We start from the raw sequence: 55,345 nt of genomic DNA, 5'->3' as shown, positions 1-55,345 counted from the left end.
AGATTGCGCCCCTCGGCATCGGCGAGACTGACGTGCATGTGCATGCCGGTGCCAGCCAGGTGATCGAACGGCTTGGCCATGAACGTCGCCTGCATCCCGTGCTTGTGCGCCACGGCTTTGACCAGTCGTTTGTAGCGCACGGCCTGGTCCATCGCCTCCAGTGCATCGCCGTGTTCGAGGGTAATTTCCACCTGGCCCGGCGCGTATTCCGAGATCGCCGTGCGCGCCGGAATGCCGTGCAGCTTGCAGGCGCTGTAGAGGTCGGCGAGGAACGGTTCGATCTGCTCCAGCTCACGCAACCCGTAGACCTGCGTGTGTCTCGGTCGACCACCGTCGGCATCCAGCGCCGGTTGCGGGCGACCGTTGTGATCGCGTTTGGCGTCGAGCAGATAGAACTCCAGCTCGCAGGCCATTACCGGGTGGTATCCCTCGGCTTTCAAACGGTCGATGACCTTGATCAACAGGTGACGCGGGTCGGCAATGCTCGCCGGCATGCCTTGTTCCGGGTGCATGCTGACCTGCACTGCAGCGGTCGGAATCTGCCGCCACGGCAAGCGCACCAGACTGCCTTCCAGCGGGTAGGCGCGGCAGTCGATATCGCCGACGTCCCACACCAGACCGGAGTTTTCCACGTCTTCGCCGTGCACCGTCAGGCCGAGAATGGTGCTTGGCAGCGGGCGTCCGCTTTCGTATACGGCGAGCAGTTCTTCGCGGTGCAACAGCTTGCCGCGCGGCACGCCGTTGGCGTCGAGGATGAACAGCTCGATCATGTCGATGTCGGGGTTCTGCTCAAGAAAGTTACGAGCGTCTTCAATGGCTGCGAATTTCATAATCAATCACTCACGATGGCGCCGCACAGGCGCGCAGATTCGGGCCGGACGCAGCTCGGCAAAAGGCGCGGGCGTCCTGGCAGGGATATCGAAAAAAGAGGGGGAGCTGTCGCGATTTTTTACCGGCGCGATCAGACGGGCAGGCAGATATCCGGCGGGCGTGCGGAGTGACGCAGCTTGGAACGGCTCAGGGCCATGGGGAGATTGACGATGCGATTCATGCGCGGCCCCTGTGAAGGAGGGCGCACAGTGCAGAGACGTTCAACGATTCTGATTGTTGGAGTGACGTGCTCATGACGCGTGTTTCCGTTGGCGGAAAACGTCGGCGGCGGGAGAGTCCCGCCCTGCCGGTGTGGCTGGATAGTAAGGGGGAATCCCCGGATAAGTAAACGCCTGATTCCGCGAGCGGTGGCGTGCCCCCCGGTTCAGCGCAGCAGGTAAAACCCCAGCCCGACGAGGGCGCAAACGATCAACACCTCGATCACGCCGCGCTTGAAAAAGAACAGGGCGACGGCGGCAGCCAGGGCCAGCAGGATCGAGAAAACGTCCGGTTGCCCGGCGAATCCATTGGGCCAGAACACGTGCCAGGCAAAGAAACACGCCAGATTGAGGATCACCCCGACCACCGCTGCCGTGATCGCGGTCAGTGGCGCAGTGAATTTCAGTTCGTTGTGCGTCGACTCCACCAACGGGCCGCCAGCGAGGATGAACAGGAACGAGGGCAGAAAGGTGAACCAGGTCACCAGCGTCGCGGCCAGCGCGCCGGCGGCGAACGCATGTTCCGGGCCGAATGTCGGTTGCACATAGGCCCCGACGAACCCGACAAACGCCACCACCATGATCAGCGGCCCCGGCGTGGTTTCGCCCAAGGCCAGGCCGTCGATCATCTGCGTTGGCGTCAGCCAGCCGTAATGTCCGACCGCGCCCTGATACACGTAAGGCAGCACAGCGTAAGCGCCGCCGAAGGTGAGCAGCGCCGCTTTGGTGAAGAACCAGCCCATCTGCGTGAAGGTGCCGTCCCAACCGAACAACGCGGTCAGCAACGCCATCGGCAGGCACCACAGCAACGCGCCGATCAGCAGCAGACGCAGCAGCCTCGGCAGGCTGAACCGTGCATGTTCGGGCGGCGGAGTATCGTCATCGATCAGCGCCGGGCCGAAGGATTTTTCGCCGCCGCGATGGCCGCCGTTGCTGAACCGCTGTGGCGCCCAGCGTCCGCCGAAATAGCCGATCAATGCCGCGCCGAGCACGATCAGCGGGAACGGTACGTTGAAGGCAAAAATCGTCACGAACGCTGCCCCGGCGATCGCCCACAGCCAGCTGTTCTTCAAGGCTCGGGAGCCGATGCGATGGGCCGCGTGCAGCACAATTGCGGTCACCGCCGGTTTGATTCCGTAAAACACTCCGGCCACCGCTGGCACGTCGCCGAACGCGATGTAGACCCACGACAGAGCGATCAGAATCAGCAGCGAAGGCAATACAAACAGCACTCCGGACAATATGCCGCCAGGGGTTCGGTGCAGCAGCCAGCCGATGTAAGTCGCCAGTTGTTGGGCCTCGGGGCCTGGCAGCAACATGCAGTAGTTGAGCGCATGCAGGAAACGTCGCTCCGAGATCCAGCGCCGGCGCTCCACCAGTTCCTGATGCATGATCGCGATCTGCCCGGCGGGCCCGCCGAAGCCGATGCAGCCGAGTTTGAGCCAGAACGGCCAGGCCTGGCGCAGGGTGATGGGTTGAGGACGGGGCAAGTCTTTTGGCGTTTGGCTCAAGTGTGGCTCCCGAGTTGAGTTGTGGTGGAGCGGCTATCTAATCAGGCTTTTGTTAAGGAGTGGTATCCAGATTGCAGCCCTCACCCCAGCCCTCTCCCGGGGGAGAGGGGGCCGACCGAGGTGTCTTGCGTCATACATCGACCTGAAGAATCGAGTCGATTATGGATTCAGCACACCGCCCTCAGACTGGCATCCGGATTCAACACTATGCGTTCAGTTCAGTATTCGGATTCGGCAAACTGCCCTCAGACTGGTATTCGGATTCAGTCCTATGCGTTCAGACCGGCATCCGGATTCAACGCTATAGGTTCAGGTCGGCGTAGTACTGCAATATCCCCGGGTCGGTTCCCTCTCCCTCTGGGAGAGGGCTAGGGTGAGGGCTTTCGGTCTTCAGGCATGCGCCAGACTCCAGCGAACCGCCGCATCCTGATCACTCTCCCGCGCCTCGACCCAATGCGAACCCTCCTGGGTAGTCTCACGCTTCCAGAACGGCGCACGCGTTTTCAGCACATCCATGATGAACGCACAGGCTTCAAACGCCGCATGCCGATGCTTGCTGCTGACGCCAACAAACACGATCGGCTCGGTCACCGACAATGCGCCGACCCGATGCACAATCTCCACCGCCATCAGCGGCCAACGCTCGCGGGCCTGTTCGGCAATATGCTCCAGAGCCTTCTCGGTCATGCCCGGATAATGCTCCAGAAACAGCTCGGTCACCGACTGCCCGACGTTCAGATCCCGTACATAACCAATGAAATTCACCACCGCGCCCACCCGTGGATTGCGCGCATGCAGGTCGGCAATCAACTGACCGGCATCGAAGCCTTTACGCTGGACTCGAACACCCATGCCTCAACCCCCCGTGACGGGCGGGAAAAACGCGATCTCGTCGAAATCCTCGATCGTCTGATCCGGCTGACACAGCTCCTGATTCACCGCGCACATCAGGTTGCCGGCGCCGAGCACTTCACGCCACACATCGCCACGTTGCATCAGCATCTGCCGCACGTCTTCAACACAAGCGAGGGTGTCGCTGGCCGGAATCTTTTCACCGCCCAGATTGAGCCGGTCACGGTAGCTGGCGAAGTAGTTGATCAGAATCATTGCGGGTTCTCCCATTGAAAGTGGCCGGAGCGGCCGCCCTGTTTGCTCAGCAGGCGGATGTCGCCGATCACCATCGCCCGGTCCACCGCCTTGCACATGTCGTAGATAGTCAGCGCGGCGACGCTGGCGGCGGTCAGGGCTTCGAGTTCGACGCCGGTCTGGCCGGTGAGGCGGCAGGTGCTGGTGATCTGCACGCGGTCCGGCTCGCAGGCCTCGAGCTCGACGTGGATCGAACTGAGCAGCAGCGCATGACACAGCGGAATCAACTCGTGGGTGCGCTTGGCGGCCTGAATCCCGGCGATCCGCGCCACGGCGAACACATCGCCCTTGGGGTGGCCGTTGGACTGGATCATTTGCAGGGTTTCCGGACGCATCTGCACCCAGGCCTGGGCGGTGGCTTCGCGGCGGGTGGCGGCTTTGTCGCTGACGTCGACCATGTTGGCGCGGCCCTGTTCGTCGAGGTGGGTGAGGGTGTTGCTCATGCGGTGGGCTCCTGGATCGGGCTGTAGATTCGCGGGGCGTTGCGGTGCGGGACGTGGATCAGGTTCAGGCGGTGCTTGAGCGCCCAACGCACGGTCAGCGCGGTGGGGGCAGACAGGCTGACAAGGGTGCCGAGGCGGGCGCGCACGGCTTTGTGGATCAGTTCGAGGCTGCAACGGCTGGTGACCACGACGAAGCCCTGACGCGCATCGAGACCTTCGAACTGCAGTGCGCCGATCAGCTTGTCGAGGGCGTTGTGGCGGCCGATGTCTTCGCGGCACAGCAGCGCTTCGCCGTCGGCGTCGAAGTACAACGCCGCGTGCAGGGCGCCGCTGCTGCGGGCCAGTTGCTGGGCCTGTTCGATGCGCTGGCGGATGCCGTCGAAATGCGCGGCGGGTGGCAACGGTGTCGGGGTCAGGATCTCCAGTTGCGGCAGCGCCTGCTCAAGGGCTTCCACACCGCAGAGGCCGCAACCGCTGGTGCCCGCCATCTGCCGGCGATGATCCTTCAGGGCCCAGAACGCGCGGCTGGAAATCTGCACGTCGGCCTGGCAGGCCTGGTCGAAATGGGTCAGGCGGATGTCGTGGATATCGTCGAGGCGGTCGACAATCGCGTTGCTCAGGCTGAAGCCGCGAATGAAGTCCTCGATGTTGCCCGGTGAGACCATCATCACCGCCTGATTCAGGCCGTTGTAGCTGATGGCCAGGGCGATTTCGGCCGCCAGTGCCGCGTGGGACACCGGCGCGTCGTCGAGGTATTCGCGGTAGGCCACTTGCGCCGGTTGTGGCGCGGGGGCGTTGGCGTCGCCCGGTTCGATGAGTTGTTCAACTTGGCACAGCATCCTGAAAATCCCCGAAGCGCTGAAGTGGGTTCAGGCTACGGGGCAGGGAAAAGTGCGTCCAATCGCTTGTTCCGATGCAGTGATTGGATTGGTCGATGACCGCTTTCAGGCCGAGAATAGGTGTTGACTGATAAGGCCTCATCGCTGGCAAGCCAGCTCCCACAAGTTTTCGTGTCAAACACAGAATTTGTGACTAACTCAATCACTGTGGGAGCTGGCTTGCCAGCGATGGCGGCCTGACATTCAACACATTTATTCGGCTGGCGCCTCGATTCCGAACATCTTGCGCGCCTCGGCAAAACACTTCTCGGCAATCGCCGAGCGCGGTTCGGTCTTGCGCATCACCAGCCCCAGCGGCGCGAGCACGCTGGCATCCGGCAGGTTGATGAAGGCCAGGTGCTCGATCGGCTCTTCCAGGCCGCTGTCCAGCGGCATGATCGAGCAACAGAAGCCCTGGTGAATCGCCTGCAGCAGTTGGTAGGTCGAGTCGCTTTCCAGGATCGGCTGCGGATTCAACCCGCGACTGCGGAAACTCAGGTCGATGGATTTGCGGTAGTGCATGCCGGTGGTGATCATCCCCAGCGGCAGTTCGGCGGCGTCTTCCCAGCTCATTTCCGGGCCTTCGAAATGGAAGTGGCGGGTGTCGTAGAGCAGGCCGACGCGGGTCTCGCCAATCTCGAAAAACTCGAAATAGTTCGGGTTGACGTGATCCAGATAACACACGCCCAGGTCCAGCTGATTGTTGCCCAGGCCCTCGATGATCTCGTCCGAACTCAGCGACGACAGGCTGTATTTCAGCTCGGGAAATATCCCTGACAAACCCTGAATGTAATTCACCGGATTGAAGTTGCTCAGCGGCACCAGACCCAGGCGCAGGCTACCGACCAGTTGCCCGCGGCAGGCTGCAGCTTCGGCAAACAACCCGTCGTGGGCGGCCAGCAACGTGCGGGCCCAGGCCAATACGCGCTCGCCGGCCTGGGTGAACCCTTCGAAGCGCTGGCCGCGATTGACCAGCACCAGATCCAGCTCGTCTTCCAGATTGCGCAGGCGCATCGACAGGGTCGGCTGGGTGATGTGGCAGCGCGCGGCGGCTTGGCCGAAGTGGCGGGTTTCGTCCAGCGCGATCAGGAACTTGAGTTGTTTGATGTCCACGACGGCACCTGCTCGATAAGGAATTTTGATTGAGTATTGACGCAGATGCGTACGGCGCACGAAAAGCGCAGGCAGCGACGATCCCATCGAGGGCTTTTTTCGTCCAATCGGCAGTGTTTACGAGCCTATCGAGGGTTTCGATGACCCCCGGTTTCATTGGCCCGGACCGCGGTCGAGGGGTTGAAAAAAATCACCGATAGAGCTGGTCGATAGTTTGGTTGGCCAGAGTGATTAGACAGTCCTCACAAGCGGCACTTAGGCTCGTCATCCATTGAATTGACGACGGCCGGAGAGTGCCATGAGTGTTAAATCGGATGCCTTGTTCGTTCCCCTGAATGTTGCCGTGCTGACGGTCAGCGATACCCGCGATTACGCCAGTGACACTTCCGGCCAGTTGCTGGTCAGCCGTCTGCTGGAGGCAGGCCACACCCTGAGCGAGCGCAACCTGCTCAAGGACGACCTGTACAAGATCCGCGCCCAGGTCGCGCAGTGGATCGCTGACGACAACATTCAAGTGGTGCTGATCACCGGCGGCACTGGTTTCACCGGGCGTGACAGCACTCCGGAAGCTGTGGCCTGCCTGCTGGACAAGCAGATCGACGGTTTCGGCGAGCTGTTTCGCGCCATCTCGATTCTCGACATCGGCACCTCGACCGTACAAAGTCGCGCGCTCGCGGGCCTGTCCAACGGCACGCTGGTGTGCTGCCTGCCGGGTTCTACCGGCGCCTGCCGCACCGCGTGGGAAGGCATACTTGCTGAACAACTGGATAACCGTCATCGCCCGTGCAACTTCGTTCCGCACCTCAAACCGGTGCAAGCCTGCGGGCCGCGCGGATGAGCAAGCCGGGTTTGATGCCGGTCGAGGACGCCCTCGACCAACTGTTGGCGATGGCTGATGAACAACGTCTGCCGGACAGCGAATCGGTGCCGCTCAATGAAGCGCGCGGACGCGTGCTGGCGAGCGATCTGGTCGCCACCCTCGATCTGCCGCCGTGGCCGAACAGCGCCATGGACGGCTACGCCTTCAACTTTGCCGACCTGCATCGCCAGCCGTTGAGCGTGTCGCAACGGGTCTATGCCGGGATGGCGCCGGACGCCTTGCTATCCGGCACCTGCGCAAGGATTTTCACCGGTGCGCCGTTGCCCATGGGCGCCAATTGCGTGGAGATGCAGGAAAACGTCGAGGTGCTTGAAGACGGCCGCGTCCGTTTCCTGCAACCGCTGAAGGTCGGGCAGAACATCCGCGCCCAGGGCCAGGAGAACCGCGTCGGCGACACCTTGCTGCGCGCCGGCAAACGCCTCGGCCCGTTCGAACTGGCCGTCGCCGCAGGGCAGGGCATGACCCGTTTGCCGGTGGTGCGTCGTCCGCGCGTGGCGTTGCTCTCGACCGGGGATGAACTGGTGGAACCAGGGCAACCGCTGCGCCCCGGCAGCATTTACAACAGCAACCGCACTTTGCTCGACCACTGGTTGCGCGAACTGGGTTGCGAAGTGATCGACGCCGGGATTCTGCCCGATCGCCCGGCGCAGACCCGGCTCAAACTCGAGCAACTGCAAGTGGCAGCCGATCTGATTCTGACTACGGGCGGCGTGTCTGCCGGTGATGCCGACTGCCTCGGTCAGGTGCTGCGCGACAACCGCAAACCGCTGCTGTGGAAACTCGCGATCAAACCCGGTAAACCGCTGACGGTCGGGCATTTTGGCTCGGTGCCGGTGATCGGCCTGCCGGGCAATCCGACCTCGGCGCTGGTGACCTTCGGCCTGCTGGCGCGCCCGTACCTGCTGCGCATTCAAGGCGTGGAAGAGGTGATGCCGCTGAGCTTCACGGTCAACGCCGGCTTCGATTGGCCGAAACCTGGCAGCCGTCGGGAGTATCTGCGGGTACGTCTGGAGGGCGGGCAGGCGGCGCTGTATCCGAACCAGAGTTCCGGGGTTCTGCTCGGCGCGACCTGGGCCGATGGACTGGTGGAAATCCCCGAGAACAGCACCTTGCAGATTGGCGACCCGCTGCGTTTCATTCCGTTCAGCGAGCTGTTCTGAGCGCGATTAAAAGGTGCAAACCGCTTGCCGGGAAACTGTCGAAGACTGTGAAGACGGCTATCGGGTCAATCCCAGCCGTTCATGCCATTGGGCGATGGATTCTTCGGGATAGACCTCGAATTGTTGATCCTTCTTGCTCGCCTGCACTTCGACCCACGGTGCCTTCGAACCGAGCATCAAATGAGTGTGTTCCGGCGGCACCGGCAGCGGCGTGTCGATGGCCGAGGCGAACGGGTGGATCAGCGCCGGCCATTCCGGGCTGAACAGCCACAGTCCGCTGCCGCACAACGAGCAGAAGTGTCGCTCGGCGCTGCTGCGGTGGGCGCGGGCATCGCCTTCGTCTTTCATTTTCGCGTGGTAGATCGTGATGTGTTTGCGCCCGCGCACCTTGAGGCTGGCGGCGTCGCCGCCGAGGTTGATCGCATAGCCGCCACCGCCCTGGGTCTTGCGGCAGATCGAGCAGTAGCAGCGCTGATAAGGGTAGGGGTGGGCGCTGTCGAGGGTGAATGAAACCGCGCCGCAGTGGCAGGAGCCTTCGAGGTGCATGAGTGGCCTCCGGTGTTTTCGTCGGTGCGGTTCAGCCTAGAAGAAATCTCTTGCCTGTGCCGCCGCTATGGACGCCTGCGAAAAGCCCGGTCAGCATGTCCGCAAAAAAGGGATCCACACCCATGCGCCGACTACCTTCCCTGGCCGCCCTGCGAACTTTCGAGTGTGCCGCCCGCCACGCGCATTTCGGCCGCGCCGCCGCTGAGCTGTGCGTCACCGACAGCGCCGTCAGCCATCAGATCCGCCAGCTCGAAGAGCAACTGGGCGTGTCGCTGTTCATCCGCGAGGGCCGACAGATTCGCCCGACCATCGCCGCCGGGCGCTTGATGCAGAGCCTGCAACAGGCCTTCGAACTGATCGGCGATGCCTGCGACGAGTTGCGCGATCCGTCCTCGCTCGCGGTGTTGCGGCTGGCGGTCACGGCGGAGTTGGCGCAGAAGTGGCTGATGAATCGTCTCACCGATTTCTACGCGCGTTATCCGCACATCACCTTGCACCTCTACGAACAACCGATCGACGCCACCGCACCCGGCGAAGACATTGATCTGGCGATCACCTATGGCACCGGCCCGGTGGACAGCAGCGCGTACTTCGTTCGCCCATTGCCGGCGCTGCAGTTTTTCCCGGTGTGCAGCCCCGGGCTGTTCAACCAGGGCAACCTGAAAACCCCCAAGGATCTGGCCCGGCACTGCCTGCTGCACGACGATCAGGACGGCAAGACCTGGACCGCGTGGCTCACCAGCCATGCCGGCGACCTGCGTCCGGAGCGCCAGTTGTATTTTGCCCACGCCGGTCTGGCGCTGGAGGCGGCGGCGCAAGGGCAGGGCGTTGCGATGGGCGACAACCTCACCGCGCAGGAGGATTTGCAGAGCGGGCGTCTGGTGCGCCCGTTCACCTCCAGCATGACCGCGCTGGGGCAATACGCGCTGGTCTGCGAGCGGGTGCGGCTGGAGCGTCCGGCGGTGGCGCAGATGCTGGAATGGTTCAACGATCAACTGGCGGATTGATGAGTTGAATTCAACTGTTCCGAAATAATCATCGTTGGCGGCCCGACTGCCCGCGACCGTAGCCTGAGGTCATTCCCATCCCGACGACGAGGTTTGACCATGGCACGTTTGCTCGACACCACCCCGAAACAGGACGGCTTCCGTCTGCCCGGCGAATTCGAAGCCAAGTCCGGCTGCTGGCTCGGCTGGCCGGAGCGCACCGACGTCTGGCGCAACGGCGCCAAGCCTGCACAGAAAGTCTGGGTGCAGATTGTCACCGCGATCTCCCAGAGCGAGCCGGTGACGGTCTGCGCATCGGCCTCCCAGTTCGCCACGGCCCGCCGCCAGTTGCCGCCACAAGTGCGGGTGGTGGAAATGACCTGCAACGACACCTGGTTCCGCGACAGCGGCCCGTGCTTCGTGGTCAACGACCAGAGCGGTGAAGTGCGTGGTGTCGACTTTGAATTCAACGCCTACGGCGGCCTCGACGGCGGGCTCTACTACCCGTGGGACAAGGACGATCAGATCGCCAGCAAGATCCTCGAAATCGAACGCTTCGACCGCTATCGCGCGCCATTGATTGCCGAGCTTGGCGGTATCCAGAGTGACGGTCAGGGCAGCATCCTCACCACCGAGCAATGCCTGCTCAACCGCAATCGCAACCAGCACCTGGGCAAGGACGAAGTCACCCGCCGGCTGACCGATTACCTCGGCGCCGAGCAAGTGATCTGGCTGCCACGCGGTTGCAAGTTTGACGAAACCGACGGCCATGTCGACGACCTCGCGTGCTTCGTGCGCCCCGGCGAAGTGGTGCTGCAATGGACCGACAACCGCGACGATCCGCAATGGGAAATCTATCAAGAGGCCTACGACATCCTGCGCAGCACCCGCGACAGCCGTGGCCGCGAGCTGATCGTGCACAAACTGCCGCAACCGGACGTGCTGGAGTGGACCGCTGAAGAAGCCGAAGGCCTCGATCAGCAGGACAGCACCCACACCCGTCAGACCGGCACGAAAATCTGTGCGTCGTACATCAACTACTACGCCGGCAACAGCTCGATCGTGGTGCCGCTGTTCGGTGATCGCAACGATCAGGTGGCGCTGGCGACCCTCGCCGAACTGTTCCCGCAGCACAAGATCGTCGGCATCGAGAACTCCCGGGAAATCCTGCTCGGTGGCGGCAACGTCGCGTGCATCACCATGCCGCAATACGCCGGCCAGAAAAAAGGAGCCTGACCATGGGCCTGCACAAACTGAGTAAAGCGTTATTGCTGGTGCTTGCACCCCTGTGTGTGCAGGCTGCCGAAACGGCGAAACCGGTTGTCAACCTGTACATCTGGGGCGAGTACCTGGCCCCGGATACCCTGAAGAATTTCGAGGCGAAAACCGGGATTCGGGTGGTCGCCGATCACTTCGATTCGCTGGAAACCGTCGAGACCAAACTGCTCACCGGGCGCAGCGGTTACGACCTGGTGCTGACCGCCGGCCAGCACCTGTCGCGGGCTATCGAGAGCGGCGCGATCCAGACCCTGAACAAGCAGCAGCTCCCGCACTTTGCCGGGGTCGGCGAGGAGTTCCGTCAGCACATGGCGGTGTTCGATCCGGGCAACCGCTACGCCGGGATCTACGCCTGGGGTACCACTGGCGTCGGCTATCAGGAGGAGGCCGTGAAGCAGCGCCTGCCGGACGCGCCGAGGGACAGTTGGGCGATGCTGTTCGATCCGGCAGTGGTGTCGAAATTCGCCGATTGCGGGGTGAGCCTGCTCAACGACCCGAACGAAGTGTTCGCGGCAGTCATGAAGTACATGGGCCTGGACATCAACCGCCAGAGCCTCGACGACCTGAAACTCGCCGAGCAGCAACTGGCGAAGATCCGCCCGTACATCCGCTATTTCGACAATGACCTGAACATCAGCGACCTGGCCAACGGCAACACCTGCGTGGCGATGTCGTGGAACGGCAACGTTGCCATCGCGGCAGGTCAGGCTGAAGCGGCGAAAAAACCGTTCAAGTTGAATTACCGGATTCCGAAGGAGGGCACGCTGATCTGGTTTGATGCCATGGTCATTCCCAAGGATGCACCGCACCCCGAGGCCGGATTGGCATTGATGGATTATTTGATGACACCCGAGGTGATTGCGCCGATTACCGATACGATTCATTACGCCAATGCGATCACGGCGGCGGATGGCTTGATCGATCCTGCGATTCGTAATGATCCGGGGACTTATCCGCCGGAGGCGGTGAGGGCTTCGTTGTATAGCAAGAATGACAATGGCAAGGCGTTCAACCGGGCTTTGATTCGCGCGTTCAGTCGGTTGAAATCCGGTCTGTAGCCCAAGCCCCTCACCCCAGCCCTCTCCCAAAGGGAGAGGGAGCCGACCGAGGTGTCTTACGCTATACATCGACCTGAAACACCGAGGCGACTATGGATTCACCAACGTGTTGGCAACTATGGGTTCGCTCACGTCTTGGCGCCTATGGATTCACAGTTGATGTTTCAGGTCGGCGGAGCTCTCCAATATCCCCCGATCGATTCCCTCTCCCTCCGGGAGAGGGTTAGGGTGAGGGGCTTTTCGGCACCCGCCACAAATACCACGCCGCCACCGTCCGAAACGGACTCCACGCCAACCCGATCTCAATCATCTGCTTGCGTGCAGGCTGCACCTCCAGCCCCTTCAACCGCCGATACCCCTCGCGCACCCCAAAATCGTCGGCCGGCAGAATATCCGGCCGCTCCAGGCTATAGATCAGCAACATCTCCACCGTCCAGCGCCCAACCCCGCGCAGGCTGACCAACCGCTCGATCAGCGCCTCATCCTCCATCGCCAGCGCGGTCGAGTAATCCGGCACCACGCCGTCCAGAGTCGCCTGGGCAATCCCCTGAATCGTCGCAATCTTGCCCGCCGAAAACCCGCAACTGCGCAATCGGTCGAAGTCCGTCGCCAGAACCTGCTCCGGACGCGGAAACGTCTGCCCGGGAAACAACCCCACCAGCCGCCCGACAATCGCATCGCCAGCCTTGGCATGCAGTTGCTGATAGGCAATCGCCCGCACCAGCGACTCATAGGGATCGCGCGCCGGATGCGGCTGATGCAGGCAGGGGCCAACCGCAGCAATGTGGCGCTGCCAGTCGGCGTCGAGGCTGGCCAGAAACTCGCTGGCCGGTTGATAGGGATCGGGTATCGGCAACTTCGGTGATCCGTTGATTTGAAAGCCGGGAGGGGCGTGGGTGTCGATTTGTCAGAAAGCCAGTTGTTGCGTCAGCTGCACGGCGGCGTTTTCCAGCCGGAGCAAAAACGCCTTGCGCGGTTGCCCACCACCATAGCCCGTCAATGAGCCGTCCGCACCGATCACCCGATGGCACGGCACCACGATCGACAGCCGATTGTGCCCGTTGGCCAGCCCCACTGCTCGGCTGGCGCCGGGTTTGCCCAAGCGTGCGGCGATGGCGCCGTAAGTGCTGGTGTGGCCGTAGGGGATTTGCCGCAGTTCGCTCCAGACCTGCCGGGCAAACTCGCTGCCGGGCAGGTGCAGTGGCACACTGAATTCGCTCAGCTTGCCGGCGAAGTACAGCGCCAGCTCGTTGTCGATCTGCTGCAAATGCGCGTTCTGCCCCGGTGCGACCACGTAGCCGTATCGGTTTTGCAGCTCCTCGACTTCCCGGGTCAGCGCCGGACGGTCGAGAAACTCCAGTAGTACCAGCCCTCGACGCTCGGCCATTGCGATCATCGGCCCCAGCGGGGTGGTCAGGCGGGTGAACAGCAGCGGCTCGCTGGTTGCCGCGCGTCCCGGCGTGATGTGGAACGACTTCTGAAACGCATCGCGAAAACCACTGAGGGATTCATAACCGGAGTCGAACGCCGCGTGGTCGATGGACGTGCCTTGCTTGATCCCGCCCAATGCCACACCGAGCCGGCGCGTGCGCAGCCACGCATGGAAGGTCATGCCGAAATGCTGTTTGAACCAGCGCCGCAACTTCAACGGTTCGATGCCCTCGGCGAGCAATTGCGCATCGCTCCAGCGCACCTCGGGATCGGCGTCGACGGCTTTCAATAGTCGCTGCACCCAGTCCGGAGCGATGGCCGCAGCGTCCAGCGGTTTGCAGCGCAGACAGGCGCGATAACCGGCGGACAGGCAGTCGTCAGCGTGGGCGAAGAACTCGACGTTTTCCGGTTTCGGCTTGCGCGCCGTGCAGGTCGGGCGGCAAAAGATCCCGGTGGTTTTCACGGCCGTGAAGAACACGCCTTCATAGGCGGTGTCGCTTGCGAGCATGGCGCGAACCATTTCGGCGTGAGGGGGCAGGACAGCGGTCTGTATGTTCATGGGCCGAGGATAAAACCAGTTATTCGATGGCTCCACCGAAAAATCGACAGTGAATTTTCGGGCCGCTGCACTACAGTGATCGGGTCGCTACAACTCGGGAAATGAAGGTATGCCACCGTTCACGATTCAACACATCGATCACATCGTGCTGCGCGTCGCCGATCTGCAACGCAGCATTGATTTCTACGACCGGGTCTTCGGCGCCGAAGTGGTCAAGCGCAACGAAAAGTTCGGTCTGGTGCACCTGCGCGCCGGCACGTCGATGATCGATCTGGTCGACCTCGACGGCGAAATCGGCCGCAAGGGCGGCGCCGCTGCCGGCAGCGAACGGCGCAATGTCGATCACTTCTGCCTGCGCATCGAGCCGTTCGATGAAGCGGCGCTGGTCAGCCATTTGCAAGCCTGCGGCCTGACCGTCGAAAAAGCCGCTACCCGTTTCGGCGCCGAGGGCTACGGCCTGTCGCTGTACTGCTTCGATCCGGACGGCAATCAGGTCGAACTCAAAGGCCCGTCCGAAGCTTAGGCCCGCTTGGCCATCAACAACACCGAAGCCGCTGCCGACAGCAGCCCCGCGCAGCAACGGTTGAAAATCCGTTTGCCGCGCGGCTCGGCGAACCAGCGGCGCATGTGCAGCCCCATATACGCGTAGGCGCTGATGGCGATCCATTCCAGCAGCAGGAACAGCACGCCCAGCAGCATGAACTGCGGAGTAATGGCGCGGTTCGGGTCGACGAATTGCGGCAGGAATGCGGTGAAGATCAGGATTGCTTTTGGATTTCCCGCTGCCACCAGGAATTCCTGACGCGCCAGGGCCAGAATCCCGCTCGTCGGCGCAGTCACCGCGTCTTCGGCGGCAGGATTGGCCCGCCACAGCTGCCACGCCAGATACAACAGATACCCCGCGCCAACAATCTTGATCCCATAGAACAACAGCTCGGACGTTTGCAGCACCACCGCCAGCCCCGCCGCCGCGAGGGCGATCATCCCGGCAAACGCCAGCAATCGTCCGACACCCGCCACGCAGGCGCGCCGATAGCCGTAACGGGTGGCGTTGCTGACCGACAGCAGATTGTTCGGCCCCGGTGCCATGTTCAGGGCGAAACAGGCGGGCAGAAACAGGGAGAGGGTGGCGAGATCCATGGTGCGGGCTCCGGTGACGGGAGCGGTATTTTTATCACGCGGGTGTGCGGGCCTGAACCGTACAGTCAGGCGCCAGAGTCGCGGTACAGCGACTATCGGCAGTGAATTCCTTCGAACTTTCTGCCGTCCGGTCAGCTCTTAACCCTTCACAGGTTGATGAATTCATCAGAGAATCCCATCTGCCGGGTCAGAAACTACCATTGCCGTGTAAGCTTTCGCGCCATGCTTCTCCATTCCCCCATGGCCCCAGGCGGCCCACTGTACGAGCGACTACATGCAAGCAAAGGCCCGCGAGGTTCATGTACCACCGGTGTTGCAGGATCTGCGCGCCGGCACGGCCGAACTGCACATTGCACTTGAAAAGCGCCTTCCTTTTTTCTCCGATACCCTTGATCTGCACGCTTTCGAGCGACTGATGCGCGCCTATTACGGCTTCTATCAGCCATTGGAAGCCGTGCTGCAGGACAGCGACGCGATTCCCGCTGATTTTGATCTGGCTTCCCGCCTCAAGGCACCGACCCTGCAACGCGATCTGCAAGCGCTGGGCGCAAATGGTGGCGATTTTCCGATCTGCCGCCGGTTGCCCGTCATCGACTCCGCCGCCGCGTGTCTGGGCGTGTTGTATGTGCTGGAAGGCGCGACTCTCGGCGGGCAGATCCTGCGTCGGGAGATCGCCACACGGCTGAGCCTGGGCGCGGAAAACGGCGCGGCATTTCTGGACGTTTACGGTGCCGCCACCGGCCGGCGCTGGCGCGATTTCATCGAATACCTGGGCAGTCGCCCGATGGACACCGACGAGCGTAAAGCCGTCGTGGCGGCGGCCCACACTACATTCAGTTGTTTCGAGCAGTGGCTCGAAAGTCAGGAGGTTCTGGTATGAACCCGCAAGACAAAGAAGCCTTTGAAGAGTTGCTGGCCAACTGCGCCGACGAGCCGATCCGCTTTCCCGGCGCGATCCAGCCGCACGGTTTGCTGCTGACCCTGAGCGAGCCGGACCTTTCGATCATTCAGATCAGCGCCAACGTCGAGACCTTGCTCGCGCGACCGGCGCAAGAGCTGATCGGCCAGCCACTGCAAAGCCTGATCGGCGATGTCCATGCCGCGCAGGTTCGCGAGGCCTTGCAGCAACCGGCCCTGTCCGATGCGCCGCCGCTGCACTTTCGCCTCAACGGCACCGCGTTCGAAGGCTTGCTGCACCGGCATCAGGATGTGCTGATTCTGGAGCTGGAAATCCACGTCGAAAACTTCCAGCCGCGCAACGTCGCCGGCACCGAAACCCACCTCGGGCGGATGCTCGCGCGCCTGCAAAAGGCCCAGAGCCTGCAGGCGCTTTACGACATCAGCGTCAAGGAAATCCAGGCCATGACCGGTTACGACCGGGTATTGATCTACCGTTTTGAGGAAGAGGGCCACGGTCAGGTCATCGCCGAAGCGTCCGATCCGTCGATGGAAGTCTTCAACGGTCTGTTTTTCCCGGCCTCGGACATCCCCGAGCAGGCCCGCGAGCTGTACCGCACCAACTGGCTGCGGATCATTCCGAACGCGGACTACCAACCGGTGCCACTGGTGCCCAAGTTGCGCCCGGACACCCAGACCCCGCTGGACCTGAGCTTCGCCACATTGCGCAGCGTGTCGCCGATCCACTGCCAGTACATGAAGAACATGGGCGTGCTGTCCTCGATGAGCATTTCCCTGCTCAAGGGCGACCGGCTCTGGGGCCTGATCAGTTGCGGCAACCGCCAGCCGCTGCACGTGCCGCACGAGTTGCGCACGGCGTGCCAGACCATCGGCCAGGTGCTGTCGTTGCAGATCAGCGCGATGGAAGCGCTGGAAGTCAGCCGTCAACGGGAGGAAAAGGTCGAGGCGCTGGCGCTGCTCAATCAGGCGATGATCGATTCGCCACAGAACGTCTTCGATGGCCTGGCCAACCAGCCACAAGTCCTGATGGCGCTGGCCAATGCCGGCGGCATCGCGATCATCGAAGACAAGCAATTGCACCGTTACGGCAACTGCCCGGAGCCGGAAGAAATCCGCGCCCTGCACAAATGGCTGCAGGAGCGTGGCGAGCCGGTGTTTGCCAGTCATCACCTGGCCAGCGTCTACCCGCCAGCCGCGCACTATCAGCAGGTCGCCAGCGGCGTGCTCGCCATGAGCCTGCCCAAGCCGGTGGACAACGGGGTGCTGTGGTTCCGCCCCGAAGTCAAAGAGAACATCAACTGGAGCGGCGACCCGCGCAAGCCGCTGGACCTGGAAAGCTCCGACGCCGGCCTGCGTCTGCGGCCGCGTACCTCGTTCGAAATCTGGAAGGTCGAGATGGCCGGGATTTCCACCAAGTGGAGCCACGGTGATCTGTTCGCCGCCAACGACCTGCGTCGCTCGGCCCTGGAAAACGATCTGGCCCGCCAGGTACGCCGCGAGCAGGAAGCGGTGCGTGCCCGCGACGAACTGGTGGCGGTGGTATCCCACGACCTGCGCAACCCGATGACCGTGATCTCGATGCTCTGCGGCATGATGCAAAAGGCTTTCAGCTCGGACGGGCCGCACACTTCGCGGCGCATCTCGACTGCGATCGACACCATGCAACAAGCCGCCGGGCGCATGAACACGCTGCTGGAAGACTTGCTCGACACCTCGAAAATCGATGCCGGGCGCTACACCATCGCGCCGCAGAAACTCGATGTCGCGCAGATGTTCGAAGAGGCGCAATCGCTGCTCGCGCCGCTGGCGCTGGACAAGGACATCAGCATCTCGTTCGAGGCCGATCCCGACCTGAGCATCCATGCCGACCCCGAGCGGTTGTTTCAGGTGCTGTCGAATCTGGTCGGCAACGCGATCAAGTTCACTCCGCGCCTGGGCACGGTCGATGTGTATGCCAAATCGGTCGGTGACGACATCGTCTTCACGGTCCGCGACAGCGGCGAAGGCATTCCCAAGGATCACTTGCCGCACGTGTTCGACCGTTACTGGACGGTGAAGGAAGGCAATCCGACCGGCACCGGGCTGGGTCTGTACATCACGCAGGGCATCGTCGAGGCCCATGGCGGGCAGATCGTTGCCGAGAGTGAGCCGGGGCAGGGCAGTGAATTCCGCTTCACCGTGCCGCGTCAGGACTGAAAAAAGCCGATCAGCGTTGGGGGGCCTGCAACATGGCCACCCATTCTGCGGCGAATCGATGGCAATCGCCGGGCCAGCGCGCCGTCAGCAGTTGGCCGTCGCGCACCACAAATCCTGATTGCAGTTTCTGCGCACAATCGCGCTTGGCGATCAGCGGCCCGCGTTTGAAGTCGGTTTTGCTGGCCAGCGCGGTCTTCACTTCCGCTTCGACGGTCTGCTTGTAGGTGCGGTAGTAGCGCCCCAGCCACGCAGCTGTCATCAGCCACGCCGGCAACTCCATGGTGGCCGCGAGCAATGCCGTCACCTTGCGCCCGAACAACACCGAGCGCCCGGTGTCGGGGTCGAGCGTCCTCGCCAGCAACAGCACACCATGACACACCGCCGCCACGGGTTTTTCGGCCTTGAAAAATTGCAGGGCGATCTGCTGAGCCTGCGTGGATTCCAACAGCGTGCGCATGCCTTTGGCATGACCACCCGGGATCAGCAGACCGTCGAATCGGTTCGTGTCGACATCGGCATACGCCAGCGGCTGCCTGAACGCTTCGGACTCGATCATCTGCGTGTAACTGTCCAGATCGGCCTTGCGCGTCATCAGCATCGAACTCAACAGGCCGAAGCCGATATCTACCAGCCGTGGATCGGCGTGGGCGGGCAAGCCTTGCGGCGTGGCAAAACGAACTTCGATGCCCGCATTACGCATCGTCTGCCACGGCACGCTGCTTTCGGTGGGGTCGTAATCGGCGCAGGGCAGCAGAATCAAGATCATCGAGGGCAGACTTCCTGGTCAAAAGTGATCGCATAGCCAGAGCGTAGTGGGTCTGCGCGTGCGGGGGTAATTTCCTTCAATACCGACCGTTGTGTGCTGGCTACTGTGGGCTCCTTGTTCCTCGATTTGAAGCAGGTGTGCGATGAGTCTGATTGTGTCGATGGCGGCGTTTGCCCTGGCCGCGTCCATTACCCCGGGGCCGGTGAATATCGTGGCGTTGAGCTCGGGGGCGCAGTTCGGCTTTCGCGCCAGTCAGAGGCATGTGGCCGGGGCGACGCTGGGGTTTGTGTTGTTGCTGGTGTTGATGGGGCTGGGGCTGCATGAAGTACTGAAACTGTGGCCGTCGCTGACCCGCGTGGTGCAACTGGCCGGGGTGGCGTTTTTGCTGTCCATGGCTTGGAAACTGGCCACGGATGACGGCCAGTTGAATGCGGGAGAATCGGACAGGGCGCCGTCGATGCTCTACGGCGCAGTGATGCAGTGGCTCAATCCCAAGGCCTGGCTGGCCTGCGTGGCGGGGATGGGCGCGTTTGTCGCCGATGGCGAGGCGCGGCTGGTGTGGCAGTTTGCAGCGGTGTATCTGGTGATCTGTTATCTGTCGGTCGGCTGTTGGGCGTATGCCGGGACGTTCTTGCGCGGTTATCTTGGCAACCCGGCGGGGATGCGCTTGTTCAACCGGGTGATGGCGTTGCTGTTGGCGGTGAGTGCGGGGTATCTGTTGCTGCCGTGAGTGTGACGGGGCTTGGGTTTAAAGGTGTTTAAGGATGCGTCCGACAAACCACGCGAACTTGCGCCATTGCCTACGCATCCGCCAGAATCCGCCGGCTTGTGCGCCTTGGGAGCGGGTTCTATTGTTTGCCGGTCGCTGACGAATCAGCGATCGGGTCTCGCAGCCCGCGATCTCTAGACGCACAACACCCTCCAGTTTTATGGCGGCTGTACGTGGGAGACCCTCGGGTCTGCCGGTTCTAGAGTCCCGGTCTGCGACCCGCGTATAGCTGCCACCTCTTCGTATCGCAGCGAATCGTGGCGGCTCCATGACTCTGGAGATTCAATCATGATCAAACCAACACCAAACCCACCCGAAACCGACCCGACCTCGCCCTACGAAACCCTCGACTCCAAGAAATTCCACGAAGCCGCCGACCGCGCTCTCGACCACTACCTCAATCCGTTCCACCCCAGAAAACCGCTGCTCAAACCCAACACCCGCTACCTCATCGCCCCCGGCATCGACAGCGAAGAACTGCTGGCCGACGCCTGCGAAACCCTGACCTCGGCCAAAACCATGGCCACCGACTTCGCCGGGCTGGTGGATGGCTCGTATCGGCATGTGCTGTTGGGGATTGCGCAATTGATCATGCTGGGTGAACTGGCGGTGAATCGTGCGCTGGATAATCTGGAGTTGAAGGCCGAGGCGCCTCTGTAACCTGATCGTTCCCACGCTTTGCGTGGGAATGCAGCCCGGGACGCTCCGCGTCCCTTCCAAACCGAGACGGCCCAATGCGGGCCGTTTTTTCGTTTAACCCCGATACTGCCCCGGCGTAGCCGCCAGATGCTGCTTGAACGCCCGCTGAAAATGCGCCTGATCGGCAAACCCCGCCTCCAGCGCCACATCCGCAATCAACTGCCCGCGCCTCAGACACTCTCGGGCAAACTGAATGCGCTGGTTGACCAAAAACGCATGGGGCGTCATGCCGAAATGCTGTTTGAAGGCGCGAATCAAATAGGACGGTGACAGCTCGGCGGCGGCGCAAATGTCGTCGAGGCTGAGCAGGTCGGTGCAATGATGGCGAATGAAGTCGGCGGCGCGTTCGAGTTTGAAGTTCGGCTCTCGCAGAGGTTGTTCGATAGGGTTCAGGCGCAGTTGCAGGTCGCTGAAAAACTCCACCGCAGCGCTCTGTTTGCGCAGCACGTCTTGCTGCTCGTCGACCAATATCGCGTACAACGCATTCAAGTCGCGAAACAGGCGGGCATCATTCAAATGGGTATCGGAAAACCGCCGAAACTCAAGTTCCGCACTGAACCCCAGCTGATGCTGCAGATCCGTCAGCCACGGCGTTTCCACATACAACATCAAATACGACCACGGCTGGTCATCGATCGGGTTGCACGCGTGCACGTCCCCCGGATTCATCAGCACCACGGTGCCGGCCGTCACTTCGAAAGATGATTGCTCATGCACGTAAGTACTGCGCCCGGCGGTGATCGCGCCGATGGAAAAGTGCGCGTGGGAGTGCCGTGAATAGCAGACCTCGCGCCCATCGGCGATGGCCCGCGCTTCGATGAAGGGCAGGGCGTCGTCGCGCCAGAAGCGCGGGGCTTGTTCGGGGTTCTTGGCGGCAGCGTGTTTCATTGTTGGGGTTCTCGGCAGGCCAGTGCCCGAGTGTATTAGCTCTGGCCGGCGAAGGCTCGCTCGAGTTCGGCGATGTCGAGTTTTTTCATCCCGAACATGGCCTGCATCGCCCGTTGGACCTTGGTCTGGTCGGGGTCGGTCATCATGTGCATGAAGGCCACCGGCACGATCTGCCACGACACGCCGAACTTGTCCTTGAGCCAGCCGCATTGCTGGGCTTCCACCGGCCCGCCGGCGCTGAGGTTGCCCCAGAAGTGGTCGACTTCTTCCTGGTTCTGGCAATTGACCTGAAACGAGATCGCCTCATTGAACTTGAACATCGGCCCGCCATTGAGCCCGGTGAAGGTATGGCCGTCGAGTTCGAAACTGACGGTCATCACCGAGCCCTCCGGGCGCCCGTGGAATTCCTGGCCGACCTTGCTGTAGTGGGTGAGGGCGGTGATTTTCGAGTGATCGAAGATCGAGCAGTAAAACTTCGCCGCAGCTTCCGCCTGATCGTCGAACCACAGGCACGGGGTCAGCTTTTGAAAGCGTTGCATGGCAGTCATCCTCGGCAGGTTAGACACGCTGGATTACAGAGTAGTCAGTCTGTGATCAGCTGGCAGCGCCATGGGTCGAGTGGTTGGCTGTCGTTAGGGTGGAGCGTAGTCGTATTGACTTTAAGTGGTGTCAAAAAGACTCTTCTGTACTTGTGTCAAAATGACTCGTATTTTTGCAACTAACTGATTTTGCTGGGCTGAAAATCTGGCACGCAAGTTGAATTGCCTTACGTACAAACTGATCCGCTCAGTAGTACGAAACATGTTCACTTTCTTCGAGAATCCGCTGAACGTTCTGCACCTGTCGAGCAAAGTGCTCGTCGCCGGTCTGGTCATGTTGCTGGCCGGGATCTACGGCGCTTATCTGTATCAGGGCCACATGCCGATTGCGTTGCTGGTGGCGATGCATGCCATGACCATCGTTGGCCCGACGCTGATCAAGATCGGCTATGTGATGCGGCTCCTATCTCAATATCGGCTGGGCCCACATCACGCCGCCGTGGTGGTTTGAACATGCGCAGACTCGCCGATGCGCCGCTGTTCAGCCTGGGCTTCCGGCCGCTGTTTCTGGCCGGGGCAGGATTCGCCGCGCTGGCGATCCTGATCTGGGGTCTGTGGCTTTACGGACATTGGTTCGATCTGCAACCGGCGGGCGGCATGCTTGCGTGGCATCGACATGAAATGCCCTTCGGTTTCGCGGCGGCGATCGTTGCCGGGTTTCTGCTGACGGCGGTGCCCAACTGGACCGGCATTCCCGGAGTGCGCGGCGGGGCGCTGATCGCGCTGGTCTCGGTCTGGCTGCTCGGGCGTGTAGCCTGGTGGCTGCCGTTGCCGACCGGGCTGATTCTGGCGCTGCAATGGGGTTTTCTGCCGCTGCTGGCGGTGATGCTGGGACGGGATCTGGTCGCCGCCCGCAAACGTGATAACTACCCGATTGTGTTGGTGCTTGGGCTGATGGCGGGTTGTCAGGCGCTGACTTTGATCGGCCTGTACAACGACGATGCCGGCCTGCAACGCCAGGGTGTGCTGGGCGCATTGTGGCTGGTGGCGGCGTTGATGACCGTGATTGGCGGGCGGGTGATTCCGTTCTTTATTCAGCGCGGCTTGAACCGTCCGCCGGCACCCGTCGCCAATCCACTGCCAACCCGATTGCTGTTGATCGGCAGCCTGCTGACCGCTGTCACTTTTGCGGCAGGCCTCAATGATTCGCCGCGGCTGTGGCTGGCGGGCCTGTTTGTGCTGACCGGCAGTTTGCAGTTGATGCGGCTGATCCGCTGGCATGATCGCGGGATGTGGCGGGTGCCGCTGCTGTGGTCGCTGTATCTGGCTTACGGCTGGATGGCGCTGGCAACCTGGGCCATGGCGCTGTGGCATCTGGGTTTGATCGGCCAGCAAAGCCTGGCGACCCATGCGCTGGCGGTCGGCGGGGTGGGTGGGTTGATTCTGGCGATGATTGCGCGGGTCAGCCTTGGGCATACCGGCCGGTTGTTACAGCCCTCGAAAGGCATGGTGCTGGGCTTTGCGCTGGTGCTGATCGCTGCGGGTTGCCGGGTGTTGCTGGTGCCGTTTTCCAGTCTGGGGCTGGGGCTGTCCGTGGTGCTCTGGTGCGCGGGGTTCGCGCTGTTTTTGCGGCATTACACCGGGTTTCTGCTCAAGCCGAGGCTGTAGCGTTTTAACCGCGACGCTCGGCAATCATCAGCAACGATTGCGGCACCGGGCTTTGCGGATGCTGCGGTTCGCGCAGGCCGGTCAATTGCAGGCCGGCCATGTCCAGCGCATTCAGCCAGCTGGACAGGGTGCGGAAATACCATGGCATTGGCGACCACTCGCCCTGAAATCCTTCGAAAGTTTCTTCCCGCCAGCCGTCCTGATAATCACCGGCGGCCACCGACCACGGATGCAGCGTCTGGATCACCAGCGCACCGCCCGGTACGAGCAGGGCATTCATCGCCGCGAGCAGCGGAATGATGTCCTGATGCAGCAGGGAAAAATTGGCGCAGATCAGGTCGTAATCGCGGCCAATTTCGACCTTCGCCTCAACCAGTTCTTCGTAGCTGGCGACATGCACGCGCGATGAACCGGCCACCCGCGCGGCCTCGACCAGCGTCGCATCGCCGTCGACGCCGACCGCATCGAATCCTCGCTCGGCCAGCGCACGCAACAGCCAGCCTTCGCCGCATCCCAGATCGAGCACGCGCTCCGGCTGGCGCCCCATCACCGCCAGCAGAATGGCCTGATCGGTGACCTGCCGGCGACTCTCGATGGCGCCGCTGCGCACGGCTTCGGTCCAGGCCCGGGCGTTGTGATGCCAGCTCTGGAGGAGGGTGGATTCAGGCGAGGACATGACGGGCTCCGGGATCGCGGGATGCAGGCAAGGATAGGTCAGGTGTAGTCGGCCAGTTGAATCCGGTTGCGACCGCCGCGCTTGGATTCGTAGAGCGCGCTGTCGCCCTGTTCGATCAACGCCGCGAGGCTGGCTGGCGGCTGATCGAACACCTTGGCGCCGATGCTCAGGGTGACGGCCTGCGGGGTGGTGTAGGTCTGGGAAGTCATCTGCTGAAACTGTTCGCGCAGCTCGCTGCCCAGCACCATGATCTGTGCGTGCGACGCATCGCCCAGCAGCATCACGAATTCGTCACCGCCCAGCCGTGCTGCCAGCGCATCTTTGGGCAGTACCGCGCGGATCATTTCGCTGAGGGCGATGAGCAAGCGGTCGCCGGCAGTGTGGCCGTAGAGGTCGTTGATCAGTTTGAAGTTGTCGATGTCGATCAGCAGCAGCGCGCCGGGGCGGGCGCTGGACACTTCATCAAGCAGGCGCGGTGCGCGGACTTCCAGGGCGCGGCGGTTGTACAGCGCGGTCAGCGGATCCCGGGCGGCCAGTTCGGCAATCTGCTTTTCACGCCGGTAGCGCTCGGTGCCGGTCATCGACAGCGCGATCAGCATGATCGCCATCGCACCCTCGACCAGGGAAATCTGAATGATTTCGCCGCGCAGCGACGCCAGATCGATCAGCGTGCCGGGAATCACCGCGATGATCGCCTTGGCGAAATAGAACGCGCCGTGGATCAGCAGCACATAACGCAACTGCACCGCGCCTACGCTCAATGATTTGCCGTGCGGGCGCAGCAACAGGCTGGCTCGCAGCATCAACGCGGCCACCAGCAGCGAGTTGGCCATCAGCATGATCTTCGACCACGACGGATCTTCCGGTAGCAGCAGCAACGCCAGCCAGAGCAGGAACATCAAGTACCAGGCGCGTGACAAGCGCTGCTGGGTAAACCGCGCGACCCCAAGCAGAAACAGCCAGTGCGCGACCACCAGCAGGCCGTTGGCGAACCAGATGCCGATCAGCGGATAACCATTGGCGCGCAACAGGGCCAGGCTCGAACCGACGGTGATGGTGGCGAAACCGGCGCTCCAGAACAGCAGGGAAGGTTCGCGGATGCTGCGCCATTCGACCGCCAGATACAGGGCGGCCGCCGCGGCCAGGGCGGTGGAAATGGTGAGCATCGTGAGAGGATCGAGCGCCATGAAAGAACGGTTCTGCCTGAATAGTATTAATGGGCCACGATTGTAAGCGTTCCCCCAGTGGGCTGCTATTTTCACTCACCGGATATTCCATTTTCAGACGAGGTGTTTCATGGACCGATTGACCGGCGGTTGTCTGTGCGGCGAGGTGCGGATCGAGGCGTCGGGGCGACCCTACAGGGTTGGCGTTTGCCACTGCCTGGATTGCCGCAAACACCATGGCGCGCTGTTTGCCGCGTCGGCGATCTTTGCCGAGGACGCGGTGACGATCAGCGGCGAGACCCGTGACTATGCCGGGCGACATTTCTGCCCGCGCTGTGGCTCATCGGTGTTTGGCCGCAGTGGCGATGAAGTCGAAGTGAATCTGGGCGCGCTGGATGCGCCGGATCAATTCCTGCCCACCTATGAGCTGTGGACGGTGCGTCGCGAGTCGTGGCTACCGGCCTTTCCGCTGGCCCGACACTACGTGCGTGATCGCGAGAGAACGGGGCGAACCGAAGAGTAACCGGGGTCAGGCAGGGCGCCTGACCCCGGCCACTATTAGCCGCGAATGAACGCCAGCAGATCCGCGTTGATCGTCGGCGCCTCGGTGGTCGGCATTCCGTGGGGGAAGCCCGGATAAATCTTCAGCGTGCTGTTTTTCAGCAGCTTCGCCGACAGCACACCGGCGTTTTCATAGGGCACGATCTGGTCGTCGTCGCCGTGCATCACCAGCACCGGGATCGAGATGCTTTTCAGGTCGGCGGTGAAGTCGGTCTGTGAGAAGGCAACGATGCCGTCGTAGTGCGCCTTGGCGCCGCCCATCATGCCCTGGCGCCACCAGTTCGCAATGATCCCTTCCGATGGCTTGGCGCCAGGGCGGTTGTAGCCGTAAAACGGCCCACTGGGCACGTCGCGATAGAACTGCGCACGATTGGCCGCCAGTTGCGCCTGAAGATCGTCGAACACTGACTTGGGCAAACCGCCGGGGCTGCTTTCGGTTTTCACCATCAGCGGTGGCACGGCGCTGATGATCGCGGCTTTCGATACCCGATCCTCGCCATGCCGGGCGATGTAGTGAATCACTTCGCCGCCACCGGTGGAGTGGCCGACGTGCACGGCTTTCTGCGTCCCCAGATGATTGACTACCGCCGCCACGTCGTCGGCGTAGTGATCCATGTCGTGGCCGTCCCAGACCTGGCTCGAGCGCCCGTGACCCCGTCGGTCATGGGCCACGACCCGGAAGCCCTGCGCGAGGAAGAACAGCATCTGCGCATCCCAGTCGTCCGCGCTGAGCGGCCAGCCGTGGTGGAAGTGGATCACCGGCGCGTCTTTCGGGCCCCAGTCCTTGTAGAAGATTTCGACGCCGTCTTTCGTTGTGACAAATCCCATGTTCGCGACTCCTGGAAAGTGTGAAAGGGCAGGTCTTGCGATGACAACCGGAATCAACTGTAGGAGCAAAGTCGGCACTTTGGTCGAAGAATTCCCGAACGGTGCGGCATGACCGGTGGTCGCAACGGCTGGTCGTCGGGTCAAAATGCGCTTAGCTGAAAGGGATAAGCCGAGGCGCGCACGGCCATCGAGAGCCGGAGCAGCGCCCTTCAGAACACCGTGAGTCTGAGGAAGTCCCCGATGCTGACCTTGAACATCAATGGCAAGGATCAGGAGCTCGATGTCCCTGCGGACATGCCGTTGCTCTGGGTCCTGCGCGATGTCGCGCACCTGACCGGTACCAAATTCGGATGCGGCATGGCCCAGTGCGGTGCCTGCACCGTGCACGTCGATGGCGCACCGCTGCGCTCCTGCATCACCCCGGCCACGGCCGTCGCCCATGGCCAGAAGATCCTCACCATCGAAGGCCTGTCGAGCGACGGTTCGCACCCGGTACAGCAGGCCTGGGCCGAACTGGACGTGGTGCAATGCGGCTACTGCCAGTCCGGGCAGATCATGTCCGCCGCCGCGTTGCTGGCGAAAATCCCCAAACCCACCGACAGCGATATCGATCAGGCGCTCTCCGGCAATATCTGCCGCTGCGGCACGTACCCAAGAATCCGCGCGGCGGTCAAACGCGCGGCCGACATCGGCTGAGCGAGGGGAGGTGAGTGATGAACAGTCCTGTATCCCGTCGCGGATTTCTCAAGGGCAGCGCCGTGCTTGGCGGTGGTCTGGTGGTGGCGTTCGTGGTGCCCGGCGGCAATCGCTTTGCCAAGGCAGCCGAGAACGAAGGCAAGGTGTTTGCGCCGAACGCGTTCCTGCGGATTGCAGCGGACAACAGCGTGACCGTGCTGCTCGGCCATTCGGAAATGGGCCAGGGCATCTGGACCGGCCTGACCATGTTGATCGCCGAAGAACTCGACGCCGACTGGTCGAAGATCCGCGTCGAGCACTCGCCAGCTTCGGCAGCCGATTACGGCATGCCCGGTTTTGGCGGGATGCAGATTACCGGCGGCTCGACTTCAACCTGGATGGAGTTCGATCGTTACCGCCTCGCTGGTGCCACCGCGCGACAGATGCTGATCGAAGCGGCGGCCAAGCGTTTCAACGTGGCACCGTCGACGATCCGCACTGAATCCGGCGTGGTTATTGCCGGCGACAACCGCGCCACCTACGGCGAACTGGCGGACGCCGCCGGGCAACTGCCGGTGCCGGATCCGAAGTCGATCACCTTTAAAGACGCCAAGGACTGGAAGGTCATCGGCAAACCCACCAAACGCCTCGACACCCCGGAGAAAATCACCGGCCGCGCCAAGTTCGGCATGGACGTGCAGTTCGACGGATTGATGACGGCGATGGTCGCGCGGGCGCCGGCGTTCGGCGCCACGGTGAAATCCTTTGAAGGCGCTGAGGCGCTGGCGATCCCCGGCGTGCACAAAGTGGTGCAAGTGCCGACCGGTGTGGCGGTGGTCGCCGAGCATTACTGGGCGGCGAAGCTCGGTCGCGATGCGCTGAAGGTCGATTGGGACCTGGGGCCGAACGCTGATCTGAGCAGTGAAAAGCTGTTGGCGAGTTTCCGCAAACTGGCGGCCACACCGGGCACTTCGGCGGCGCAGGCCGGCGATGCCAAGGGCAATTTCGGCAAGGCAGCGAAGAAAATCGACGTCGAATACAGCGTGCCGTACCTGGCTCATGCGCCGATGGAGCCGCTGAACTGCACGGTGAAGATCAGCGCCGACAAGTGCGAGATCTGGACCGGCACCCAGTTCCAGACGCTGGACCAGATGGTCGCCGGCAAAATCACCGGGCTCAAACCGGAGCAGGTGGAGATCCACACCGAATTTCTCGGTGGTGGTTTCGGCCGGCGGGCCAACCCGACCTCGGACTTTGTCGCCGAAGCGGTGCAAGTGGCCAAGGCTGCGGCGATGCCGGTGAAAACCGTGTGGTCGCGCGAAGACGATATTCGCGGTGGCTACTACCGCTCGATGTTTCTGCATCAGGCGAAGATCGGCCTCGGCGCCGACGGCCTGCCGCTGGCCTGGCAGCATGTGCTGGTCGGGCAATCGATCATGGCCGGCACCATGCTCGAGAAAACCATGGTCAAGAACGGCGTCGACCAGACGTCGGTCGAAGGCGTTTCGGACAGCCCGTACATCAAGGGCCTGGCCCATCATCAGGTCGATCTGCACTCGCCGACCACCGGGATCAACGTGCTGTGGCTGCGTTCGGTGGGTCATAGCCACACCGCGTTTGTCATGGAGTCGCTGATCGATGAAATGGCCACGGCGGCGGGCAAGGACCCGGTGGAGTACCGAAGAACGCTGCTCAAGGATCATGCCCGGCATCTCGGCGTGTTGAATCTGGCGGTGGAGAAAGCCAACTGGAAAGCCCCGCTGCCGGACGGCCATGCGCTGGGCGTGGCGGTGCACGAATCGTTCGGCAGTTACGTGGCGCAGGTGGCGGAGGTGTCACAGGACAATCTGGCGATCCGCGTGCATCGCGTGGTCTGCGCGGTGGACTGCGGGATTGCGGTCAACCCGCAGAGCATCGCTGCGCAGATGGAATCGTGCATCACCTTCGGCCTGGGCATGGCGCTGCACAGCAAACTGACGCTCAAGGACGGCCATGTCGTGCAGTCCAACTATCACGACTATCAGGTGTTGCGGCTCAATGAAATGCCGCTGGTCGAGGTGCACATCGTGCCCAGCAGCGAGAAACCCGGCGGCATCGGCGAGGCCGGTGTACCGCCCACGGCGCCGGCGGTGGCCAACGCGGTATTCGCCCTGACCGGGCAGCGCCTGCGGGAAATGCCGCTGCAATTGTCGGGGGTGTGAGATGAAACGACATTTGTTGTTGGGCACGGTGATTCTGCTTGGGCTGGGCGGTTACGCGTCGGATCTGTTCGCTGACGATCAGGAAGCCTTGAAGGCCTTCAGCACGGTGCAGAAAGTCTTCCAGAGCCCGCGCTGCCAGAACTGTCACATTCCCGGCGATTCGCCGTTGCAGTTCGACGCCGGCATCCCCCACGCGATGAACGTGGTACGCGGCATGGACGGCAAGGGCGCCGCCGGTTTGCCCTGCGCCACCTGTCACGCCGAAAGCAATCCGCCGGCCAGTTATGGCCCCCATGCGCCACCGGGCGCGCCGCACTGGAGCCTGCCGCCTGCCGCCCACAAGATGGCCTGGATCGGTCTGCCGCCGGATCGCTTGTGCGCGATGATCAAGGACCGCGCTAGCAACGGCGACCGGGACTTCGCCGCGCTGATCAAACACGTCAGCGAGGACAAACTGGTGCTCTGGGGCTGGAATCCCGGGGCAGGGCGCGCGCCGGTGCCGGTGCCGCACGATATCTTCGTGACCCAGTTCAAACTCTGGGCCGATGCGGGCGGGCCGTGTCCGGTGGCCGGTGGATGAGAAGTTGAGTCATTGCTGATTCGGGCTACGCTCAACTGCATCGACGACAAAGGAGTGTGTGATGCTGGTACCCGGCAAACCCGCCAATGAAGCTGCGCGCATTCAAGCGCTGCAGGACCTGAAGCTGCTCGACACCGCACCGGAGGAGCGCTTCGACCGGCTGACGCGACTGGCCAAGCGTCTGTTCAACGTGCCGATCGCGCTGGTCACGCTGGTGGACAAGGAGCGGCAATGGTTCAAGTCCTGCGTGGGGCTGGACACGGCCGAAACGCCACGCTCTGTTTCATTCTGTGGCCATGCGATTCTCAAGGACGAGCTCATGCTGGTACCTGACGCCCGAGAGGACGAGCGTTTCCACGACAACCCTTTAGTTACCGGGGAGCCGAACATCCGGTTCTACGCCGGTTATCCGCTGACCGTACCCAGCGGCAACAAGATGGGCACCTTGTGCCTGATCGACACCAAACCCCGCGATCTCGACGAAGAGGAGCGCGCCCTGCTGCGCGATCTGGCCGGCATGGCCGAGCAAGAGCTGACGGCCGTGCAGATGGCGAGCATGGACGAGCTGACGCTGCTGTCCAACCGTCGCGGCTTCAAGATGCTGGCCCAGCACGCTCTGGACGCCTGCGCACGCCTGCAAAAACCGGCGACGCTGCTGTTTTTCGATCTCAATGACTTCAAGCAGATCAACGACCTTTATGGGCACGCCGAGGGCGACAGCGCGCTGAAGAATTTCGCCGATGTGCTGCGCATCGCCTTTCGCGAGAGCGATGTGGTGGGACGGCTGGGCGGCGATGAATTCGTGGCGCTGCTGACCGGTTCAAGCCATGTCGAAACCACGGCGATCATGGCGCGACTCAAGGAAATTCTCGAAGAGCGCAATGCCACTTTGCACCGCGGTTATGCGATTCGCTTCAGCGTCGGCCAGATCGAATACAACCCGCAGCGCCATGACACCGTGGACAAGTTACTGGCGGATGCGGATGCAGCGATGTATGAGCACAAGCAAGCCTTGAAGCGTTGTTGATTCTGGCCTTATCGCCAGCAGGCTGGCTCCCACAGAAAAAGACGATGTTAACGAAATCGCAGGCATGAAAAAGCCCGCCTGAATAGGCGGGCTTTTTATCGGCAGCGCGAAGATTACTCTTCGATGTTGCCCATGGCGGTGGTGTTGAAGCCGCCGTCCACGTACATGATTTCACCGCTGATGCCCGACGCCAGGTCGGAGCACAGGAAGGCGCCGGCGTTGCCGACTTCTTCGATGGTGACGTTGCGGCGCAGCGGAGTTTGCGCTTCGTTGGCGGCCAGCATCTTGCGGAAGTTCTTGATGCCGGAAGCGGCCAGGGTGCGGATCGGGCCAGCCGATACGCAGTTGACGCGGGTGCCGTCCGGGCCCAGGGAACCGGCCAGGTAACGTACGCCGGCTTCCAGCGAAGCCTTGGCCATGCCCATCACGTTGTAGTTCGGCATGGTGCGCTCGGCGCCCAGGTACGACAGGGTCAGCAGGCTGCCGTTGCGGCCTTTCATCATTTCACGGCCAGCTTTGGCCAGGGCCACGAAGCTGTAGGCGCTGATGTCGTGAGCGATGCGGAAGCCTTCACGGGTGGTGGCTTCGGTGAAGTCGCCGTCCAGTTGGTCGCCCGGGGCGAAGCCGACGGAGTGCACGATGCAGTCCAGGCCGTCCCACTTCTTGCTCAGTTCTTCGAAGACCTTGGCGATTTCTTCATCGCTGGCCACGTCGCACGGGAAGCACAGCTCAGGGCTCGAACCCCAGCCCTGTGCGAACTCTTCTACGCGACCTTTCAGTTTGTCGTTCTGATAAGTGAAGGCAAGCTCAGCGCCCTCGCGATGCATGGCGGCAGCGATGCCGGATGCGATGGACAGCTTGCTGGCGACACCGACGATCAGTACGCGCTTACCGGCGAGAAAACCCATGTGTTGCTCCTCTTTCAGGTTATTGCGCAGTGGCTGGTGCCAGGAAAGCGGCCTCCAGCAACTGCTGTGTATACGGATGTTGGGGGGCGGCAAAGATACTTTGCGCGTCTCCCTGTTCGACCACTTGGCCATGCTTGACCACCATCAGCTGGTGGCTCAGCGCTTTGACGACAGCCAGGTCATGGCTGATGAACAAATACGTCAGGTTGTACTTGGCTTGCAGTGAACGCAACAGCTCCACCACTTGCCGCTGCACCGTCCGGTCGAGCGCCGAAGTCGGCTCGTCCAGCAGGATCAGCGCCGGTTTGAGCACCAAGGCCCGGGCTATGGCAATTCGCTGCCGTTGCCCACCGGAAAATTCGTGGGGGTAGCGGTGCCGGGTTTCCGGATCCAGACCTACCTCCTTCAATGCCGCAATAATCGCCGCTTCCTGCTCGGCGGCGGTGCCCATCTTGTGGATCCGCAGGCCTTCGCCAACGATGTCATTCACGCACATCCGCGGGCTCAGGCTGCCAAACGGATCCTGAAACACCACCTGCATCTCCCGGCGCAGCGGCCGGACTTCGCTTTGCGTCAGGCAGTCTAGCTGCTTGCCCTCAAAACGGATCGCACCTTTGCTGCCGATCAACCGCAGGATCGCCAGACCCAGGGTGGATTTGCCGGAACCGCTTTCCCCCACGATCCCCAGAGTCTGACCCTGAGGCAGGCTGAAATTGATGCCGTCCACTGCCTTGACGTGATCCACCGTGCGCTTGAGCAGGCCTTTCTTGATCGGGAACCAGACTTTCAGATCCTCGACTTCAAGCAGCGGCGCCCCGATTTTATTGCTCGCCGGGCCTCCGCTGGGCTCCGCGCCAAGCAGTTCCCGAGTGTACGGATGCTGCGGCGAACGGAACAGCTCTTCGCACGATGCCTGTTCGACGATGCAACCGCGCTGCATGACACATACACGATGCGCAATTCTTCGCACGAGGTTCAAATCGTGACTGATCAGTAACAGCGCCATGCCCAATCGGGCCTGCAATTCCTTGAGCAGGTCGAGGATTTTCAGCTGAACGGTCACGTCCAGCGCAGTGGTCGGTTCGTCGGCAATCAGCAGTTCCGGCTCGTTGGCCAAGGCCATGGCGATCATCACCCGCTGGCGCTGGCCGCCGGACAATTCGTGGGGCAGGGCCTTGAGGCGCTTGTGCGGCTCGGGGATGCCGACCATCTCCAGCAACTCCAGCGTGCGCTTGGTCGCGACCTTGCCGGTCAGGCCCTTGTGGATGCCCAGCACCTCGTTGATCTGCTTCTCGATCGAGTGCAGCGGGTTGAGCGAGGTCATCGGCTCCTGAAAGATCATCGCGATCCGGTTGCCACGAATGTGACGGATGGTCTTTTCGCCCAGCTCCAGCAGGTTTTGCCCGGAATAATTGATGCTGCCGGCCGGATGCCGCGCCAGCGGATAGGGCAGCAGGCGCAGGATCGAATGCGCCGTCACCGACTTGCCCGAGCCTGACTCGCCGACCAGCGCCAGGGTTTCGCCGCGCTTGATGTCGAAACTCACGCCTTCGACCACCCGTTGCACGCGCTCACCGATGCCGAACTCGACGGCCAGGTCGCGGATTTCGATCAGATTGTCCTGATTCATGTCACTTCCTCGGGTCGAAGGCATCGCGAGCGGACTCGCCGATGAACACCAGCAAACTCAACATCAGCGCCAGCACCGCAAACGCGCTCATGCCCAGCCACGGCGCCTGCAGGTTGGATTTGCCCTGAGCCACCAACTCACCCAGCGACGGACTGCCGGCCGGCAAGCCGAAACCGAGGAAGTCCAGGGCGGTGAGGGTGCCGATGGCGCCGGTCAGGATGAACGGCATGAAAGTCATGGTCGAAACCATCGCGTTAGGCAGGATGTGGCGGAACATGATCGCGCCATTCTGCATGCCCAGCGCTCTGGCTGCGCGCACGTATTCGAGGTTGCGCCCGCGCAGGAACTCGGCGCGCACCACGTCCACCAGGCTCATCCACGAGAACAGCAGCATGATTCCCAGCAGCCACCAGAAGTTCGGCTGGACGAAACTGGCGAGGATGATCAGCAAGTACAACACTGGCAAGCCCGACCAGATCTCCAGAAAGCGCTGGCCGGCCAGATCGACCCAGCCGCCGTAGAAACCCTGCAAGGCGCCGGCAATGACGCCGATAATCGAGCTGAGCACGGTCAGGGTCAGGGCGAACAGCACGGAGATACGGAAGCCGTAGATCACCCGCGCCAGCACATCGCGGCCCTGATCGTCGGTACCCAGCAGGTTGTCCGCCGATGGCGGGGCGGGGGCCGGGACTTTCAGGTCGTAGTTGATGCTCTGGTAGCTGAACGGAATCGGCGCCCACAGCACCCACGCGTCCTTGGCCTTGAGCAGCTCGCGGATGTACGGGCTCTTGTAGTTGGCTTCCAGCGGAAATTCGCCGCCGAAGGTGGTTTCCGGGTAGCGCTTGATCGCCGGGAAATACCAGTTGTTGTCGTAATGCACCACCAGCGGCTTGTCGTTGGCGATCAGCTCGGCGCCGAGGCTCAGGCCGAACAGGATCAGAAACAGCCACAGCGACCACCAGCCACGCTTGTTGGCCTTGAACAGTTCGAAGCGCCGGCGGTTGAGAGGGGACAGGTTCATCTCAATGCTCCCGGCTGGCAAAGTCGATGCGCGGATCGACAAGGGTGTAGGTGAGGTCGCCGATCAGTTTCACCACCAGCCCCAGCAGGGTGAAGATGAACAGGGTGCCGAACACCACCGGGTAATCGCGGTTGATCGCCGCTTCGAAGCTCATCAGGCCGAGGCCGTCGAGGGAGAAGATCACTTCCACCAGTAGGGAACCTGTGAAGAAGATGCCGATGAACGCCGACGGAAACCCGGCAATCACCAGCAGCATCGCATTGCGGAACACATGGCCGTAGAGCACGCGGTGGCGGGTCAGGCCCTTGGCCTTGGCGGTGACCACGTATTGCTTGTTGATCTCGTCAAGGAAGCTGTTTTTGGTCAGCAGGGTCATGGTCGCGAAGTTGCCGATCACCAGCGCCGTCACTGGCAGCGCCAGGTGCCAGAAGTAATCGAGAACCTTGCCGCCCAGGCTCAGCTCATCGAAGTTGTTCGAGGTCAGTCCGCGTAAAGGAAACCAGTCCAGGTAACTGCCGCCGGCAAACACCACGATCAGCAGAATCGCAAACAGGAATGCCGGGATCGCATAACCGACGATGATCGCCGAACTGGTCCAGACGTCGAAATGGCTGCCGTGCCGCGTGGCCTTGGCGATCCCCAGCGGAATCGACACCAGGTACATGATCAGCGTGCTCCACAGCCCGAGGGAAATCGACACCGGCATCTTCTCCTTGATCAGGTCGATGACCTTGGCGTCGCGGAAGAAGCTGTCGCCGAAATCCAGCCGGGCGTAGTTCTTGACCATGATCCACAGACGTTCCGGGGCCGACTTGTCGAATCCGTACATCTTCTCGATTTCCTTGATCAGCGCCGGGTCAAGGCCCTGCGCGCCGCGATAGGAGGAGCCGGCCACCGACACCTCGGCACCGCCGCCGGCGATGCGGCTGGTGGCGCCTTCGAAGCCTTCGAGCTTGGCGATCATCTGTTCCACCGGCCCGCCGGGCGCGGCCTGGATGATCACGAAGTTGATCAGCAGAATGCCGAACAGGGTCGGGATGATCAGCAGCAGTCGCCGAAAAATGTACGCCAGCATCTGATTACTCCGTGCCCACAGGGTCGGCTTGCAGTTGGGTTTCGACTTCTACCGCCGGCTTCGCATCGGGCTTGACCCACCAAGTGTTAATGCCGATGTCGTATTTGGGGGAGACTTTCGGGTGGCCGATGTGGTTCCAGTACGCCACGCGCCAGGTCTTGATGTGCCAGTTGGGGATCACGTAGTAGCCCCATTGCAGCACACGGTCGAGGGCGCGGGCGTGGGCCACCAGGCTTTTGCGCGAATCGGCGTTGATCAGGTTCTCCACCAGGTGATCGACCACCGGGTCCTTGAGGCCGATCGAATTTCGGCTGCTGGACTTGTCGGCGGCGGCGCTCATCCAGAATTCGCGCTGCTCGTTGCCGGGCGAGTTGGACTGCGGAAAGCTGCCGACCATCATGTCGAAGTCTCGCGAGCGCACGCGATTGACGTACTGCGAGACGTCGACGCGGCGGATCACCAGGTCGATGCCGAGGTCGCTGAGGTTGCGCTTGAACGGCAACAACACGCGTTCGAATTCGGTCTGCGCCAGGAGGAATTCGATGACCACCGGTTTGCCGGTCGCGTCGACCATTTTGTCGTCGACGATTTTCCAGCCAGCCTCTTGCAGCAACTGATACGCCTCGCGCTGTTGCGTGCGGATCATGCCGCTGGCGTCGGTTTTCGGATTTTCGAAGGCTTCGCTGAACACCTGCGCCGGCAGCTGGCTGCGGAACGGATCGAGGATCGCCACCTGTTCTGCATCAGGCAGGCCGGTGGCGGCCATTTCCGAGTTTTCAAAATAACTGCGGGTGCGCGCATAAGCGCCGTTGAACAGTTGCTTGTTGGTCCATTCGAAGTCGAACAGCAGGCCGAGGGCCTGGCGTACCCGCACGTCCTGAAACACCGGACGGCGCAAATTGAAGACGAAGCCCTGCATGCCGGTCGGATTGCTGTTGGCAATCTGTTCCTTGATCAGCCGCCCTTCGGTCACTGCCGGCACGTTGTAGGCGTTGGCCCAGTTTTTCGCGGCCATTTCCAGCCAGTAATCGAACTGCCCGGCTTTCAACGCTTCCAGCGCGACGGTGTTGTCGCGGTAATAGTCGGTGGTCATTACGTCGAAGTTGTAGAAACCGCGATTGACCGGCAGATCCTTGCCCCAATAGTCCTTGACCCGCTCGTAACGCACCGAACGCCCGGCCTTCACTTGCGTAACCTTGTACGGGCCGCTGCCCAGCGGGATTTCCAGGTTGCCCTTGTTGAAATCACGCTCGGCCCACCAGTGTTTCGGCAGCACCGGCAACTGACCGAGGATCAGCGGCAGTTCGCGGTTGTTGGTGTGCTTGAACTTGAACAGCACCTTGAGCGGGTCTTCGGCGATCACTTCCTCGACGTCGGCGTAGTAGCCGCGATACATCGGCGCGCCTTCCTTGGTCAGGGTCTGGAAGCTGAATACCACATCGTCGGCGCGTACCGGGTGGCCGTCGTGAAACTTCGCTTCGGGACGCAGGTAGAAGCGCACCCAGCTGTTGTCCGGGGCCTTTTCGATCTTGCTGGCGATCAGGCCGTATTCGGTGAATGGCTCGTCCAGACCCTGTTTGGCCAGGGTGTCGTAGATCAGGCCGATATCGTCCGCCGGCACGCCTTTGCTGATGAACGGATTGAGGCTGTCGAAGCCGCCGAAGCCGGCCTGGCGGAAGATCCCGCCCTTGGGCGCGTCAGGGTTTACATAGTCGAAGTGCTTGAAGTCGGCGGGGTACTTCGGCGGCTCGTTGTACAGGGTCACGGCGTGTTGCGGGGCGGCCAAGGCCAGCCCGGTGAACAACAGACCGCTGGCCTGCACGAGCAGGGCGCGGATAGGCTTCATCGATCTTTCTCCGAAGATTTCAGCCACCACGCGCTCAGGCCCAGGGTGTAGGGCGGCGTGGTGACGAAGGCGAACCGGTTGCGGTACGCCAGACGGTGATAATTGAGGTACCAGTTGGGAATGCTGTAGTGCTGCCAGAGCAGCACGCGGTCCAGCGCCTTGCCGGCGGCGACCTGTTCATCGCGGGTGCGGGCGGCGAGCAGTTGCTCGAGCAGATGATCGACCACCGGGTTGGCGATGCCCGCGTAATTCTTGCTGCCCTTGACCCCGACCTGGCTGGAGTGGAAGTACTGCCACTGTTCCAGCCCCGGGCTGAGGGTCTGGTTGAGGGTCATCAGGATCATGTCGAAATCGAACTGATCCAGACGCTGTTTGTACTGGGCACGATCCACGGTGCGCAGGCGCGCGTCGATGCCGATGCTGTTGAGGTTTTCAATGTACGGCTGGAGGATCCGCTCCAGGTTCGGATTGACCAGCAGCAGCTCGAAACGCAGCGGCTGGCCGGCGGTGTTCTGCAAGCGCTGGCCATTGAGCTTCCAGCCGGCCTCGGCCAGCAGCGCCAGGGCTTTGCGCATTGTTTCCCGAGGGATGCCGCGACCGTCGGTCTGCGGCAGCGTGAACGGTTCGGTGAAGAGGCGCGCCGGCAGTTGATCCTTGTACGGCTTGAGCATCAGCCATTCATGGCCGACCGGCAGGCCGACGGCGCTGAACTCGCTGTTGGGGTAGTAGCTGGTGGTGCGCTTGTAGGCATCGCTGAACAGCGCGCGGTTGGTCCATTCGAAGTCGAACATCAGGCCGAGGGCTTCGCGGGTCTTGACGTCAGCGAAGGTCGCGCGCCGGGTGTTCATGAACAAGCCCTGGCTCTGGGTCGGGATCTGGTGCGGGATCTGCGCCTTTATCACGTCGCCGCGACGGATCGCCGGGAAGTTGTAACCGTTGGCCCAGTTCTTCGCCTGATGCTCGATATAAATGTCGAACTCGCCGGCCTTGAATGCTTCGAAGGCCACATCGCTGTCGCGGTAGAACTCGACTTCCATGCGATCGAAGTTGTATTTGCCGCGGTTGACTGGCAGGTCCTTGCCCCAGTAGTCCTTGACCCGCTCGAAAATCAACTGCCGCCCCGGCGTGACCGAGGTGATGCGGTACGGCCCGCTGCCCAGCGGCGGCTCGAAGGTGGTGGCCTTGAAGTCGCGACCTTTCCAGTAATGCTGGGGCAGTACCGGCAACTCACCCAGACGCAGGATCAGCAACGGATTGCCGCTGCGCTTGAGTACAAAGCGGATGCGCTGCGGGTTGAGGATATCAACCCGCAGCACTTCCTGAAGGGCGGTGCGGTACAGCGGATGACCTTCCTTGAGCAGCAGGCGATAGGAGAACGCCACGTCGTACGCGGTAATCGGCGTGCCGTCGTGGAAGCGCGCTTGCGGGCGCAGATTGAACACCACCCAGCTGCGATCTTCGCTGTACTCCACCGATTGGGCGATCAAGCCGTAACTGGACGCCGGTTCGTCACCGGACGGTGCGTATTGCCCAGTGCCGACCATCAGCGGCTCGTTCAGCTCGTTGATGCCGTATTGCAGGAAATTCGCCGTGGTGACCGGGCTGGTGCCCTTGAAGGTGTAGGGGTTGAGCGTATCGAAGGTGCCAAACGCCATCACCCGCAAGGTGCCGCCCTTGGGCGCTTGCGGGTTGACCCAGTCGAAGTGGGTAAATCTGGCCGGGTACTTGAGCGTGCCGAACTGCGCATAACCGTGGCTTTCGGTGATCGCCGCGCTGACGGGGGAGCTCAAGGCCAGGCTGATCAGGAGCAGGAGGAGGGGACGCTTCAAGTCAGATCCGATCCAGGCGGCTTGGGCTTTGTGGGCCGTACAGTAACAGCTTGTATGGACAGGAAAAAGACAGGTGCTTAATGCGCGGTTAATTGTGGGGGCTGTCTGCGCCGATCTATGGAAATATCAAAAAAATGACAGGCGAAAAAAAGCCCCTGAAATTCAGGGGCTCTTTGTCAGTGCGGCTGGTAGACCGTGAGCATCTGCCCAGGCTTGAGCGCCTTGCCGGCGCCCGGATTCCAGCGCTTGAGATGTTGCATCTCGACGTTGAAGCGCTTGGCCACGACGTACAGCGTGTCGCCACGTTTGACCTTGTATTGGGTCTGCTGCTTGCTGTCGTCCTGGGCTTTAGCTTTGCTGCTGGTCTTGCTGTTGGCAGCGACGACCGTATTGATGCGTCCGCCACTCTTGCGGGTAGGCGTGCGCTGGGTAGTGTCGCGCATGACCAGGGTCTGGCCGACCTTGAGGTTCTTGCCGGTCAGCTTGTTCCAGCGTTGCAGGTCCTTGACCTCGACCTTGTTGGCCTTGGCGATGGAACCGAGGTTGTCGCCACGCTTGACCCGATAAGCGCGCTTGGCCTGTGCGATCTCGCTCGGATCGGCGCCTTCGAACACCGGTTTCAGCGAACGCGGGCTGATCAGCTCTTCAGGACGCATGGTCTGCAGGCTGGCGGTCAGCAGTTGCGCCTTCGAGGTCGGCACCAGCAGGTGCTGCGGGCCGTCGATGGTGGTGCGCTGCTTGAACGCCGGGTTGAGCTGGAACAGCTCGTCTTCGTCGATGTTGGCCACCGCTGCGACCTTGGACAGGTCCATGCGCTGGTTGATTTCGACGACCTGGAAATACGGTTCGTTGGCGATCGGGTTGAGGTTTACGCCATAAGCTTCAGGCGTTAGTACCACTTGCGAGAGCGCCAGCAGTTTCGGCACGTAAGCCTGGGTTTCCGCCGGCAGAGGCAGGTTCCAGTAGTCGGTCGGCAGGCCGAGCTTTTCGTTGCGCTCGATAGCGCGGCTGACCGTGCCTTCACCGGCGTTGTACGCGGCCAGGGCCAGCAGCCAGTCACCGTTGAACATGTCGTGCAGGCGGGTCAGGTAGTCCATCGCTGCCGTGGTCGACGCGGTGATGTCGCGACGGCCATCGTAGAAACGGGTCTGGCGCAGGTTGAAGTAGCGCCCGGTGGACGGGATGAACTGCCAGAGGCCCACCGCGTCGGCCCGGGAATAGGCCATCGGGTTGTAGGCGCTTTCGATGACCGGCAGCAGCGCCAGCTCCAGCGGCATGTTGCGTTCTTCGAGGCGCTCGACGATGTAATGAATGTAGAGGCTGCCGCGTTCGCCGGCGTTCTCGAGGAAGGAAGGGTTACTGGCGAACCACAGGCGCTGTTGCTCGATGCGCGGGTTCACGCCCAGACCTTCCTGCAGCTGGAAACCACTGCGCATGCGCTCCCAGATGTCCTGAGGCACCTGCGGGCTGGGCTTTTCGGACAACCAGATAGGCTTCTGCTTGGCTCGCGCAGCAATGTTCGGCGTATGTGTCGCTTCAGTCTGCGGAGCATGGCTGGAACAGCCCGCCAGTGTGGCGGACACAGCCACCGCGATGGCTTGCGCCAGGCGGGTCAAAGCATCTGAATTGACGGACTTACGTATGGATGACGACATTGGCTGGAAGTAAGTTCCGGGCAAAAATGTCGGGCGATTCTAGAAAGCGCACCCCCTGCGGTCAACCATTCAGAATTTTTGTACCAGGCAGGGAGCTACTTAGAACGTATCTTTCCATGCCCGCAGAGCCGCAAAAACCTCACTCGGCGCCCGGTTTTGAGGTCCGTTCCGTTCGTCCACTTTTTGTGTAACTAATATTTCACCGGTGCGCAAAAAGGGGTTTGTGAGCTTTTCCAGCGCGAGAGTCGAGGGCAGGGTCATCACACCGTTGTCACGTTGCTGGCTGACTTTTTCCAGACGGGCGGCGATGTCCCGGTTGCCCGGCTCCACGGCGGCGGCAAATTTCAGGTTGCTCAGGGTGTATTCGTGGGTGCAGTAGACCAGCGTGTCTTCCGGCAGCGCCGCCAGACGGCTCAACGACTGGTGCATCTGTTGCGGCGTGCCTTCGAACAGGCGGCCGCAGCCGGCAGCGAACAGGGTGTCGCCACAGAACAGCAGGCCATGATGGTAGTAGGCGATGTGTCCCAGGGTGTGGCCAGGCACGCCGTAGACGTCGAAGTCCCAGCCAAGCACGCGCACCGTGTCGTTGTCCTTGAGGGCCACGTCACGCCCCGGGATGCTTTCGCTGGCCGGTCCGTAGACCGTGGCGCCGGTGGCTTTTTTCAGCGTCTCGACGCCGCCGACATGGTCGTGGTGATGGTGCGTGATGAGGATGTCGCCGAGCACCCAGCCCGGATGCGCGTCGAGCCACGCCTGCACGGGGGCGGCATCCCCCGGATCGACCACTGCGCAACGCTGGGTGGCATGATCCTGTAACAACCAGATGTAGTTGTCGGTGAAGGCGGGCAGGGCACTGATCTGTATCATCGTCGAATTCGCCAAGCGGGTAACATTGGCGCATCTTAGAGGTTCCTGGCGTGTTGGAGAATGCAATGATCGATAAAGCGTTCGCTCAGGCCGATCCTGACTGGCTCGCGCTGATCGGTGCAGCCCGTGAATGGCTGTCCGGCCCCCTCGGGCAATTTCTGCTGGACGAAGAACGGCGCATGCTCGAAGACGAGCTGGGCCGGTTCTTCGGCGGCTATCTGGTGCATTACGGCCCGTCCGCCGAAACACCGCCGTCGGCGCCGCAGGTGCAGCGCAACGTGCGGCTTGGCGCGCCGTTGCCGGGCGTGGAGATCGTCTGCGAAGAACAGGCCTGGCCGTTGAGCGAGCACGCCGCCGACGTGGTGGTGTTGCAGCACGGCCTGGATTTCTGCCTGTCGCCCCACGGACTTTTGCGCGAAGCGGCCAGCAGCGTGCGCCCCGGCGGGCATCTGCTGATCGTCGGCATCAACCCCTGGAGTACCTGGGGGCTGCGCCATGTATTCGCCCATGACGCTTTGCGTCAGGCGCGCTGCATCTCGCCGTCACGGGTGGCGGACTGGCTCAACCTGCTGGGCTTCGCGCTGGAGAAACGCCGCTTCGGGTGCTATCGTCCGCCGCTCGCGTCACCCAAGTGGCAGGCCCGTCTGGCCGGCTGGGAACGCAAGGCTGGCGACTGGCAACTGTCGGGCGGCGGCTTCTATCTGCTGGTTGCGCGCAAGATCGTGGTCGGCCTGCGTCCGGTGCGTCAGGAACGCCGCGAGCCGATGGGCAAGCTGATTCCGCTGCCGATGGCCAAGGTCAACCGCCGGCGCGTCGAACCGTAAACCTTCTTTTATTTATGGCCGGGTGTATCCCGGCCTCGGCCATTGTCGATCCGTGATCGGCGAGGCCACGTATTTTTCTGGAAAGACTGGCATGAGCGAAAGCGTCGATAGCGTAGAACTGTTCACTGACGGCGCCTGCAAGGGCAACCCCGGCCCGGGCGGCTGGGGCGCCCTGTTGGTGTGCAAGGGCGTTGAAAAGGAACTGTGGGGCGGCGAAGCCAACACCACCAACAACCGCATGGAGCTGCTTGGCGCAATTCGCGGCCTGGAAGCCCTCAAGCGTCCGTGCGAAGTGCTGCTGGTGACCGACTCGCAATATGTGATGAAAGGCATCAACGAGTGGATGGCCAACTGGAAAAAGCGCGGCTGGAAAACCGCCGCCAAGGAGCCAGTGAAAAACGCCGACCTGTGGAAAGAGCTCGACGAGCAGGTCAACCGCCACAAGGTCACCTGGAAATGGGTCCGCGGTCACATCGGCCACCACGGCAACGAACGCGCCGACCAGTTGGCCAACCGTGGGGTGGATGAGGTTCGCGGTTACAAGCAGAGCTGAATCCTTCCCACTGAAACACTCCCGGCGAGCGTGTTAACATCGCCGCTTTTGCACGATTGACCCCCGTTGAGAGCTGAACACTGATGGCCACCAGATCCGTTGTACTCGATACCGAAACCACCGGCATGCCGGTGACCGACGGCCACCGGATTATCGAAATCGGTTGTGTCGAGCTGATCGGTCGACGCCTGACGGGTCGGCACTTTCACGTTTACCTGCAACCGGATCGCGAGAGTGATGAAGGCGCGATTGCCGTTCACGGCATCACCAACGAATTCCTGGTCGGCAAGCCGCGTTTCGCCGAAGTGGCCGACGAGTTTTTCGAGTTCATCAACGGCGCGCAGCTGATCATCCATAACGCGGCGTTCGACGTTGGCTTCATCAACAACGAATTCGCCCTGATGGGCCAGCAGGATCGCGCGGACATCACGCAGCACTGCACGATCCTCGACACCCTGATGATGGCCCGGGAACGTCACCCGGGTCAGCGCAATAGCCTCGATGCCTTGTGCAAACGCTACGGCGTCGACAACTCCGGCCGTGAGCTGCACGGCGCATTGCTCGACTCGGAGATTCTCGCCGACGTCTACCTGACCATGACCGGTGGCCAGACCAGCCTGTCCCTGGCCGGCAACGCCTCCGATGGCAACGGAACCGGCAATGGTGCGGACAACTCCGCCACCGAAATCCGTCGTCTGCCGGCAGATCGTCAGCCGGGGCGAATCATTCGCGCTACCGAGGCCGAGCTGGCCGAACACCAGGTGCGTCTGGAAATCATCGCCAAGTCGGCCGGCGCCCCGGCGCTGTGGACCCAGCTGCTGGAAGCCGAAGCCCAGGCGTAAGACAAAAAAGGATCGTCCGGACACTCAAGCCGTGTCCGGACGATCCTTTGTTTTTGGCAGTACTGACAACTGGCCACCCTCGCCACATCGGCTCCGACCCTCTACCCTGAGGACATTGGCAGATCACTCTCCGCCGCCTCAGGACACTGAGCCCCATGTACAAAGATCTGAAGTTCCCGGTATTGATCGTCCACCGCGACATCAAGGCCGACACGGTTGCCGGTGACCGCATCCGCGGAATCGCCCGAGAGCTGGAGCTGGAAGGTTTCAGTATCGTTTCGGCCACGGACTACACCGAAGGCCGGCTGGTGGCGTCAACCCACCATGGTCTGGCGTGCATGCTGATCGCCGCCGAAGACGCCAGCACCAACTCCCACCTGTTGCAGAACATGGCCGAACTGATCGGTCTGGCCCGGGTGCGGGCGCCGGATCTGCCGATCTTTGCCCTTGGCGAGCAAGTCACCCTGGAAAACGCCCCGGCCGATGCCATGGCCGAGCTCAACCAGTTGCGCGGCATTCTCTACCTGTTCGAAGACACCGTGCCGTTTCTCGCCCGGCAAGTGGCGCGGGCCGCACGCAAATACCTGGACGGCCTGTTGCCGCCATTCTTCAAGGCGCTGGTGCAGCACACCGCCGACTCCAATTATTCCTGGCACACCCCCGGTCATGGCGGTGGTGTGGCGTATCACAAGAGTCCGGTGGGGCAGGCGTTTCACCAGTTCTTCGGGGAAAACACCCTGCGCTCCGATTTATCGGTGTCGGTGCCGGAGCTGGGTTCCTTGCTCGACCACACCGGGCCACTCGCCGAGGCGGAAGCGCGAGCCGCGCGCAATTTCGGCGCCGATCACACCTTTTTCGTGATCAATGGCACCTCGACCGCCAACAAGATCGTCTGGCATTCGATGGTCGGGCGCGATGATCTGGTGCTGGTGGATCGCAACTGTCACAAGTCGGTGTTGCACGCGATCATCATGACCGGCGCGATTCCACTGTACCTGTGCCCGGAGCGCAATGAGCTGGGGATCATTGGTCCGATTCCGCTCAGTGAATTCAGTCGCGAATCGATTCAGGCCAAGATCGATGCCAGCCCGCTGACCAAGGGCCGCGAGCCGAAAGTCAAACTGGCGGTGATCACCAACTCGACCTACGACGGCCTCTGTTACAACGCCGAGCTGATCAAGCAGAGTCTGGGCAACAGCGTCGAAGTCCTGCATTTCGACGAAGCCTGGTACGCCTATGCGGCGTTTCACGAATTCTTTGCCGGCCGTTACGGCATGGCCACCTCGCGCAGCGAGGACAGTCCGCTGGTGTTCACCACCCATTCCACCCACAAGCTGCTGGCGGCGTTCAGTCAGGCTTCGATGATTCATGTGCAGGACGGCGGCGCGCGGCAATTGGATCGCGACCGGTTCAACGAAGCGTTCATGATGCACATTTCGACGTCGCCGCAGTACAGCATCATCGCCTCGCTGGACGTGGCGTCGGCGATGATGGAAGGACCGGCCGGCCGCTCGCTGCTACAGGAAACCTTCGACGAAGCCCTGAGTTTTCGCCGGGCGCTGGCCAATCTGCGTCAGCACATCGCCGCTGACGATTGGTGGTTCTCGATCTGGCAGCCACCGGGCGTCGAAGGCATCGACCGGGTGCAGACCGAGGACTGGCTGCTGCAACCGGATGCGGACTGGCACGGGTTCGGCGAGGTCAGCGACGACTACGTGCTGCTCGACCCGATCAAGGTCACCTTGGTCATGCCGGGCCTGACCGCCGGGGGCGCTTTGAGCGACAAGGGCATTCCTGCGGCAGTGGTCAGCCGTTTCCTTTGGGAGCGCGGGCTGGTGGTGGAGAAAACCGGCCTGTATTCATTTCTGGTGCTGTTCTCCATGGGCATCACCAAAGGCAAGTGGAGCACGCTGTTGACCGAACTGCTGGAGTTCAAGCGCAGCTACGACGCCAACGTCAGCCTCGATACCTGCCTCAAGTGCGTCGCCCAGGAAGATCCTGTGCGCTATCGCGGCATGGGCCTGCGCGATCTGTGCGATCAGCTCCACGCCTGCTATCGCAGCAACGCCACCGCCAAACACCTCAAACGCATGTACACCGTGCTGCCGGAAATCGCCATGAAACCGGCCCATGCTTACGACCAACTGGTGCGCGGCGAGGTCGAGGCGGTGCCGATCGACGAGCTGGAAGGTCGGGTGGCGGCGGTGATGCTGGTGCCATACCCGCCGGGGATTCCGCTGATCATGCCAGGCGAACGCTTTACCGAATCCACGCGCTCGATCATCGAATACCTCAGGTTTGCCCGCACGTTCGACGCAACGTTTCCGGGCTTCGTGGTCGATGTGCACGGTCTGCAACATGAAGATGAGGGCAATGGGCGGCAATACACCGTCGATTGCGTCAAGGAGTGAGGGCTTTTCCGAGTATGCAACCGGTCATGAATCCGAAATACCCGGGGCTGTCGGTGCGGGTCGCCGACGAGGGTTTCGCCGAATATATCTGGGGCAGCGATTTCAGTTTCGAGGTGGCCGCCTACGGCGCGGCAGAAATCGGCAAGCCTGTGGCGCAATGGGCCGTGACCGCCATCGTGCCGTATCGCAAGTGCTACGGCATCGATCCGGAGGAGTTCAGCAGTTTTCGCGACGCCGCCGACAGCGCGATCTTCATGGCGTATCTGGAGGACGAGCCGGTCGGTCATCTGGTGATCAGCACCAACTGGAACGGCTTCGCCCATATCGATGAACTGGCGGTGCACGCCCCGGCGCGGCGCCATGGTGTGGCCAAGGCCTTGCTCGACGTGGCGCAGTTCTGGAGCCGCAAGAAAAAGCTGCCGGGAATCATGCTGGAAACCCAGAACAACAACCTCGGCGCCTGCCGTCTGTATGAGCGTTGTGGCTATGTGATCGGCGGCATCGACCACCTGCGCTATCGCGGCATCGATCCGAACACCGCCGAAGTGGCGTTGTTCTGGTATCGATTGTTCGATAACCCGCTGGAACATCCGATCAGTTCGCCAGCATCGCCTCGGCTTGTTCCGTGACGATCCCGAGCAGCGTCTGAATCGCCGCTGACGGCGTGGCGTGTTTGAAGGTCAGGGCATAGAGGCTGACTGGTACCGCCGGCGACAGCGGGCAAACATCGAGACCGCCCGCCCGTGCACCGAGGGCGGTGAACGGGTCGACGATCGCCAGGCCTTCGCCGGCCTCGACCATGCTGCGCATCATCTGGTGGGTCTGCACCCGGGTCTGGATGGTCGGCGCCGGGCGCAGGGCCTGAAGCTTGTTTTCCAGGGCCGGGCTCAACGGGTCCTGACCTTCGAGGCCGACCATCGCCTGACCGGCCAGATCCTGCAGGGAAATGTACTTCTGCTTCGGTTGCAGCCAGCCGTGGGGCGCGAGCAACTGCAATTTGCCTTGGGCCAGCGGCTGGCAATCAATGTCGGGATGTTGTGGGTCGTGCAGGCTCAGGCCCAGATCGCTGTCGCGCAGCAACAGGTGGCGGACGATGTCGCGGGTCGGTTCGCTGAGCAGGGTGCAGGGCACGTCGGGCAGGCGTCGGCGCAGGGCGGCGAGACTTTGCGGCAGCAATTGCTGGGCCAGCGGCGGGGTGCCGATGATCCGCAAGGGTGGGGCGAGGTATTGCTTGAGGCTGCTGGCCAGCCGTCGCACCGGCTCCAGCGCTTCATAGATGTGGCCGATCTCGACTTGCAGCGCCCGGGCCTCCGGGGTTGGCTGAAGTCGTCCGCGTACGCTGGCGAACAGCATGAACCCGAGTTGACTCTCGGCTTCGCGCAAACGCTCCTCGACCTCGGGCGCCGCTAGTTGCAGCCATTCGGCGGCGGTGCCCACGTGACCGGTCTGCAAAAGCGCCTGAATCACCTCGATATGACGTAAACGCATGCGTGAAGTCCATGTCCGGCCGTTGGGGTCAGTGGCTGAATCCTACCCCAACTCGGCGCGGATGACTTCTGCTCATAACGATCGGTTATGAAGCGACCGATGGCTCGGGTTCGCGGATCAGGGTGATGCCCGACTGAACCAGCAGAAACTCGTTGTCGTCGATCTTGTTGACGCGGTCGCCAATCGCCAGTTTGTAGGTGGTAACGGGCTCCGTGCCGGTGAAACCGTCTGCCGACGGGTTGGATTCCTGGAACTCATGCACGGAATAAACGCGGCCTTCCGCATCTCTTGCATGGAACTGACCGACGAGTACTGCTGCCATCTGCTTAGAACCTCTGGAGATAAAACGCTTGATTTGCGGCTTGGTAGACCTTCATCGAGCTTGGTAAGTTTTCCTACAGGAAAAAAATAATCCAGACGCGGGAAATAACCTTCGGCGTCTGGTGAAATCGTCACCGGATCATCTATAACTAGTGGCTCCTCCCACGGACAGTCGAGAGTCTTCCAATGAGCAATGTCTATAACGTCGCAGTAGTGGTCGGCAGCCTGCGCAAGGCGTCCATCAACCGCAAGGTCGCCCTGGCGCTGGCGGAACTGGCACCGGCCAATCTCAAGCTGAACATTGTCGAAATTGGCGATCTGCCACTCTACAACGAAGACATCGACGGCGATTCACCGCCGGCAGCCTACAGCACTTTCCGGCAAAAAGTGGGTTCATCCGACGCTCTGCTGTTTGTCACCCCGGAGTACAACCGCTCGGTGCCGGCGCCTTTGAAGAACGCGATCGATGTCGGTTCGCGGCCATATGGCAAGAGTGTCTGGAGCGGCAAACCGGGGGCGGTGATCAGCGTTTCGCCGGGTGCCATCGGCGGTTTCGGTGCCAACCAGCATCTGCGTCAGTCTTTTGTTTTCCTCAACGTGCCTTGCATGCAGCAGCCGGAAGCCTATCTGGGCGGCGCGGGCACGGCGTTCGACGAGGCGGGCAAACTGAACGAGTCGGTGAAGCCGTTCCTGCAAAGTTTCATCAATGCGTTTGGTGAGTGGGTGGCGCAACACAAGAAGTGATCCACTGAATTTTCTGACAAGATATCGACCCTGTGGGAGCGAACCTGCTCGCGAAGGCGGTGTATCAGCTGGCATATCAGTTGAATGACACACCGCAATCGCGAGCAGGTTCGCTCCCACAGGTTTTTGTTGTGGCTTGTTTTCTTAACCTGACTGAAGGCTGTCGCGAATGCTCGCTGCGTCACTGATTTTCCTGCTGACCATTACCCTGGTGATCTGGCAACCCAAAGGCCTCGGGGTCGGCTGGAGTGCAACGTTCGGCGCCATCATTGCGCTGATTTTTGGTGTGGTGCACCTGAGCGATATCCCGCTGGTGTGGCAAATCATCTGGAACGCCACCGGCACGTTCGTGGCGCTGATCATCATCAGTCTGCTGCTCGACGAAGCCGGCTTTTTCGCTTGGGCGGCGTTGCACGTGGCGCGTTGGGGGCGGGGCAGCGGGCGCAAGCTGTTTGCCTTCATGGTGCTGCTCGGCGCACTGGTGTCGGCGCTGTTCGCCAATGACGGCGCGGCGCTGATCCTCACACCAATCGTGATTTCCATGCTGCTGGCCCTGCGTTTTTCCCCGGCGGCGACTTTGGCGTTCGTCATGGGCGCGGGCTTCATTGCCGACACCGCGAGCCTGCCGCTGGTGGTGTCGAACCTGGTGAACATCGTCTCGGCCGACTTTTTCCACATCGGTTTCAACCGCTATGCGGCGGTGATGGTGCCGGTCAACTTCGTCAGCGTCGCGGCCACGCTGGGCATGCTGCTGTGGTTCTTCCGCCGTGATATTCCCAAGAGCTACGACCCGGAACAGCTTGAACACCCGGAAACCGCCATCCACGACAAGGCCACGTTCTACGCCGGTTGGGCGGTGTTGCTGATTCTGTTGATTGGCTGTTTCGCGCTGGAACCGCTGGGCATTCCGATCAGTGCGATCTCGGCGGTGTGCGCGGCCTTGTTGCTGGCGATTGCCGCGCGCGGGCACAAGATCTCCACGCGCAAGGTCATGAAAGAGGCGCCGTGGCAGATCGTGATTTTCTCGCTCGGCATGTACCTGGTGGTCTACGGACTGCGCAATGCCGGGCTCACCGATTATCTGGCCGGGTGGCTCGATGTGTTCGCCGTTCACGGCGTATGGGGTGCGGCGATGGGCACCGGGGTGCTGACGGCCTTGTTGTCATCGATCATGAACAACCTGCCGACGGTGCTGGTCGGCTTGCTGTCGATCGATGCCAGTCAGGCCAGCGGTGTGGTGAAGGAGGCGATGATCTACGCCAACGTGATCGGCAGTGACCTGGGGCCGAAAATCACCCCGATCGGCAGTCTCGCGACCTTGCTCTGGCTGCATGTGCTGGAGCGCAAGAACATCCGGATCGGCTGGGGTTATTACTTCAAGGTCGGGATCGTACTGACGGTGCCGGTGTTGCTGGTGACGCTGGCCGCACTGGCGGTGCGGTTGTCGGTTTAATTCTGCCCCGGCACGTTCGGCCACAGGTCCGACACCAGAAACAGCCGCTCGGCTTCTTCCCATTCGCCCCGGGCGTTTTCGGTCAGGCGCACCATCAGTTGCGCCGGGGCCAGTGGTTCGAGTTCATCGAGCCAGGCCTGCAAATGGCCGTTGCTCCAGGTCTGGTCCGCCGGGTAGTGCGCCGGCGCCAGCCAGGCGTGGCGGGGCAGGGGTTGCCAGCGTCCGGCCGGGCGCTGCGCGACAAACGCCGGCCAGTCTTTCTGATGCAGCCAGCTGCCACGCAAATGCTGCGGGTGGGCACCGCTGGGCGGCACGGACTGACCGGGCCACGGATACAGCAAGTATCCGCCCAGCCACAGTTGCGCGCTGAACGACCTGACATCCAGCGCCGCCAGCACTTCGCGGCTTTCCGGGCGCGCGGAGATCGGCAACTGATGTTCGCTCAAATGCGCCAGTTTGCGATCCAGCCGATCATGACAACCCGGCCCCAGCCACGATGCCGGATCATGACCGTCGCCGTTCTGCGGGCCGAGGTAGAGCTTGATCGCCAGTTCCAGGTGATGCACGCCGTCGCGGTCGCGCAGCAGCATGTCCAGCTCGCCGAGGGTGTGACCTTCACGGCGGATCGGCAGGTTGGCGGCGATCAGTTCGATGCCTGGCGCGTGTTTCACCGCAAATTGCCACAACCGCTCGTAATACAGGCCCAGGCGCCGGGTGCGGGCCTGGGACAGCCAGTGCAGCAGGCCGTAACTGTCGCGGTCGAGCTGGCGCAACCAGTGTTCCAGGCGCTCGGGGTCGCCGACCCAGTCGCTGCCCGCCAGCGGATGGCGCTGCGGCCATGGGGTGGCGGCGAGCATCGGCGGGGCGAGGATCACCCACGCCAGATCGCGCACCTCGGGGTGGCGTAACTGGTGGGGCAGCTGAAGCAAATCGGGAAATAGGATCATCTTGCGAGCATAGCCTCAAACACCGGTGCATCCTCGGGGCTGAAAGGATTTTGTCTATCCGGCGCTTTCGCCCATAATCGTGCTTTTCGCCGTCTCAGTCCCCCGCAGGAGTCCCATGGAGCAATTTCGTAATATCGGCATCATCGGTCGCCTGGGCAGCTCCCAGGTGCTGGATACCGTCCGCCGACTGAAACGCTTCCTGCTCGATCGTCACCTGCACGTGATTCTCGAAGACACCATCGCCGAAGTCCTGCCGGGCCATGGCCTGCAAACTTCGTCACGCAAGATGCTCGGCGAAGTCTGCGACATGGTGATCGTGGTCGGCGGTGACGGCAGCCTGCTCGGCGCCGCGCGGGCCCTGGCCAAGCACAATATTCCGGTGCTCGGGATCAACCGTGGCAGCCTCGGCTTTCTCACCGACATCCGCCCCGACGAACTGGAAATCAAGGTCGCCGAAGTGCTCGACGGCCATTATCTGGTGGAAAACCGCTTCCTGCTGCAGGCCGAAGTCCGTCGTCACGCCGAGGCCATCGGCCAGGGCGATGCGCTGAACGACGTGGTGCTGCACCCGGGCAAATCGACGCGGATGATCGAGTTCGAGCTGTACATCGACGGCCAGTTCGTCTGCAGCCAGAAGGCCGACGGCCTGATCGTGTCGACCCCGACCGGTTCTACCGCATACGCGCTGTCCGCCGGCGGCCCGATCATGCATCCCAAGCTTGACGCTATTGTGATTGTGCCGATGTACCCCCATACCTTGTCGGGCAGACCGATCGTGGTCGATGGCAACAGTGAGCTGAAAATCGTCGTGTCCAAAGATATGCAGATCTACCCGCAGGTCTCCTGCGACGGGCAGAACCACTTCACCTGCGCGCCGGGCGACACCATCACCGTCAGCAAGAAAGCGCAGAAGCTGCGGCTGATCCATCCGCTCGACCACAACTACTACGAAGTCTGCCGGACCAAGCTCGGCTGGGGCAGCAAGTTGGGTGGTGGAGGCGACTGATGCTCGATCCCGCGCGCAGTTATGACCTGATTGGTGACGTGCACGGATGCGCCCTGACCCTGGAACACTTGCTGGACCGTCTCGGTTACCACAAGCAGGGCGGGGTCTGGCGGCATCCGTCGCGCATGGCCGTGTTTGTCGGCGACATCATCGACCGCGGCCCGCGGATTCGCGAGGCGCTGCACATCGTCCACGACATGGTCGAGGCCGGTCAGGCGTTGTGCATCATGGGCAACCACGAGTTCAACGCCCTCGGCTGGAGCACCCCGGCGCCTCCGGGCAGCGGCAAGCAGTTCGTGCGTGAACACACCCCGCGCCATGCCCGATTGCTGCACGAAACCCTGACCCAGTTCGAAGACCATCCGGGCGACTGGCACGACTTCCAGCAGTGGTTCTACCAACTGCCGCTGTTCGTCGACGCCGGACGTTTCCGCGTGGTGCATGCCTGCTGGGATGCCGGCCTGATAGAGCCGCTGCGCGCGCTGTTCCCCGATGGCTGCATCGATGAACACTTCCTCCAGGCGTCGGCGGTGCCAGGCAGTTTCGCCTGCACCGTATTCGATCGCCTGCTGCGCGGCACCGACATGCGCCTGCCGGATGGCCTGACCATGACCAGCGGCGATGGCCTGGTGCGTTCGTTCTTCCGCACCAAGTTCTGGGAAGACGATCCGCAGACCTACGGCGACATTGTGTTCCAGCCCGATGCACTGCCGGAACCGGTGGCGCAAAAACCGCTGACCTCCAGCGAAAAGAATTCCCTGCTGCGCTACGGTATCGATGAGCCATTGCTGTTCGTCGGCCACTACTGGCGCAGCGGCAAACCGGCGCCGATCCGGCCGAACCTCGCGTGCCTGGATTACAGCGCGGTGCTCTACGGCAAACTGGTCGCCTATCGTCTGGATCAGGAAACCCGCCTCGATCCGCATAAATTTGTCTGGGTCGACGTCGAGCGGCCGGAGGTGCTGCGATGAGTGCCATAGCCGTCTTGCGTGTGCCGTTGGCGGCGGACCTGAGTGGGTTCGTCAAACTGCTGCAACGCATGCAAGTGCCCCATCGCGTCAGTGAAGAGGCGGGCGAGCAGGTGTTGTGGGTGCCCTCGGAAATCAGCGACGACGTACGTTCGCTGTACGAGCGTTTCCCGGCGGGGGACCCCGATCAGCAGTTGGAAATCCCGGTGGCGCCGACGTTCAAGCGCCCGAGCTTTGCCGAGCAACTGAAACATGCCAAAGCCACCGGATTCATTCTGCTGCTGAGCCTGATCGTCGGCGGGTTGACCTTCCTTGGCGATAACCTCGACACCATGCGTTGGCTGACCTTCCTCGATTTCCGCGTGGTAGGCGACTACATCCACTTCACACCGCTGGCCGACAGCCTGGCGGCAGGGCAGTGGTGGCGCCTGTTTACGCCGATGCTGATCCACTTCGGCATCCTGCACCTGGCCATGAACGGCATGTGGTACTGGGAGCTGGGGCGGCGCATCGAGTCGCGCCAGGGCAGCGTCAACCTGATCGGCCTGACGCTGCTGTTCGGCCTCGTTTCCAACTATGCGCAGTTCGCGTGGGGCGGCCCGAGCCTGTTCGGCGGACTGTCCGGCGTGCTTTACGGATTGCTCGGTCACTGCTGGATCTTCCAGCTGCTGGCGCCGAACCCGGCCTATCGCCTGCCGCGCGGCGTGCTGGCAATGATGCTGGTGTGGTTGCTGGTGTGCATGTCCGGGCTGATCTCGATGATCGGCTTCGGCGAAATTGCCAACGCTGCCCACGTCAGCGGGTTACTCATCGGATGCTTCACCGGTTTGTTGGGCGGTTTGTACAACCGCCGTAAACTGGCCGCCTGAATTTTTTGAATAAAGAGCACGGAGACCCTGATGTCCTCTTTTAACGATTTGATCAAGAACATCACCCCGGACATCTACCAGAGCCTGAAACTGGCGGTAGAGATCGGCAAATGGTCCGACGGCGGCAAACTCACCGCCGAGCAGCGCGAGCTGTCGTTGCAGGCGATGATCGCCTGGGAAATGCAGAACCTGCCCGAGGAAGAGCGCACCGGTTACATGGGCCCGCAGGAATGCGCGTCGAAGTCGATCGAAGTGCCGAACATCCTGTTCAAGTCGGACGCCCTCCATTGATCGAGATCGGCCGCGGTGCAATCAGCAAAATGTCGGCGCGCCTGGACGGGCCGAACGTGCAGTACGCGTTTCGTCTGGATGACGTCGAGGTGCCGGTCAACCCGTTGATCGGCAGCACGGTGCGTCTGGAATACCTGGGGGCGATTCACTGCACCCATTGCGGGCGCAAGACCAAGACCAGTTTCAGTCAGGGTTACTGCTACCCGTGCATGACCAAACTCGCCCAGTGCGACATTTGCATCATGAGCCCGGAGCGCTGTCACTTCGAGGCCGGCACCTGCCGTGAGCCGGAGTGGGGCGAGAAATTCTGCATGACCGACCACGTCGTCTACCTGGCCAATTCGTCGGGGATCAAGGTCGGCATCACCCGCGCCACCCAGTTGCCGACCCGCTGGCTCGACCAGGGCGCCAGTCAGGCGCTGC

General features: G+C 62.0%; 57 protein-coding genes (2 of these 57 only partly in view). 29 read left to right on the top strand and 28 right to left on the bottom strand.

The window, feature by feature from the left end:
* The 7 genes from AC07XZ_RS21330 to AC07XZ_RS21300 form a co-directional block, all read right to left on the bottom strand.
* On the bottom strand, positions 1-830 hold the 5' portion of the coding sequence (locus AC07XZ_RS21330) for a glutamine synthetase family protein (RefSeq protein ID WP_102687383.1). Its footprint begins 535 nt before the window's first position; the window shows 830 of its 1,365 coding nt (coding positions 1-830); it begins with the start codon at positions 828-830; its stop codon lies beyond the left edge, outside the window.
* 425 nt (positions 831-1,255) lie between these two features.
* Positions 1,256-2,599 carry a chromate efflux transporter gene (gene chrA / locus AC07XZ_RS21325; protein WP_102687384.1) on the bottom strand — a complete coding sequence of 448 codons (1,344 nt, stop codon included), beginning with the start codon at positions 2,597-2,599 and terminating at the stop codon, positions 1,256-1,258.
* Between the two features lie 390 nt (positions 2,600-2,989).
* Entirely contained in the window at positions 2,990-3,451 is a 462-nt protein-coding gene (gene moaE / locus AC07XZ_RS21320) for a molybdopterin synthase catalytic subunit MoaE (protein ID WP_085748298.1), read from the bottom strand.
* Positions 3,452-3,454: 3 nt separating this feature from the next.
* Positions 3,455-3,706: a MoaD/ThiS family protein gene (locus tag AC07XZ_RS21315; protein ID WP_074687836.1), complete on the bottom strand. Its 252-nt coding sequence runs from the start codon at positions 3,704-3,706 to the stop codon at positions 3,455-3,457.
* Positions 3,703-4,188 (bottom strand): cyclic pyranopterin monophosphate synthase MoaC, encoded by a 486-nt coding sequence (moaC, locus tag AC07XZ_RS21310; RefSeq protein WP_102687385.1) that lies wholly within the window; start codon positions 4,186-4,188, stop codon positions 3,703-3,705. The genes AC07XZ_RS21315 and moaC overlap by 4 nt, the downstream gene beginning before the upstream one ends.
* The gene (fdhD, locus tag AC07XZ_RS21305) at positions 4,185-5,027 is read right to left on the bottom strand and encodes a formate dehydrogenase accessory sulfurtransferase FdhD (protein ID WP_102687386.1); all 843 of its coding nucleotides are present in this window, start codon (positions 5,025-5,027) and stop codon (positions 4,185-4,187) included. The genes moaC and fdhD overlap by 4 nt, the downstream gene beginning before the upstream one ends.
* A 252-nt stretch (positions 5,028-5,279) precedes the next feature.
* Entirely contained in the window at positions 5,280-6,179 is a 900-nt protein-coding gene (locus tag AC07XZ_RS21300; protein ID WP_102687439.1) for a LysR family transcriptional regulator, read from the bottom strand.
* A gap of 298 nt (positions 6,180-6,477) precedes the next feature.
* On the opposite strand from AC07XZ_RS21300, the gene moaB reads away from it, so the two are divergent.
* Together moaB and AC07XZ_RS21290 are read left to right on the top strand one after the other, a co-directional pair.
* Positions 6,478-7,017, top strand: coding sequence for a molybdenum cofactor biosynthesis protein B (moaB, locus tag AC07XZ_RS21295; protein WP_102687387.1), 540 nt, complete (start codon positions 6,478-6,480; stop codon positions 7,015-7,017).
* Positions 7,014-8,219, top strand: coding sequence for a molybdopterin molybdotransferase MoeA (locus AC07XZ_RS21290; protein WP_102687388.1), 1,206 nt, complete (start codon positions 7,014-7,016; stop codon positions 8,217-8,219). The genes moaB and AC07XZ_RS21290 overlap by 4 nt, the downstream gene beginning before the upstream one ends.
* Before the next feature lie 57 nt (positions 8,220-8,276).
* Here AC07XZ_RS21290 and AC07XZ_RS21285 read toward each other — a convergent pair whose 3' ends face one another.
* Positions 8,277-8,765, bottom strand: a complete 489-nt coding sequence (locus tag AC07XZ_RS21285; RefSeq protein ID WP_102687389.1) for a GFA family protein — start codon at positions 8,763-8,765, stop codon at positions 8,277-8,279.
* A 122-nt stretch (positions 8,766-8,887) separates the two neighbouring features.
* On the opposite strand from AC07XZ_RS21285, the gene AC07XZ_RS21280 reads away from it, so the two are divergent.
* The 3 genes from AC07XZ_RS21280 (at position 8,888) to AC07XZ_RS21270 (ending at position 12,087) form a co-directional block, all read left to right on the top strand.
* On the top strand, positions 8,888-9,772 hold the full coding sequence (locus AC07XZ_RS21280) for a LysR substrate-binding domain-containing protein (RefSeq protein ID WP_102621920.1): 885 nt from the start codon (positions 8,888-8,890) through the stop codon (positions 9,770-9,772).
* 99 nt (positions 9,773-9,871) lie between these two features.
* The gene (gene aguA, locus AC07XZ_RS21275) at positions 9,872-10,987 is read left to right on the top strand and encodes an agmatine deiminase (RefSeq protein ID WP_102687390.1); all 1,116 of its coding nucleotides are present in this window, start codon (positions 9,872-9,874) and stop codon (positions 10,985-10,987) included.
* A gap of 2 nt (positions 10,988-10,989) precedes the next feature.
* Positions 10,990-12,087 (top strand): extracellular solute-binding protein, encoded by a 1,098-nt coding sequence (locus tag AC07XZ_RS21270; RefSeq protein ID WP_102687391.1) that lies wholly within the window; start codon positions 10,990-10,992, stop codon positions 12,085-12,087.
* A 223-nt stretch (positions 12,088-12,310) separates the two neighbouring features.
* Here AC07XZ_RS21270 and AC07XZ_RS21265 read toward each other — a convergent pair whose 3' ends face one another.
* Together AC07XZ_RS21265 and AC07XZ_RS21260 are read right to left on the bottom strand one after the other, a co-directional pair.
* Entirely contained in the window at positions 12,311-12,937 is a 627-nt protein-coding gene (locus AC07XZ_RS21265) for a DNA-3-methyladenine glycosylase family protein (RefSeq protein WP_085748316.1), read from the bottom strand.
* Positions 12,938-12,994: 57 nt separating this feature from the next.
* Positions 12,995-14,077, bottom strand: a complete 1,083-nt coding sequence (locus tag AC07XZ_RS21260; RefSeq protein ID WP_085748307.1) for a bifunctional transcriptional activator/DNA repair enzyme AdaA — start codon at positions 14,075-14,077, stop codon at positions 12,995-12,997.
* A gap of 109 nt (positions 14,078-14,186) precedes the next feature.
* Here AC07XZ_RS21260 and AC07XZ_RS21255 point away from each other — a divergent pair, with 109 nt between their 5' ends.
* A complete protein-coding gene (locus AC07XZ_RS21255) occupies positions 14,187-14,600 on the top strand; it encodes a VOC family protein (protein WP_039770856.1) in 414 nt (137 codons plus the stop codon).
* Here AC07XZ_RS21255 and AC07XZ_RS21250 read toward each other — a convergent pair.
* Positions 14,597-15,217 (bottom strand): LysE family translocator, encoded by a 621-nt coding sequence (locus AC07XZ_RS21250; RefSeq protein ID WP_085748308.1) that lies wholly within the window; start codon positions 15,215-15,217, stop codon positions 14,597-14,599. The two genes, AC07XZ_RS21255 and AC07XZ_RS21250, sit on opposite strands and share 4 nt — an antisense overlap.
* A 274-nt stretch (positions 15,218-15,491) precedes the next feature.
* On the opposite strand from AC07XZ_RS21250, the gene AC07XZ_RS21245 reads away from it, so the two are divergent.
* Together AC07XZ_RS21245 and AC07XZ_RS21240 are read left to right on the top strand one after the other, a co-directional pair.
* Entirely contained in the window at positions 15,492-16,097 is a 606-nt protein-coding gene (locus AC07XZ_RS21245; protein WP_102687392.1) for a biliverdin-producing heme oxygenase, read from the top strand.
* The gene (locus AC07XZ_RS21240) at positions 16,094-18,331 is read left to right on the top strand and encodes an ATP-binding protein (RefSeq protein ID WP_102687393.1); all 2,238 of its coding nucleotides are present in this window, start codon (positions 16,094-16,096) and stop codon (positions 18,329-18,331) included. The genes AC07XZ_RS21245 and AC07XZ_RS21240 overlap by 4 nt, the downstream gene beginning before the upstream one ends.
* A 10-nt stretch (positions 18,332-18,341) precedes the next feature.
* On the opposite strand, the gene AC07XZ_RS21235 is transcribed toward AC07XZ_RS21240, so the two are convergent.
* A complete protein-coding gene (locus tag AC07XZ_RS21235; protein ID WP_102687394.1) occupies positions 18,342-19,097 on the bottom strand; it encodes a type 1 glutamine amidotransferase domain-containing protein in 756 nt (251 codons plus the stop codon).
* Positions 19,098-19,239: 142 nt separating this feature from the next.
* On the opposite strand from AC07XZ_RS21235, the gene AC07XZ_RS21230 reads away from it, so the two are divergent.
* Positions 19,240-19,827, top strand: a complete 588-nt coding sequence (locus AC07XZ_RS21230) for a LysE family translocator (RefSeq protein WP_102687395.1) — start codon at positions 19,240-19,242, stop codon at positions 19,825-19,827.
* Positions 19,828-20,154: 327 nt separating this feature from the next.
* A complete protein-coding gene (locus AC07XZ_RS21225; protein ID WP_102687396.1) occupies positions 20,155-20,526 on the top strand; it encodes a DUF6124 family protein in 372 nt (123 codons plus the stop codon).
* Positions 20,527-20,619: 93 nt separating this feature from the next.
* On the opposite strand, the gene AC07XZ_RS21220 is transcribed toward AC07XZ_RS21225, so the two are convergent.
* Complete coding sequence (locus AC07XZ_RS21220) at positions 20,620-21,453, bottom strand: AraC family transcriptional regulator (RefSeq protein ID WP_102687397.1); 834 nt, start codon at positions 21,451-21,453, stop codon at positions 20,620-20,622.
* A 35-nt stretch (positions 21,454-21,488) separates the two neighbouring features.
* Positions 21,489-21,992 carry a VOC family protein gene (locus tag AC07XZ_RS21215; RefSeq protein WP_102687398.1) on the bottom strand — a complete coding sequence of 168 codons (504 nt, stop codon included), beginning with the start codon at positions 21,990-21,992 and terminating at the stop codon, positions 21,489-21,491.
* Positions 21,993-22,254: 262 nt separating this feature from the next.
* Here AC07XZ_RS21215 and AC07XZ_RS21210 point away from each other — a divergent pair, with 262 nt between their 5' ends.
* Positions 22,255-22,503, top strand: a complete 249-nt coding sequence (locus AC07XZ_RS21210; protein ID WP_085748410.1) for a transmembrane sensor/regulator PpyR — start codon at positions 22,255-22,257, stop codon at positions 22,501-22,503.
* A 2-nt stretch (positions 22,504-22,505) separates the two neighbouring features.
* The gene (locus AC07XZ_RS21205; protein ID WP_102687399.1) at positions 22,506-23,660 is read left to right on the top strand and encodes an NnrS family protein; all 1,155 of its coding nucleotides are present in this window, start codon (positions 22,506-22,508) and stop codon (positions 23,658-23,660) included.
* Between the two features lie 4 nt (positions 23,661-23,664).
* Here the strand turns inward: AC07XZ_RS21205 and AC07XZ_RS21200 are convergent, their stop codons facing one another.
* Entirely contained in the window at positions 23,665-24,336 is a 672-nt protein-coding gene (locus AC07XZ_RS21200) for a class I SAM-dependent methyltransferase (RefSeq protein ID WP_102687400.1), read from the bottom strand.
* Positions 24,337-24,374: 38 nt separating this feature from the next.
* Entirely contained in the window at positions 24,375-25,523 is a 1,149-nt protein-coding gene (locus tag AC07XZ_RS21195; RefSeq protein WP_102687401.1) for a GGDEF domain-containing protein, read from the bottom strand.
* Between the two features lie 109 nt (positions 25,524-25,632).
* Here AC07XZ_RS21195 and AC07XZ_RS21190 point away from each other — a divergent pair, with 109 nt between their 5' ends.
* Positions 25,633-26,025 carry a GFA family protein gene (locus tag AC07XZ_RS21190; protein WP_102687402.1) on the top strand — a complete coding sequence of 131 codons (393 nt, stop codon included), beginning with the start codon at positions 25,633-25,635 and terminating at the stop codon, positions 26,023-26,025.
* 35 nt (positions 26,026-26,060) lie between these two features.
* On the opposite strand, the gene AC07XZ_RS21185 is transcribed toward AC07XZ_RS21190, so the two are convergent.
* Positions 26,061-26,891, bottom strand: coding sequence for an alpha/beta fold hydrolase (locus tag AC07XZ_RS21185; RefSeq protein ID WP_102687403.1), 831 nt, complete (start codon positions 26,889-26,891; stop codon positions 26,061-26,063).
* A gap of 240 nt (positions 26,892-27,131) precedes the next feature.
* On the opposite strand from AC07XZ_RS21185, the gene AC07XZ_RS21180 reads away from it, so the two are divergent.
* From AC07XZ_RS21180 to AC07XZ_RS21165, 4 genes are all read left to right on the top strand, one after another.
* On the top strand, positions 27,132-27,587 hold the full coding sequence (locus AC07XZ_RS21180; RefSeq protein WP_007956954.1) for a (2Fe-2S)-binding protein: 456 nt from the start codon (positions 27,132-27,134) through the stop codon (positions 27,585-27,587).
* 17 nt (positions 27,588-27,604) lie between these two features.
* A complete protein-coding gene (locus AC07XZ_RS21175; protein WP_102687404.1) occupies positions 27,605-29,767 on the top strand; it encodes a xanthine dehydrogenase family protein molybdopterin-binding subunit in 2,163 nt (720 codons plus the stop codon).
* Position 29,768: 1 nt separating this feature from the next.
* Positions 29,769-30,347, top strand: a complete 579-nt coding sequence (locus AC07XZ_RS21170) for a hypothetical protein (protein WP_102687405.1) — start codon at positions 29,769-29,771, stop codon at positions 30,345-30,347.
* A gap of 61 nt (positions 30,348-30,408) precedes the next feature.
* Positions 30,409-31,374 carry a sensor domain-containing diguanylate cyclase gene (locus AC07XZ_RS21165; protein ID WP_102687406.1) on the top strand — a complete coding sequence of 322 codons (966 nt, stop codon included), beginning with the start codon at positions 30,409-30,411 and terminating at the stop codon, positions 31,372-31,374.
* A gap of 113 nt (positions 31,375-31,487) precedes the next feature.
* Here the strand turns inward: AC07XZ_RS21165 and fabI are convergent, their stop codons facing one another.
* The 8 genes from fabI to gloB all read right to left on the bottom strand — a co-directional run bounded on the left by fabI (position 31,488) and on the right by gloB (position 42,205).
* Complete coding sequence (gene fabI, locus AC07XZ_RS21160; RefSeq protein WP_003202751.1) at positions 31,488-32,282, bottom strand: enoyl-ACP reductase FabI; 795 nt, start codon at positions 32,280-32,282, stop codon at positions 31,488-31,490.
* 19 nt (positions 32,283-32,301) lie between these two features.
* Complete coding sequence (locus AC07XZ_RS21155; RefSeq protein WP_102687407.1) at positions 32,302-33,912, bottom strand: ABC transporter ATP-binding protein; 1,611 nt, start codon at positions 33,910-33,912, stop codon at positions 32,302-32,304.
* 1 nt (position 33,913) lies between these two features.
* Positions 33,914-34,933: an ABC transporter permease gene (locus tag AC07XZ_RS21150; protein WP_085698849.1), complete on the bottom strand. Its 1,020-nt coding sequence runs from the start codon at positions 34,931-34,933 to the stop codon at positions 33,914-33,916.
* A 1-nt stretch (position 34,934) separates the two neighbouring features.
* Complete coding sequence (locus AC07XZ_RS21145; protein WP_007956943.1) at positions 34,935-36,008, bottom strand: microcin C ABC transporter permease YejB; 1,074 nt, start codon at positions 36,006-36,008, stop codon at positions 34,935-34,937.
* Positions 36,009-36,012: 4 nt separating this feature from the next.
* The gene (locus AC07XZ_RS21140) at positions 36,013-37,854 is read right to left on the bottom strand and encodes an extracellular solute-binding protein (protein WP_085748401.1); all 1,842 of its coding nucleotides are present in this window, start codon (positions 37,852-37,854) and stop codon (positions 36,013-36,015) included.
* A complete protein-coding gene (locus AC07XZ_RS21135; RefSeq protein WP_102687408.1) occupies positions 37,851-39,683 on the bottom strand; it encodes an extracellular solute-binding protein in 1,833 nt (610 codons plus the stop codon). Before AC07XZ_RS21135 ends, AC07XZ_RS21140 begins: the two co-directional genes overlap by 4 nt.
* Before the next feature lie 176 nt (positions 39,684-39,859).
* Positions 39,860-41,338: a transglycosylase SLT domain-containing protein gene (locus AC07XZ_RS21130; RefSeq protein ID WP_102687409.1), complete on the bottom strand. Its 1,479-nt coding sequence runs from the start codon at positions 41,336-41,338 to the stop codon at positions 39,860-39,862.
* A gap of 99 nt (positions 41,339-41,437) precedes the next feature.
* A complete protein-coding gene (gene gloB, locus AC07XZ_RS21125; RefSeq protein ID WP_102687440.1) occupies positions 41,438-42,205 on the bottom strand; it encodes a hydroxyacylglutathione hydrolase in 768 nt (255 codons plus the stop codon).
* 65 nt (positions 42,206-42,270) lie between these two features.
* Here gloB and AC07XZ_RS21120 point away from each other — a divergent pair, with 65 nt between their 5' ends.
* From AC07XZ_RS21120 to AC07XZ_RS21100, 5 genes are all read left to right on the top strand, one after another.
* A complete protein-coding gene (locus tag AC07XZ_RS21120) occupies positions 42,271-43,029 on the top strand; it encodes a methyltransferase domain-containing protein (protein ID WP_102687410.1) in 759 nt (252 codons plus the stop codon).
* A gap of 91 nt (positions 43,030-43,120) precedes the next feature.
* The gene (gene rnhA / locus AC07XZ_RS21115) at positions 43,121-43,582 is read left to right on the top strand and encodes a ribonuclease HI (RefSeq protein ID WP_003224162.1); all 462 of its coding nucleotides are present in this window, start codon (positions 43,121-43,123) and stop codon (positions 43,580-43,582) included.
* A gap of 83 nt (positions 43,583-43,665) precedes the next feature.
* Positions 43,666-44,424, top strand: coding sequence for a DNA polymerase III subunit epsilon (gene dnaQ / locus AC07XZ_RS21110; protein WP_102687411.1), 759 nt, complete (start codon positions 43,666-43,668; stop codon positions 44,422-44,424).
* A 155-nt stretch (positions 44,425-44,579) separates the two neighbouring features.
* Complete coding sequence (locus AC07XZ_RS21105; RefSeq protein ID WP_085608958.1) at positions 44,580-46,835, top strand: Orn/Lys/Arg family decarboxylase; 2,256 nt, start codon at positions 44,580-44,582, stop codon at positions 46,833-46,835.
* A gap of 14 nt (positions 46,836-46,849) precedes the next feature.
* A complete protein-coding gene (locus AC07XZ_RS21100) occupies positions 46,850-47,464 on the top strand; it encodes a GNAT family N-acetyltransferase (RefSeq protein ID WP_102687412.1) in 615 nt (204 codons plus the stop codon).
* Here the strand turns inward: AC07XZ_RS21100 and AC07XZ_RS21095 are convergent.
* Positions 47,430-48,323: a LysR family transcriptional regulator gene (locus AC07XZ_RS21095; protein ID WP_102687413.1), complete on the bottom strand. Its 894-nt coding sequence runs from the start codon at positions 48,321-48,323 to the stop codon at positions 47,430-47,432. The genes AC07XZ_RS21100 and AC07XZ_RS21095 overlap by 35 nt on opposite strands.
* A gap of 85 nt (positions 48,324-48,408) precedes the next feature.
* Positions 48,409-48,645, bottom strand: coding sequence for a hypothetical protein (locus AC07XZ_RS21090; protein WP_007956926.1), 237 nt, complete (start codon positions 48,643-48,645; stop codon positions 48,409-48,411).
* Between the two features lie 185 nt (positions 48,646-48,830).
* Here AC07XZ_RS21090 and AC07XZ_RS21085 point away from each other — a divergent pair, with 185 nt between their 5' ends.
* Entirely contained in the window at positions 48,831-49,388 is a 558-nt protein-coding gene (locus tag AC07XZ_RS21085; protein ID WP_007956924.1) for an NADPH-dependent FMN reductase, read from the top strand.
* Between the two features lie 169 nt (positions 49,389-49,557).
* On the top strand, positions 49,558-50,841 hold the full coding sequence (locus tag AC07XZ_RS21080) for an arsenic transporter (protein WP_102687414.1): 1,284 nt from the start codon (positions 49,558-49,560) through the stop codon (positions 50,839-50,841).
* Here AC07XZ_RS21080 and AC07XZ_RS21075 read toward each other — a convergent pair.
* Positions 50,838-51,788 (bottom strand): DUF1853 family protein, encoded by a 951-nt coding sequence (locus AC07XZ_RS21075; RefSeq protein ID WP_102687415.1) that lies wholly within the window; start codon positions 51,786-51,788, stop codon positions 50,838-50,840. The genes AC07XZ_RS21080 and AC07XZ_RS21075 overlap by 4 nt on opposite strands.
* Before the next feature lie 115 nt (positions 51,789-51,903).
* Here AC07XZ_RS21075 and AC07XZ_RS21070 point away from each other — a divergent pair, with 115 nt between their 5' ends.
* The 5 genes in view from AC07XZ_RS21070 to AC07XZ_RS21050 are tightly spaced (at most 30 nt apart) and all read left to right on the top strand, a layout consistent with a single transcriptional unit that may run on beyond the window.
* Positions 51,904-52,794 carry an NAD(+) kinase gene (locus AC07XZ_RS21070; RefSeq protein ID WP_007956919.1) on the top strand — a complete coding sequence of 297 codons (891 nt, stop codon included), beginning with the start codon at positions 51,904-51,906 and terminating at the stop codon, positions 52,792-52,794.
* On the top strand, positions 52,791-53,765 hold the full coding sequence (locus AC07XZ_RS21065) for a metallophosphoesterase (protein ID WP_173892803.1): 975 nt from the start codon (positions 52,791-52,793) through the stop codon (positions 53,763-53,765). Before AC07XZ_RS21070 ends, AC07XZ_RS21065 begins: the two co-directional genes overlap by 4 nt.
* Entirely contained in the window at positions 53,762-54,631 is an 870-nt protein-coding gene (locus AC07XZ_RS21060; RefSeq protein ID WP_102687416.1) for a rhomboid family intramembrane serine protease, read from the top strand. Before AC07XZ_RS21065 ends, AC07XZ_RS21060 begins: the two co-directional genes overlap by 4 nt.
* A gap of 30 nt (positions 54,632-54,661) precedes the next feature.
* Positions 54,662-54,922, top strand: a complete 261-nt coding sequence (locus AC07XZ_RS21055) for a YeaC family protein (RefSeq protein WP_011333626.1) — start codon at positions 54,662-54,664, stop codon at positions 54,920-54,922.
* Positions 54,919-55,345 carry the 5' portion of a DUF2797 domain-containing protein gene (locus tag AC07XZ_RS21050; RefSeq protein WP_102687417.1) on the top strand. The gene runs 404 nt beyond the window's last position, so only the first 427 of its 831 coding nucleotides appear in the window; its start codon is at positions 54,919-54,921; its stop codon lies off the right edge, out of view. The genes AC07XZ_RS21055 and AC07XZ_RS21050 overlap by 4 nt, the downstream gene beginning before the upstream one ends.

The sequence above is a fragment of the Pseudomonas sp. GW458-11-26-14-LB4 genome (genome assembly GCF_059423925.1).
Note: the sequence above shows the minus strand (reverse complement) of the source record. Positions and strands in the feature narration are given on the sequence as shown.

Coding starts and splice junctions, on each gene's coding strand:
- moaE (WP_085748298.1), bottom strand. CDS start 3,451: ATGGGTGTTCGAGTCCAGCGTAAAGGCTTCGATGCCGGTCAGTTGATT.
- AC07XZ_RS21315 (WP_074687836.1), bottom strand. CDS start 3,706: ATGATTCTGATCAACTACTTCGCCAGCTACCGTGACCGGCTCAATCTG.
- moaC (WP_102687385.1), bottom strand. CDS start 4,188: ATGAGCAACACCCTCACCCACCTCGACGAACAGGGCCGCGCCAACATG.
- fdhD (WP_102687386.1), bottom strand. CDS start 5,027: ATGCTGTGCCAAGTTGAACAACTCATCGAACCGGGCGACGCCAACGCC.
- moaB (WP_102687387.1), top strand. CDS start 6,478: ATGAGTGTTAAATCGGATGCCTTGTTCGTTCCCCTGAATGTTGCCGTG.
- AC07XZ_RS21290 (WP_102687388.1), top strand. CDS start 7,014: ATGAGCAAGCCGGGTTTGATGCCGGTCGAGGACGCCCTCGACCAACTG.
- AC07XZ_RS21285 (WP_102687389.1), bottom strand. CDS start 8,765: ATGCACCTCGAAGGCTCCTGCCACTGCGGCGCGGTTTCATTCACCCTC.
- AC07XZ_RS21280 (WP_102621920.1), top strand. CDS start 8,888: ATGCGCCGACTACCTTCCCTGGCCGCCCTGCGAACTTTCGAGTGTGCC.
- aguA (WP_102687390.1), top strand. CDS start 9,872: ATGGCACGTTTGCTCGACACCACCCCGAAACAGGACGGCTTCCGTCTG.
- AC07XZ_RS21270 (WP_102687391.1), top strand. CDS start 10,990: ATGGGCCTGCACAAACTGAGTAAAGCGTTATTGCTGGTGCTTGCACCC.
- AC07XZ_RS21260 (WP_085748307.1), bottom strand. CDS start 14,077: ATGAACATACAGACCGCTGTCCTGCCCCCTCACGCCGAAATGGTTCGC.
- AC07XZ_RS21255 (WP_039770856.1), top strand. CDS start 14,187: ATGCCACCGTTCACGATTCAACACATCGATCACATCGTGCTGCGCGTC.
- AC07XZ_RS21250 (WP_085748308.1), bottom strand. CDS start 15,217: ATGGATCTCGCCACCCTCTCCCTGTTTCTGCCCGCCTGTTTCGCCCTG.
- AC07XZ_RS21245 (WP_102687392.1), top strand. CDS start 15,492: ATGCAAGCAAAGGCCCGCGAGGTTCATGTACCACCGGTGTTGCAGGAT.
- AC07XZ_RS21240 (WP_102687393.1), top strand. CDS start 16,094: ATGAACCCGCAAGACAAAGAAGCCTTTGAAGAGTTGCTGGCCAACTGC.
- AC07XZ_RS21235 (WP_102687394.1), bottom strand. CDS start 19,097: ATGATCTTGATTCTGCTGCCCTGCGCCGATTACGACCCCACCGAAAGC.
- AC07XZ_RS21230 (WP_102687395.1), top strand. CDS start 19,240: ATGAGTCTGATTGTGTCGATGGCGGCGTTTGCCCTGGCCGCGTCCATT.
- AC07XZ_RS21225 (WP_102687396.1), top strand. CDS start 20,155: ATGATCAAACCAACACCAAACCCACCCGAAACCGACCCGACCTCGCCC.
- AC07XZ_RS21220 (WP_102687397.1), bottom strand. CDS start 21,453: ATGAAACACGCTGCCGCCAAGAACCCCGAACAAGCCCCGCGCTTCTGG.
- AC07XZ_RS21215 (WP_102687398.1), bottom strand. CDS start 21,992: ATGCAACGCTTTCAAAAGCTGACCCCGTGCCTGTGGTTCGACGATCAG.
- AC07XZ_RS21210 (WP_085748410.1), top strand. CDS start 22,255: ATGTTCACTTTCTTCGAGAATCCGCTGAACGTTCTGCACCTGTCGAGC.
- AC07XZ_RS21205 (WP_102687399.1), top strand. CDS start 22,506: ATGCGCAGACTCGCCGATGCGCCGCTGTTCAGCCTGGGCTTCCGGCCG.
- AC07XZ_RS21200 (WP_102687400.1), bottom strand. CDS start 24,336: ATGTCCTCGCCTGAATCCACCCTCCTCCAGAGCTGGCATCACAACGCC.
- AC07XZ_RS21195 (WP_102687401.1), bottom strand. CDS start 25,523: ATGGCGCTCGATCCTCTCACGATGCTCACCATTTCCACCGCCCTGGCC.
- AC07XZ_RS21190 (WP_102687402.1), top strand. CDS start 25,633: ATGGACCGATTGACCGGCGGTTGTCTGTGCGGCGAGGTGCGGATCGAG.
- AC07XZ_RS21185 (WP_102687403.1), bottom strand. CDS start 26,891: ATGGGATTTGTCACAACGAAAGACGGCGTCGAAATCTTCTACAAGGAC.
- AC07XZ_RS21180 (WP_007956954.1), top strand. CDS start 27,132: ATGCTGACCTTGAACATCAATGGCAAGGATCAGGAGCTCGATGTCCCT.
- AC07XZ_RS21175 (WP_102687404.1), top strand. CDS start 27,605: ATGAACAGTCCTGTATCCCGTCGCGGATTTCTCAAGGGCAGCGCCGTG.
- AC07XZ_RS21170 (WP_102687405.1), top strand. CDS start 29,769: ATGAAACGACATTTGTTGTTGGGCACGGTGATTCTGCTTGGGCTGGGC.
- AC07XZ_RS21165 (WP_102687406.1), top strand. CDS start 30,409: ATGCTGGTACCCGGCAAACCCGCCAATGAAGCTGCGCGCATTCAAGCG.
- fabI (WP_003202751.1), bottom strand. CDS start 32,282: ATGGGTTTTCTCGCCGGTAAGCGCGTACTGATCGTCGGTGTCGCCAGC.
- AC07XZ_RS21155 (WP_102687407.1), bottom strand. CDS start 33,912: ATGAATCAGGACAATCTGATCGAAATCCGCGACCTGGCCGTCGAGTTC.
- AC07XZ_RS21150 (WP_085698849.1), bottom strand. CDS start 34,933: ATGAACCTGTCCCCTCTCAACCGCCGGCGCTTCGAACTGTTCAAGGCC.
- AC07XZ_RS21145 (WP_007956943.1), bottom strand. CDS start 36,008: ATGCTGGCGTACATTTTTCGGCGACTGCTGCTGATCATCCCGACCCTG.
- AC07XZ_RS21140 (WP_085748401.1), bottom strand. CDS start 37,854: ATGAAGCCTATCCGCGCCCTGCTCGTGCAGGCCAGCGGTCTGTTGTTC.
- AC07XZ_RS21130 (WP_102687409.1), bottom strand. CDS start 41,338: ATGTCGTCATCCATACGTAAGTCCGTCAATTCAGATGCTTTGACCCGC.
- gloB (WP_102687440.1), bottom strand. CDS start 42,205: ATGATACAGATCAGTGCCCTGCCCGCCTTCACCGACAACTACATCTGG.
- AC07XZ_RS21120 (WP_102687410.1), top strand. CDS start 42,271: ATGATCGATAAAGCGTTCGCTCAGGCCGATCCTGACTGGCTCGCGCTG.
- rnhA (WP_003224162.1), top strand. CDS start 43,121: ATGAGCGAAAGCGTCGATAGCGTAGAACTGTTCACTGACGGCGCCTGC.
- dnaQ (WP_102687411.1), top strand. CDS start 43,666: ATGGCCACCAGATCCGTTGTACTCGATACCGAAACCACCGGCATGCCG.
- AC07XZ_RS21105 (WP_085608958.1), top strand. CDS start 44,580: ATGTACAAAGATCTGAAGTTCCCGGTATTGATCGTCCACCGCGACATC.
- AC07XZ_RS21100 (WP_102687412.1), top strand. CDS start 46,850: ATGCAACCGGTCATGAATCCGAAATACCCGGGGCTGTCGGTGCGGGTC.
- AC07XZ_RS21095 (WP_102687413.1), bottom strand. CDS start 48,323: ATGCGTTTACGTCATATCGAGGTGATTCAGGCGCTTTTGCAGACCGGT.
- AC07XZ_RS21090 (WP_007956926.1), bottom strand. CDS start 48,645: ATGGCAGCAGTACTCGTCGGTCAGTTCCATGCAAGAGATGCGGAAGGC.
- AC07XZ_RS21085 (WP_007956924.1), top strand. CDS start 48,831: ATGAGCAATGTCTATAACGTCGCAGTAGTGGTCGGCAGCCTGCGCAAG.
- AC07XZ_RS21080 (WP_102687414.1), top strand. CDS start 49,558: ATGCTCGCTGCGTCACTGATTTTCCTGCTGACCATTACCCTGGTGATC.
- AC07XZ_RS21075 (WP_102687415.1), bottom strand. CDS start 51,788: ATGATCCTATTTCCCGATTTGCTTCAGCTGCCCCACCAGTTACGCCAC.
- AC07XZ_RS21070 (WP_007956919.1), top strand. CDS start 51,904: ATGGAGCAATTTCGTAATATCGGCATCATCGGTCGCCTGGGCAGCTCC.
- AC07XZ_RS21060 (WP_102687416.1), top strand. CDS start 53,762: ATGAGTGCCATAGCCGTCTTGCGTGTGCCGTTGGCGGCGGACCTGAGT.
- AC07XZ_RS21055 (WP_011333626.1), top strand. CDS start 54,662: ATGTCCTCTTTTAACGATTTGATCAAGAACATCACCCCGGACATCTAC.